Here is a 57671-nt window from a genome sequence, read left to right on the forward strand (position 1 = left end):
GCGAGCCCGCCCAACGCGGCGCGCGCATCCGTGCTGCGGCTGCCAAGCTCGCGCGGCACGCCGAAGCCCCCCGCTGCCGCCACGTAGGCGCGGCAGCCGCTTACCGCGCGGCCAAAGCGAAGCACCGCGCCGCGCGGAACAAAGACCGGCCGCCACATCGGCAGCTCTTCCCCGTCTATGGTTGGCTCCAGATAGGCGCCGCAAACGGAAATGAGAAGATCCGTATCCACCCTCAGCTCCGGCCCAACAAGCGTTACCTCAAGTCCCGCTTCCCCTTCCTCATTGCCCACTAGAAGATTGGCCATCCGCAGGGCATACCGGTCCATCGCCCCTCCGGCAGCAATGCCCGAAGAACGGTAGCCCTCCCTGCCCAAATCCTGAATCGTGGTCGAGAGGCCGGGTTTCAATACCTTTAATCCACTGAAGCTCTCCGCTTCGCTTTTTATCGCGGTACTCCCGGTTATGCTTCGATCCGTCATTAGCGGAAGTCACCTCCGGAAACGGGAATAAATCGGACGCGGTCGCCTGCCCGAAGCAGCACAGGCTCGCTTCGTTCCTTGTCAAACATATGGATCGGCGTGTAGCCGACGATCTGCCATCCCCCGGGCGAAGCAAGCGGATAAATCCCGGTTTGTTTTCCGGCAATTGCCACAGACCCCGCAGGGACAATAGCACGCGGCACGGCCTTTCGCGGCTGCTCCAGGTTCTCCGGAAGCCCGCTTATATACGGAAAGCCCGGCATAAACCCAATCATCGCCACGGTATACTCCACCCTCGAATGCTCCTCGACGAACTCCGCCGCCGTCAGCCCCGAACGTTCGGCCGACTCTTCTAGATCCGGACCGTATTGGCCTCCGTAATACACGGGAAGATCGAATCTGCGGCCTTTTCCTCCTCGTTCCGAGGCTGCTTTTCCATTCTCGATCAAATCGCGCAGCTTCCGTTCCGCGAGCTGATACGGCAGCAGAACGGCAGCCTCCGGCCCTTGCTCAATCTCCCGCCACAGCTTGGCAGGGTCATACAGGACGGTAACCGTCTCGTAAGCCGGTACAATATCAATTACCCACGCTTCGGCTTGCTGCTTCAATGTCCATGCAAGGTCGGCCATCTGCTTCCAGCCGTCCGCTCCCTGCGTATCCTGTTGGAGGACAAGCGCGCGGTCGCCAAGCGGCGTTACGTGAACAGACATGATCAGCACCTCCGGCTCTGTTCTTTTTCCCCATTGTAAAAGAAATCCGCGATACCTACCATCCTATAGTCAGAAAAAAGAGCTGCCCGTTTATCCGGACAACTCTTGTTTTTACAACGAAGACAACCCTTATCCCGTCTAAACGGACCGTCAGAGGCTTTATCCTTTACCTATTGAACATACCGGTTAATGACTTCAACCAACAGATCATTTAACAGCTTTGTCTCGTATTCGCCTACCGCCGGTTCCAGATGATCGCTGCCGATGCCGCTGTCGTCGGTCAGGAACAAATAGGTGCCTCCGGTTGCAACCGCGGCAAACCTGAGCAAATATTCCGTATCCACATCAATGCCGCTTGAGGCAACCGGAATAATGCGAATCCCTGCCTTAGCCGCTTCCGCCAATACGCTATGCATTTCCTGCATGATCTGCGTTTCATGATGAGGCGGCGCGTCCAGCACAAGGAACAGAAGCCTTGCCCGCGCGTTCTCGCTCCATTTATGATCGCTGACCGCATTGCGCAATGCCTGCTCCACCGCTTCCGGATAATCCCCGCCGCCCTGCGCTTTTTGCATGGCAATAAGCTTTACCGCCTGATCGATATTGGCTGTAAAAGGATTCGCCTTCACCACATAATCATCATGAGTATCCCGGTAAAAATTCGTGCTCATCCGGATATCCAGCTGATTGGCATGCTTCTCGCCCACTCGGGTGATCACATCCTTCAGCTCGGCTTCCAAATAATCCATCTCATCCTGCATGGAGCCGGTTGTATCCATCACGAACATGACGTCTACCTGATTAGATTCCGGCAGCTCCCCATCCAGATCTACCTTCAAGGCTCCCTGACCGGGCACCTCGATGTTCGATACCTTTTTCTTCTGCTGGTCGGCCATTACCTCAACCGAATAACGCGTTCTCTGATAAGGCTGCTCGTTATCCTTAAACATTCCAGCGAACACGTATGCCTTGCCCTCGGCATTTGTCTTGGCTTCCCAGACCGTCTGATTCTGCTGACCGATAAGCCTTACCCTTGCATCGGACACAGCCCGGCCGTCAGACGTCACCGATACTTCCAGCCGGTTAAAATATTCAAAGCCCCAATGCGCGGAGCTGTCGCTGCCTTCATAACTATTGAGCAAATTATTGAACCGGTCCCATGCGGCAAGATCATCCCACTCGCCGGCTGTCAGCTGACCTGCCTGGATAGGCGCGTCGGTCCGTCCTTGCCGGCGTATCTCTTCCCGGTGGGATTCAGATTCTTCAGCCCTATTCTCAACCCGGTTCCCCCGGTCATCCGCTGAAGATTCGGCTTTACTGCTATCCGTCCCGCGATCCGGAGCCGCCCGGTCAGCGGCGTTATCGTTCCGGCTTGACGAACAGCCGGCCAGAATAAGCAACATAACAAGCATTGTAACGATCATGGACATGAGCTTGTTTTCCGTTTGGATTTTAATCATTTTCCATAACCCCCTTTATTTTCTAAATAGACGAAGGCAACAGGGGGATTGTTGCATTAACCGGCAATCAACATTACAATCAGAAGCAGGCATCCCGGCTGAAGATCGGGCCGTTTTATGCCAGTTCATGGAGGGCTGCAATAATGGAAACTATTCAACTTAAGAACATTGAGATTGTATACCGGCAGCAGATGAAGGAGCTTCTGTTCCGATCCGCTGAGCTTGTGCTAGTGTCGGATTACGGATCAAAGCTATGGTATGTGGATGTTAACGGAGTAAAAGATACCGAACTGCTTCAATGGTTTGGACAAAGCGAGGATATCCGGGTCGAATTATACGCAACGGCAACTGACGGACGAGCCTTTAACGGGACCGCCTATTTGCACCCGAACGAGCCGCATCAGGCCGCAGCGATCCGGGGCGACGGCGAGCTGCGCCAATCCTAGTCTCTTGTACATAGGGAAGGAGAACGAGAACAACATGACAATTACTTCAAGATTGGTTGCCAATGAACAAGATCTGAAGGCGGTTTACGACATCCGCAAAAAAGTTTTTGTGGACGAGCAAGGCGTGCCGGCCGAGAACGAATACGATGAATTCGAAGAATCGTCCAAGCATGTATTGGTCCTTTACAACAATGAGCCCGTAGCCGCTGGCCGCGTAAGGGTAGTTGACGGCGTAGCAAAGCTGCAGCGCATTTGCGTCCTTGCCTCCCACCGTAAATACGGACTCGGCCGCGCCGTTGTGGAAGCACTTGAGTCGGTTGCCCGCGAAGACGGACTCAAGGAAGCAAAGCTTAATGGCCAGACGCATGCGGAAGCCTTCTACTCCAAGCTGGGCTACCACACCGTCTCCGACGTATTCCTGGAAGAGGGCATCCCTCACGTAACCATGAAAAAAACACTTTAAGATCCCTGTTGCACCAGAAAGGAGCTGTCATAGCCGGCAGCTCCTTTCCTATTGTCTTTTCGCACTTTTCTACTCAAGCTTTAGTGCTTTGTGCTTTTAGCTAACACGCCCGACTGAGCTCCTCACTCCCCCAAAGCTGCCCCGCGCGCCTCACTCTACAACTCTAACGAAACTAGGTAACCTTATTTACTCAAAATACCCGCTCCTGACGTTCTAACGAAACCTGGTATCGCTATTCACCCGTTTTGCCCTTCCATTCCCCTCGAAATAAGCAAATAACGCTATGTAGTTTCGTTAGATTTTCAAAGCCGACAATTTAGCTCAAATAACGATACTACGTTTCATTAGCGCCTAGTCGGTTATGATTTTCTTTATCCTTCAGGCACGGAAAATCAAACTTTTTCCACAAGTCGCACTATATGTTTTTTGTCCCGGCACGGCGCCTGGAATCCACCAGGCGCCTCCTCGCCCCCACCACAAAGGGGCTGCCTATTTTTAAGGCAGCCCCTTTGTGGGAACAGTGCGAAGGTTGGGAAGCACGCGGAGTGAGCGAAGAGAGGGAATGTATCTTCTGGAAGAGCGTAGCGCCTGCCTTTGTTCCTCTGAATACTCATCAGATGAGTAAGTTCAATATTCAGAGGAACAACAGCAGCTGGAAGAAGATCCATTCCCGACCTGAGCAACACGCAGCGCAGCATGATCCAACCTGAGCATGCACTCATCCCTAAAAAACAAAGGCTGCCTTAAACCAAGGCAGCCCCACCATTATTTGCTATGAGCAACTTCCGGAGTCGTCAAACGATCGTAGAAGTCAACGCATTTATCTTTGTCTTCGGAATCACGAAGCGCCATCGCCGAGCGTGGATGCTCATCCAGCATGCCTGTGATCATGTAAGGGATAATGTAGCCCCACTCTTCCTTCTCGCGGAGAGGAATCATGTATTTCTCGATCATGTCGAGAACCGGACGCACATTGTATTTCGCGTTTTGCAGGTTAGCGACAAGCAGCTCCGTGTTGCAGTTGCCTGCAGCGCGGCCCATGCCGTATACGGAAGCATCAAGCAGCTCTACGCCTTTTTCGGCGGCAAGCAGCGTGTTTGCGAATGCAAGCTGCATGTTGTTATGCGTATGAATACCAAGGCGTTTGTTAGGCAGATGATGCTGGAATTTCTCAATCAGGTAGCTGTAATCGTTAGGCTTCAGGCTGCCGTACGAGTCTACGATGTAGACAACGTCCACTACGCTTTCCTTGATCAGTTCAAAGGCATCGATCAGCTGATTCTCCATCACGTTGGAGAGTGCCATGATGTTAAGAGTAGTTTCGTATCCGCGTTCATGGAACAGTTGAACCAATTGCAGAGCCTTATCTACATCCTGGATGTAGCAGGCTACGCGGATGAGGTCAAGAAGGCTCTCGCTGCGCGGCAGAATGTCATTCTCGTCTACGCGGCCGATATCGACAAGAGCAGACAGCTTGGTATTGCCTTTGTTAGGGATGACTTGCTTCAGGAAGTTGTCATCCAGGAAACGCCAAGGACCAGCCGAATCGGCGCCTTTCAGCAGCTTTGGCGAGTTTTTGTAGCCGATTTCCATATAGTCTACGCCGGCTTCGTTCAATGTATTATAGAGATGTTGAACGAATTCAACGCTGAAATCCCAGTTGTTCACAAGTCCGCCGTCGCGGATCGTACAATCGACAATTTTACAATGGCTAGTTTTCGAGTTCATGTCCTACTCCTTCTGGTTCGTTTATGTTACATCCAATCATACTTGAAATAGATGCGGAACGCAAAATAATTTTGTCGTTTTTTGGATGCGCTCTAGGCTTCCTTCAACAGGTTTAAAGCCGTCTGGCGGTAGTTTTTCTGGAATTTCTTCACCTCTGGCAGCAGCTGCGTACCAGCAGGCCCGCGCATCATGCCGACATCATCCGACTTCGCCAATATTTCCAAAAACCGGTTCGCCATAATGCCGGTAACGGTATCAGGATTTTCAGCCGCCACTTTCTTATAACTTGCTTTCACTTCCGGTATTATCTTCAAATGGTTTGAATCGAAAATTGGCGTATTCGAAAGTCCGTTTATATACATTCTCAAATAAGTATCCAGATAGATGCTCTCAACCTCCGTGTATTCCGGGGAATCCGCATACTGCTTCAGAAAGGTCTCGGCCATCACCGCTCTGCTCGCTAATTCGTTCCACGAAATAACAAGCCCGGCATCCATGGCAGCCGGTTCGTCGGATTCCGCGGCTTTCAAAGCGATATAGCTGTTTAACGGCTTGGACAGATACATGCTGTATTTCTGCTGGTTGCTATAGTCTACAATCGGATAGATGGTGCCTTCTACCCATACCAGCTTGTAACCGCCGGACAGCTTGGTCACCACAAGCTGCCTGACCGCTTCGTCGGTAATGGACGCCGCGTTCGCCGAGGTGATCGGCCAGTCCATTTCCGTCAGCACATTTTGAACATTATCGCCAAAAAAAGCTTCCTGGGAGGTCGGCAGATCCTTCGCGTAAAAGGCGTAAAGCTCCCTAACCATCTGGTCCGCATTATTCTGCCCCGCTTTGTTCAAATTCTCGTTCAGAAAGGATACGATATCGGAAGCTTCCTTCGCCGTGCTGACCACCGTCTTGAATTTATGTATGAGAGCATCCTGCTCAGAGCTTTTCTCAACGGCTTCCGTGGTTGCGGGTTGCTTGACAGCCCGGTCAGCCCGGGCGGCATTATCATTTGGTTCCCCTTTGCTGCACCCCATTAATCCGATCACGATGCAGACGGTAAATAGTCTATATAAGAATTGTTTTAGACGAGAGTTCATTTACACCCAACCTTCCGTTCCATATAGTGTATGCCAGATTGAGCATATCCATTAGACGACAGGATAGATCGATTGGTTTCGGTCATTGCGCAAAAAAAACAGGCCGACTACTCGGCCTGTTCCTTATTTTACCGCCAACTCCCGTTCGAAATGACCGGAACGGGCGACCTTGGTAGTTAAATACTTCTCGTTATGAACGGATGCCTCTCCCCATAACGGCACGCGGGAGGTGATGTTCATCCCCGCGTCGCGAAGGGCTTCCACCTTGCGCGGATTGTTCGTAATGATGGATACCGGCGCTTGGCGAAGAAGCTTCAATACGTCAATAGCTTCGCTGTAGTCACGAGCGTCCTCGGCAAAACCAAGCTCAAGATTGGCATCTACCGTATCAAGGCCTTCCTCTTGGAGCAGGTAAGCCATCGCTTTGCTGAATAGTCCGATACCGCGTCCCTCATGGTTGGCCAGATAGAACAATGCGCCTGCTCCGTGGGCCATAATCATCCGCATCGACTGCTTCAGCTGGAAGCCGCAGTCGCAGCGCTGGCTACCGAAGATATCGCCGGTATGACAGATGCTGTGCATGCGGATAAGCACTTCCTCCTCATGCTCGAAGTCGCCGTATACCAGAACGCTCGACTGCTGAAAGTCCGCATAATGGACTTGATTAAGCTCCGTAATCAGCTCTTCCACGGATTCGCTCTTTTGAATATCGCGGCGGAGCCAGCTGTACCATTGGAATGTTACGGTTTCACCGTCCAGCTCGACGGGAAGCTTGATTGGACCTACGACATGGATCGCATGATCGCCTTTGTCGATGGTTTTAATTTTATTTTTCAATATCGATAAGATATGTTCATTAGACATGTTTACCGCACCTTCTTTTTAGCTGAATAATAAACCACGAATAATTGACCAAATTCTTGCAGTAGATACCAGTATATTGAGAATGAAGCCATAGCGCAACAGGCTGCTGGTCCATCCTCGCATTCGCCCATGTAGGCTGGAATAGGGATATCTTCATCAGAATTCTTCGTTACTAATAGTAACTAATTATAATTTCATAATGAAGTGACGTCAAGTTACAAGCCTAACAAAAGTTTGCTTGTATTCATTTAACAATGTGACTATAATGGAATGGAAATGAACCAGAGGTGATCGTTATGGAGCAATCTGACCTTTGTCCGCGCGTGCAGAAAGGGATGGATCTCATTGGAAAACGTTGGATCGGCCTAATTATTTATCAGCTGTTAGCCGGCCCGCAGCGTTTCTGCGCTGTTCAAGCCGCGCTTCCGATCAGCGGCAGGCTGTTATCCGAACGTTTCAAGGATTTGGAGACTGAAGGAATCGTTACCCGCGTTGTTTATCCGGAAATTCCTGTCCGCATCGAATATTCCCTAACGGAAAAGGGCCGTGCACTAGAGCCTGTTGTAAGGGAAATCGAGAAGTGGTCACAGGAGTGGATAAGCCTGGAGGAACAGGCGGCGACCCTTTCTGAATAAATGTAGTTTTGGTTACGGCTTGTCTTTTCCGATACGGAAAAGGCGGGCTTTTTTTCTTCTATAAGAATTGCCGCTCTCTAATTATAGAACGCATGTTCGCAACTTTCAATATAATTTACAAATTCTTTTTCTTAACCTCAATTATCTTCCGGAAGCATAGGCAGCAGCCTGGCATCCTTCGTAAACCATAAGCGGTAACTGATCAAGCTGAGCACCATTGCGGTCATTGCCGCGGAGGAGGCCAGCACGAACATAATGAGGATCTGATAACGGACCGCTTCAATCGGATCCGCTCCCGCTACAATCATCCCTGTCATCATGCCGGGAAGCTGCACCAGTCCAACCGTCTTCATGCCGTCTAACGTCGGAATCATGCTGGCTCTGACAGAGCGGCGCAAGGAACCGTGGACCGCCTGCTTTTCCGTTGCCCCCAGGGCAAGAAGCATCTCCATCTCGCCCCTGGCGGTCTCCATCTCCCTCTTCATCTGGTTCAAGAGCAAGCCGCATACGATCATCGAGCTTCCAATAATAATACCGCTGACAGGTATGATATATTGCGGCGTTGGATCTATAATGCTTAGGCCAAGCAGAATCGCCATCGTTACCCCTTCCGTGCAGGCCAGTGCTATAGCAATCCGGCTGCGGATCCCCCGGACGTGCTTCGCCTTGGCTCCCGCATTCCATGCGGCAACCATAATCATGCATAAAATAATAATAATGATGAAAGCCGGATGGCTTGTTTCGAAAACGAAATGAAGAACGTAGCCGATAAACAGCAGTTGAACCGCCGACCGGATCGTGCCGATCAGAATTTCCTTCTCCAGCCCAAGCTTCTGTTTCATGGAGATTAAGGCCGCAACCGCAACAAAGCATACGGTGCATAGGAGGGCCATATTATTCATTGCTTCTCCCCCCCTGTTTCCTGCAAGCTGTGTATAAACAAGCCCGCCTGTTCCGTAGCCGGATTTTCGAAAAACACCTCTGTAGCGCTCCTCTCAAGCAACCTTCCTTCGGCCATAAACCAGACTTGATTGCTGATCAAGCGTGCCTGATCCAGATCATGCGTAATCCACAGGTATGCTCTCTCCAATCCATTGGCCTGTCCAGCCGCCCAATCCATTAGAAGCTTCTCGACGGCTCTCTTGCTTGCCGGATCTAACGAAGACGTAATTTCATCAAGCAGCAGCAGCTCGGGATGAAGCAGCAGGGAACGGACAAGCGCAAGCCGCTGCTGCTCGCCGCCGGAGAGATCCGAAGCCTGCTTGTCCCAATCCATCTTCCCTAAGCCAACAGCCTCCATATAGCTGCGGGCCAGTTCTTCTTCGAAAGGCTTATGATGCAGCTCGCTGACCGTACGGAGATTGTGAGCAACCGTGCCGCTTCGCATGACCGGCTTCTGCGCCACATAGGTAACCTTTTTGCGCCAGCTTTGCGGCTTGCATTCCGCGGATGTCTGCCCATCCAATTGAAGGTCGCCCTTATCGAAAGGCTCGAGCAGCGAAAGAATACGGAGCAGCGTGCTTTTCCCTTGGCCGGAGCCTCCCAGCAGAACAATCCGGTCTTCCGGCCGGATCTCTGCCGTAACGCCGGTGAACAGCCACTCATTACGGTTATCGAACTTGGATTTTGCCATTTCATTTACCAGCAATACGGTCACTTATTTATCCTCCAATACGGCCTCATTAGAAGAAGGAAAGGATGATGCCGACGATAAAGCCGCACACCGCGCCGTTCACCCTAATCCACTGCAGGTCCTTGCCGATCTTCTGCTCCAGCATTTGAACGAGCGCCTGATCATCCATTTGGTTGACGTTATCCCGCACCAGCACGCCAATCCGGTAATGGTTCTTCTCGATCCAGCTGACCAAATAAGCCAGAATAGACTGTTCCCAGCGATGGATTAACTCTTCTCTGCTCTTCGCCTGCTCGACCAGGAAGCGGAAGGCTTTGACGAGAATGCGTCCCCCGTTCAAGCATTCCTCCTCCAGCTTATCGAGCAGCAGCTGACGGAGCTCTTCCAGACGAAGATGGATAAACCGTTCCACTCCAACGCTCTCCGCGCCGGACTCCAGTCCAGCCTTCAAGCGGGTCATCAGCTCTTCATTGGAAGACAAGGCCAAAGCATGCTTCTTCAATTCATCCAGCAGCTTCTGCCTGTTCGGATTGCCCGGCGTGCCAAGCTCCTTGATACTCGAGAGCAGCATGCCCTGAATGATCGGCCCCAGCTTCTCCGGACTCATAAAGCCAACAAAGGCTTGCACGGCGAAGCCCATAAATCCTCCTACCTGCAATTCTTCCATCTTGCTATGCGCCAGTCTTCCGAAGAATTGCTCGGTTTCCCGCTTCTTCACCCATTCCTGTCCTTGTGCAAGAACGAAATCCAATGCTTTCTCGTCCCATCCTTCATAGACGAATTTGTCCATCAGCTTGTCTACGATCGGAACGATATCCTGCTTGCGGATATAATCCACGGCAAGCTCCTGAATTTTGGCGCTCAGCTTCTCGAGCGGAACCTCTTCAAGCGACGACTGGGCGAACCGCAGAATGCCAACCCTCAATTTGCGCTTGCCGATCAGTCCCGTAATGCCCGATGCCAATCCTCTGAACAGCTTGAGCTCCTTCAGCTTTTTGCTGATGCTTTCCTTGTTCAGCAGCTCGTTTTCCATCGCCGATATGAGAGAATTGACGATTTTGTCCCTGTTCTTCAGCAGCAGGGACGTATGCGGAATCGGAATGCCGAACGGATGACGGAACAAAGCAGTAACCGCAAACCAATCCGCAATTCCCCCTACAAGACCGGCTTCAAAGCCGCTCTCGAGGAGCCGCGTCCACCAATTGTCCGGCAGCCACAACCTGGTTACGATAAAGCCGATAAACATAATGGCCAATGACAAACTCGCAATGTATCTTGATTTCATAGTAGCTGTAGTCCTCCTGTACCGTTTGCTTTATACTAATTATACCAGATAACGTCGGGAACTTAGAATTTTCGCATAAGTCCTAGGCTTTCCATGAAAGGTGATATACGGCTTGAAGAAATCCATGCTAACCAAAATCAGTCCTCCGCAAATTCTGACCGCAGGTTTTATTGTTATTATTATGATCGGTTCTATCCTTCTTTCGTTGCCCTACGCTTCGGAAGACGGCATGCAAACGCCTTTTATCGATGCCTTCTTTACCGCCACAACGGCGGCCTGCGTAACCGGTCTTGTCGTTGTCGATACCGGGACCCATTTCTCTGCCTTCGGCGAGCTTGTCATCCTGATGCTGATGCAGGTCGGCGGACTTGGCTTTATGACGATGGCCACCTTATTCGCTCTCGCCTTCCGCAAACGGATCTCGCTCCGGGAACGGCTGTGGCTGCAGGAATCGATGAGCCATACCTCGCTTGAAGGGATTGTCCGTTTTATCCGCCGCGTCCTGATCTACGCGTTTACGATTGAATTCGCCGGTGCCCTGCTCCTTACCTTGCGCTGGTCGGCTATGATGCCGTTTGACAAAGCCTTATATTACGGCGTCTTCCATAGCGTATCCATGTTCACGAATGCAGGCCTCGATATAATGGGACCGATTCATGGTCCTTTTAACAGCTTTACCAATCACGTCGACGATCCGATTATTAACGCGGTCCTGATGCTGCTTATTTTTCTTGGCGGGATCGGCTTTATCGTTCTGGCCGAAGTGATTGACTATCCGAAGATACGCAAGCTGTCGTTACACTCCAAGGTTGTGCTGTATACGTCCGGCCTCTTGTTCTTGGGAGGAGCGGTTCTCCTCTTTATATTCGAATATACCAACACGCTTGAGCCTCTTAGCTTTGCGGGCAAGCTGTACAGCTCCTTGTTCCAGTCGATCTCGCCGCGGTCCGGCGGCGCGAATACGCTGAATATCGCCGATATGCGCAATGCGAGCCAATTCCTGCTTATTATTCTGATGTTTATCGGGGCCTCCCCGGGATCCGCGGGCGGCGGCATTAAGGTCACGACTTTCGCCATTCTGATCGGAGCCGTTATTGCCATGATCCGCGGGAAAGAGGATGTCGTCTTCTTCAAGCGACGTTTGGCAAAAGACCGGGTACACAAAGCCCTGACGATTACGGCCGTATCCGTTGCCACCATCGTCTTGTTTACGATGATTCTGTCCGCTACGGAGGAGACGGATTTCCTGACGGTGATGTTCGAGGTTACCTCCGCCTTCGGAACGACGGGCTTATCGATGGGGTTAACCCCGCATTTGACCGACATCGGGAAAATCTTAATCATTATCGTTATGTTTGTCGGAAGGATGGGGCCGCTCACCCTCGCTTATACCCTGGTTCCGAATCAGTCCAAAGAGCTTTACCGGCACCCGGAAGGAAAGATTACAATCGGATAAAGGAAACGTAAGGCCATCCCGCCTATGCGGGATGGCCTTTTCTCATGCTTAAAAGCAGGAAAAATATTCTTTTTGCAAATCGCTCGTCCTGATATTGAATTAATATACATTATACTGTATATTAATTCACATCATGTTAGAGATGGAGGTTCGATCATTCATGCAATCGTTAACGAAAACAACCGACGGTTTGCTCGCATCCGCCAAGCAATCGCTCCTATATACGGCTAAACGTCCTGAAGTAGTCATGACCCGCGGGGAAGGCATGTATATGTGGGATACCGAAGACAAGGCTTATCTGGACTTTATTGGGGGTTGGGCGGTGACGAGTCTTGGGCATTCCCCTGCCGTATTGCAGGAGGCTCTCGCACATCAAAGCGGTCAACTCGTGCATGCTAGTCCGGGATTCTATAACAAGCCCATGATTGAGTTCGCGAACCTCCTTACGGAGATTTCGGGCTTTGACAAAGTCTTCTTCGCAAGCAGCGGCGCCGAGGCGAACGAAAGCGCGATCAAGCTTGCCCGGAAGCACGGCGCCCTTCATCTGAACGGAGCTTACGAGATTATTACGTTGACGAACAGCTTCCACGGCAGAACGCTGGCCACGATGTCGGCAACCGGCAAACCGGCGTTCGAGAATTTATTCGAGCCTAAGGTCCCAGGCTTCAAGCATGTGCCGATTAATGACTTCGACGCCTGCTTTGCCGCGATCAGCGATAAAACCTGCGCGATTATGCTTGAGCTTGTACAAGGCGAAAGCGGCGTCCACTCGGTGGATGCTCCTTATTTGCAAGCCTTGCGCAAAGCCTGCGACGTATACGACATTATGCTGATTTTCGACGAAGTACAGACCGGCCTCGGAAGAACCGGAAAGCTGTTTGCTTACGAGCATTACGGGGTGAAGCCGGACGTGATGACGCTCGCAAAAGGAATCGCCGGCGGATTCCCGCTTTCGGCGATGCTGACTACGGAGCAATACGATCTGTTCGAGCCGGGGGATCAAGGCGGCACCTATAGCGCGGCGCCGCTTGGCATGGCGGCCGGCCATGCGGTCGTGAGCGAAATCCTGCAGCGGGGACTAACGGATAATGCGGCAAAACAGGGGGCTTTTATTCAAGAGAAGCTGAACGGGCTGGCTAACAATTATGCGGTCAGTCAAGTCCGCGGCAAAGGACTGCTGCTTGCTTTTGACGTACCCGAGGGAACTGCCCCAGCCCTTGCCGAACAGTGCATGAACAACGGTCTGCTTGTGAATGCGCCAAATGCGCGCACGATTCGCTTAATGCCGCCGCTTATCGTAACCGCCGAGGATGTAGAGAAGATGATTGGGATTCTTACGGGCGTACTGGAAACCTGCGGTCTGAAAAATGAGGCCGTTTATTCCTGAGATTTGAAAAACTTCCTAAGCTCGTCCGGGACCGCGCGGCTTTTGCGGGTGGATTGATCCATCGTTACGCTCGTAACCAAGGCATCGGCCCGCACTTCGCCGCGCTCGTCCTTAATCTCCTGCTTCAGAACGTAGCTGGAATTGCCTATTCGTTCAGGCTGGCAGGTGACCGTTAATTGGTCTCCTTGCCTGCACTCGCTTCTATAGTTTACGTTGATGTTTACGGTAACCGTTTGTATATTCATGCTGGCGAAGGCTTCATAAGGAAGCCCGCATAACTCGTACCATTCCTCTCGTCCCCATTCGAAATATTCCAGGTACTTTGCGTTGTTCACATGGCCGTTGACGTCAATTTCCGTAGAGCGAACAATGATAGGCAGCGACGATTTCATCTCATCCATTCTCCTTCTATATATTAATGTGGCTACTTATTAAAATAACACATGCCCTTAAGTTAGCAAAAAGCCCGCCATGCGGCGGGCTGCTGTCCTGCTATTCCTTATAACTGACTGACGTTATGTTCCAATAACGTGCCGCCATGCCTGCTCGATATCCCCGATCAGCGTTTGCGGATCCTCCAGACCGATGTACAGTCGGGCTACAGAAGGGTTATTCCCCGTTGCATTGCGGCTTGCAGGCGTTTGCCCAACCGTCACCAGACTTTCGAAGCCGCCCCAGCTGACTCCAATCCGGAAGTAACGCAAGGCGTCCGCCCACTTCTTCAGCATTTCTGCCGGCAACTGCGTTTCGAAGGAAAATAGGCTGCCGTACCCGTCCAATTGCTTGCATGCGAGAGCGTGCTGCGGATGCGAAGGCAGACCGGGGTGATTCACGCGGTTCACGAGCGGATGCTTCTCCATAAATTCCGCGATAATCAACCCGCTGCTATGATGTCTTTCCATCCTGAGAGGCAGCGTTCGCAGCCCCCGGATCATGAGGGAAGCCGTATGCGGAGTCATAACGCCCCCAAACAGCATATACCCTTTGTTTGCAATTTCATCGATCAGGTCCGCGCGGCCTGCCACGACGCCTCCCAGGCAATCGCTATGGCCGGAGAAATATTTGGTCATCGAGTGGAGCACGAGATCTATTCCCCAATTAAGCGGACGCTGGTAGCATGGCGTCGCCCAGCTGCTGTCAATCATCGTAAGAACGCCCTCGCGTTTCGCAAGCGCCGCGACTCCCTCCAAGTCCTGAAGCTGGAACAAGCCCGATGTCGGGCTCTCCAGATAGATCAGTCGCGTGTGCGGCCGTAACTGGTCTTCGAAGTCAGATAACAGACAGCCGTCGACGTAGGTTACTTCGACCCGGTACCGTTCCGACAATTCGTCCAGGAACTGCCTCGTTGGTCCATAAGCTTGATTGACGCAGATGACATGGTCTCCTGATCTCAACAGCGCGTGCAAGGAGCCGGCTATGGCAGCCATCCCCGACGCGAAGCAGCGCGCCCGTTCAGCCTCTTCCAATTCCGCTATTTTGCCCTCCAAATATTGTACCGTCGGATTATTCCCCCGGGAATAGACGGTAGCAGCCAATACGTCCTGCATGGCATGATCGAATGACTCATGGTTTTCGAACGCAAACAGGCTATTTTGATAAATCGGCATCGTGACGGCGCCGTAATGCTTCGTGTCCACTTCGTCATGCGCTACTTTGGTATGCAGTCCTTCATTCATTCGGTTTCTCTCCCTATGCATTCATTCCTTTGTTTGCGTCATTCCGCCGCTATTAACCCTTCTCGGCGCCTTGCGTCAGCCCTTCCACGATATACCGCTGAGCGAACGCAAACAGAACGACGGTCGGAATGACGGACAATACGGTACCGGCGGACATGGAACCCCAATCCACGTCGAACTTCATGACGAAGGAGTTCATCGCCACGGGCAGCGTCTTCAAATTCTCATCGTCAATAAACATAACCGCCATAAACAGCTCGTTCCAATTTTGCACGAATGCGAAAATAAAGGTGGATGCGATTCCGGGCAGCATGACCGGTATAATGACCCGAATCAGAGCCGTCAGCCTGGAGCAGCCGTCAATCATCGCCGCTTCCTCCAGACTGCTGGGAATTCGCTGGAAGAACCCCCGAAGCATAATCGTGGAAAAAGGAATAAGCATAACCGTGTAGGCAAGAACCAAGGAAAACCGGTTATTAATCAAGTTCATGTCGGCCATCAGCAGATAGAGCGGCGCGAGCGAAATAAACCCGGGCAGCATTTGCGTCAAGAAAAAGGCCATCATAATTTGCTTATGCCCCCGGAACTGGAACCGGGCCATGACATAACCGCTTAACGTTGCAATGCAGATGACGATAAGTGCGGCAATTACCGAAATAAGCAGACTGTTTCCGATATAGACATGAAACTTTGAAACTTTAAAAATATTGGCATAGTTTTCGAAGGTAAATTTCTCCGGCCAATACCGAATCGGCAAAGAAAAAATCTCCTTGCGCGGCTTAAGCGAAGTGATTACGATCCAATAGAGCGGAAAAACCATAATGAGGAAAAAGATGCCGAGATAAAGCGACTTCAGGCCCGTCAACGCGCGTTGCTTCATCTAGAAGTCACCTGCCTTTTCCGATCTTGTAGCGAACAGATAAAACACGGTGTACAGCATAAGTATGATGATCATGATCACGCCAATCGCCGAGGCCATTCCGTAATCCCCGCCATAGATAATCTTATCCAGCATAAGCGAAGAGAGAATATGAGTCGTTCCGGCAGGTCCGCCGTTCGTAAGGCCGTAGATGATGGACGGATCGTTGAAGATCCAGATGGCCCGGAGCAAAGTCGTTGCGATAACCGTCGGCAGGATATAAGGAAACGTCACGTTAAAAAACTTGCGCAGCCCTCCGGCACCGTCCATTTCCGCCGCTTCGTACAGATCCGCGGGCACGGATTGCAGCGCGGCCAGCAGCATAATCGCGAAAAACGCGATGCCGTACCAGACGTTAGCGATGATAACCGACGTCATGGCCCATTTCGGATCGGAGAGGAAGCCGATGCGCGTATCGATAAGGCCCGTTCGCATTAACAGATCGTTAATGACGCCAATTTGCGAGTTGAACATCCACTTCCAGATCAGGCCGATTAGAAAACCGGACAAAGCCCAGGAATAGAAAACAAAGCCTTGATAGATCCCTCTTCCCCTGAATTTTTTTCGCAGCGTCAGAGCAAGCGACAAACCGATCAGGAATTGCAGCACAAGCGAGAAAAACACCCAATACCCGCTGTTCTCGAGCGCCGAAAGAAACTTCGCGTCCCGAAACGCGGTTTCGAAGTTTTGCAAGCCGATGAACTGAACGTTGGTCAGGTCAAACAGCACGTAATTTTGAAACGCCATGACTACCCCTTGCAAAAAAGGATAGAACGTAAACACCAGCAGCAATGCCAATGCAGGAAGCAAACTGAGTAATATGTACCTTCGCTGCTTGCTCATGCCATCTCACCTTCCCCCGCTAGTAAAATGCGGCAGGCGGTTCTCATGCCGCCCACCGCTATTTAAGGTCATTTTTTCAATTCAGCTTTCGCTTTCACCCAGTAATCGTCCCATTTCTTCAACGTATCTTCCACGCTCGTCTGTCCCAGCAGCATGCTCTGTCCGGATTCCATGGCTACCGTGCCCCATTGTCCGTTCGCAGGATATTGGAAAGGCGGCTTGAAGTTAACGAACGTGTCCGGCTGATTCGTCATATCAAGCAGCGTCTTGTACGGTCCGCTTTGGAAAAATGCATCCTCGGTAGCGGAAGAGTGAATCGGCACGGTGCCGTGGCTCTTCGACAGCTTGGTATTCTCTTCAGGCGAGGACAAGAAGCTGATCAGCTTCCAGGCAGCTTCTTTGTTTTTCGAGTAGGAGGTAATTCCCCAACCCGCGCCGCCGGCGGAAATGAGCGCTTTGCCATTCGGACCCTTCGGCATCGGAGCGGTTGCCCACGTGCCTTCCTCCATGCTATCGTTCAACGTCTGTATAACGTCCGGATCCTGCAACAGGAATGCCGTTACGCCGGACGTAAACGCTTGTACCTGTTCCTGGAAGCCCCAGTTGATAGAGTCAGGCGGCGAGCCTTCTTTATAGAGCTTCACGTATTGTTCGACCGCTTCCTTCGCTTCCGGAGACGAATAGATGGTGCCGCCGTCCTTCAGGAACATCGCGTCATCGATATTGATTTTTTCCGAATCGTAAGCCTGGATCATCGTATCCGGAACGGCGTTGGCGCCGGATCCTCCGCGGAACGAGAAGCCGAAGCGGTTTTTGGACGGGTCGGTCAGCTTCACGGAAGCATCGATTAACTCCTGGTATGTAGCCGGAACGGAGATGCCCGCTTCCTTCAGCCAATCCGCGCGATAGAACAGCTGCCGCTGATAGAGTCCGTTTGCGATGAAATACAGCTTGTCGCCAACGGTAGCGACGGACTGGGCGACGGAGGTGACGGTTTTGAAGTCATCCCAATTTTTCGTATAGTCATTAAGCGGTTCCACGTAGCCGTTGTTTACGAATTCCGCCACGTTGAGATCGCGAACCTCAAGCACGTCAAGCTCTTGCTTCGCGTTAAGCATCGTTCTGATCTTGTTGTCCGCCTGATCGAACGGCGGCGAGATCAGTTCGACCTTAATGTTCGGATTCTGATCCATAAATGCCTTTATGCCTTCTTGAATGATGGCCGTGCGATTAGGGCTGGTCAAGCTTTCGATCATGCGCAGCGTAACAACCTTGTCTCCTCCACCGTCTCCATTCTTGGAGCCGGAAGAACTGCATGCCGTTACGGTCAAACTTAGTGCCACACCAATCATAGATACGGATAACAGTGATTTCTTCCAAGACATTTGTTGCATTGGAATCCCCCTTAAAATGAGTGAGTATCATACTGTATACCTGTCTGATAGGTTTAATATAAGTGAGCCATTTACAAGTTGTCAATATCTAAATTTTCTGTCAATATTCCCGTATAGTCTCCTCGATAATGTCCATCATTTGGCTAAATTCGTTCAACGCGTGCTTTGCATCGTGGTTTGCAATCCCGTCGAATAAAGTGCGGTGAAACGGGTAGGTATTGTCGAACAGCTCTTTCACCCCGAACGGGCCCGAAAAGAACTTCTTAATCAGCTCCGATATGGAGTCGTACACGCTATGAAGCAGCGGATTGCCTGCCGCGTCGTAAATATGCTGATGGAATTTGTAATCGATCGCCGACGTATCCAGACCTTTTTGCTTTCGTTCGTCGTATTCCGCGAGGCATGCCTTCATCTCCTCGATCTTGGCGTCCGTTATCCGTTTCGCGGCCAGCTCGACGGCTTTGCCTTCCAGCGCCCTTCTAACGTCAAGAATATCGAGCAGAAACGATTTTTCGTCGTCTATTTTTACTTTTCCGCTGTAACGGTAAGAGCCCGCATCGTTGACGTATATGCCTTTTCCGTTAATGACCTTTACGATTTCAATGGCTTCCAAATATCGCAGCGCTTCGCGCAAGGAGGACCGTCCTACACCAAACATCCGGACCAGCTCGTCAACGGACGGAAGCTTGTCCCCTTCCGCCAATTCCTTGTCTGCAATATATTTGATGATCTCCTCGGATACGAGTTCATGGGTGTGCTGCTTTTTAATTTTGCGAATCATCGTTCAACCGTCCTTTATACCTGTCAGATAGGTGAATATTATTTAAATATTTTAAGAATGTCAACTAGGCGTACGTTTCAGTTGGCTGAGAAGGCGAATGAGCAAGGAGGATTTTAAATTCGATTATGGCAAAATACAAATTTAACCGTTTTTGCCCTTGCGGGATACCGCCTTTCTATGCGTTAATATAGATGTCGGGCCGACGAAATGAACGGAAAGGAGGCTGAACGAAATGATTCAGATCCAGGAGGTGGCATTCGCGTAAGCGAATGTCCCATATAGGGGGAACCTACCCGGTTCCCCCATCAATTTTGAATATAATCGCAACGCAAAATACGAAAGGAGGAGGGTTAGCCATGTTTAACGCAAAACAAGCCAACGAAAGCCAATGGAACCAAATATCGAAGGAGGGCCTCGATGGGGCGTTACAAAAACGGAAAAGATGTGCTTCCCCCGACTCTGCTTAGGCAAATCCAGCAATATATTGATGGCGAATTGCTTTACATTCCGAAACAAAGCGAAGAGCGAGCCGGCTGGGGACAGCTGAGCGGCACCAAAGCGCGGATCAACGATCGCAATGGTGAGATCTACGCGGAATATTGCAAAGGGCGGTCAATCGCTGACCTTGAGCGGGTTTACTTTTTATCCGGGGACAGCTTACGAAAAATCATATGCAAACAACAGCAGAATGCCCGCATAGGCAGCGGAAGCTGATGCGGTACTTATATAGCATGACCATAAAGATAGCCTGCCACCGGTAATTCGAGGGCAGGCTATTCGCCTATTCTAATGAATCCATCTATAGTTCATTTTGTTGTCGACAATAAGCGTATCGTCGACTAATTGAAGCCCCTCACCGAGCGGTTCATTAAATACCGTAACGGAGATGGCATGATTCACCGGGTTATAGCGGCTAATCGTCGTTTGCTCCGAGCTGTAATCGCGTGCCGCCCATATAAGCTGCGGCCCTTCCGGTTTCGACAGCAGAACGTAATTCCTGTCCTCATTGCCCGTCTCTTCCGCTGGCGACCAGAATAGCCCCTCATCACGGTCAACAAACAGAAGCGGTCCGGTTCGACTGACCACCGCCATCGGCGACTTCAAATCCTCCAGCTTTTTCGCTGGCGTCAGATTCGTGATTTGACCGGTCAACACGTTAGCCAAGGCGTATGTTCGATCAATCTTGCGGGGGACCGCCCCCTTTTCAGCACGATCCAGCCGGTACCAGGACAGCACTCCCTCATTTCCTTTCGCAAGCCAGCCGTTCCAGTCCACATGAGTCAGACCTTCCTTCGGCTTAGCCTGAACATCCCAGGTCAAGTCCCCTTTCTCATCATAAAAAGCTATTGCTTCAGGCGCGATAATGTAGGCCTCATCCCCGCCCAGCACGTTGTCATGACTGTCGCTCAACGTAAAGGCCAATGCCGCAAACCTGCTGTCCGGGCTCCAATCGAATGCCGGATAGGAATGATAACCAAGCGTTGGCGGAATAACCTTAAGCTCTTTGCCATTCCGGTCGTATAGACGGAAGCTGTCGGTTTGTTCATGCCAGAACAGATTGCCGTCCGGCGAAGGCGTCACGAGATACAACGGCCATTCGTGCTTGAATGGTCCTTCTATCCGCCGAACCTCGCCCGTAAGTATGTCCACCGACCAAAGACGGCCATCCGAATAGCTGTTCAGATACAAATATCCGGAATTGTTCATCCATCCCCTTGCATAAAAAGACGGCGATACATCCGGCACCGCATTCGCCGCTATTGTCTTCATCCGCCCATTGCGTAAATCAAGCGCGACCACGTCGTATTGGATGCCCTCCTGCCCGTCCTCCCGCTTCTTGGGCTGCACAAGAACAAGCTGATCCTGTTTTGTAAACCCGTAAGCCCCGGCAATGGAATCGACGGAATAATTATCCTTCACAATAATATCCGCCGCCGGATACAGACTGTACGTCTGCTCTTTGGGATTAACGGCAACGACGTCCAACCGATATCTAATCCCCTCCGGGTCGTAGACGGTTCGTTTTACGACATGGGCCACAAGATTACGGTCATTCGGGGCTGGAAATGTTTGTGCGACAAAACCGTTAACTTCTTCCGAATCATGTAAGGGAAAGGAGAACCCTTTATCTTGTTTTATTAAGTCTATGCGCAAATCTTCGCTAGCGGATGACGCAGCGGATGGCGTAGCAGATGCCGGCGGAATGCCGGAAGCTTGTGCTTCCTCCGTTGCAGGCTGTTTCGCAGAGGGCGCAGAATTAGAGTTTGAATCCGGGCTGCAGCCCGTTAAGAGTAACGGCACAAATAAGATTGCAGTCGTTATGGCGGTGAGCTTCATTCGTTAAACCTCCCCTTTTGCTCCTATATGATCTAGACTTTATTTTCCAGATAAAGGTTGCTGCGGATTGAGGTTTGGCTTTTCATTTTCTTCCGTTTCAAGTTCCCTGGTCTATGTGTAAAAGAAGTTAATAGGACTAAAGTCGTCTATTTCGGACAAGTATTCAGCTGTGCAAACGCGAAACCGATAATTGTAGAAAGAAATGCCTATTCCAGGCAAATACAACAAGCTATAGGACAAATAAGGAGGGCATGACAAATGACAACCGCTCGAAAGAAAGGCTGGAGGGGATTGCGATTTATCCTTGCGATGGCGTTTATTCTGGCCTTAACGGTACAGCCGCTCGCGCAAACCGTGCATGCGGCAGACACGGTACACCACTGGAAGCATTACACAAACGGTGTTTCTTATATGAATCAAGGCAAAATCAAGCTCGCGATCAAGGAATTCGAGCTTGCCGTAGCCCAGTCGGAGCAAGCCGGTTACTTGCGTAAGCTGGCAGAGGCTTATACGCTGGACAATCAGTTCCAGAAGGCGGCCGATACGTATTACCGGGAAGCCAAAATCCACAAAGCGATCGGGGAAAAATCAGGCGACCTAAACACGTATTTTGCCGTACTGGCCAAAGCTGACGCCTTGAATACGGAAATCGATCTTTATCTCGAGAAAGATGGTGCCTCCCCCGCATCCGGAAGCAGCCAATTAGCGAAGTTCGAACCCGCGTCGGGCATGTACATCGGTGCCTACGTAGAGAAAGACAGCGGCGTCGAGAAACAAAAGGACGGCAAATTTGACGCCTTCAACAAGCTCGCCGGCAAGCAGCATGCCGTGTTTTTCAATTACCATAAATACGGCAATCCGTTCCCTTATCATTGGGCAGAGACCGTAAAAGAAGCCGGTGGCGCGATTCAAATTGCGCTGCAGCCGGATGACGGGTTAAACGCGGTGAAGGATGATGCGTATTTACGCAAATTCGCGCGGGATGCAAAAGCTGCGGGCGTTCCGGTCTTCCTCCGGTTCGCCTCCGAGATGAACGGCAGCTGGGTGAAGTGGAATGGCAATCCGTCGCTCTACATCGAGAAGTTCCGCCTGGTCTCGAAGGTCATGAAGGAAGAAGCTCCGAATGTCGCTATGGTCTGGTCGCCTGCGGCGAATCCGAAGCAAAAAATCGCGGCTTATTATCCGGGAGACGATTATGTTGACTGGGTTGGCCTCAGCATTTACAGCGTCAAATATTTCAACGGCAACGTGAAGGAGCCCGCCGATCAAGTGAATCCGCTGGATTCCGTCGATTACACGTACAAGCTGTACGCTTCCCGCAAGCCCATCATGATTAGTGAATTCGGCGCGACGCACTTCAGCAAAGCGGGTAATACGTCTGCCGTCAATTTTGCCATTACGAAGATGAACATGCTCTATCATGGCGCAAAACTGAAGTATCCTCGCGTAAAATCAATCAACTGGTTCAGTCTCAATACGTTGACGGATTCCTACAGCGCGGAGCGCAGCCTGAACAACTTCAGCCTGACGGAAAGTCCGGCATTGCTCGCTTCTTACGGCAAAATGATCCAAGATCCTTATTACTTGTCGAAGGTCGTATCGGGTTCAAGCAGTTATACGAAAACCGTAAGCAAGTTTGCGAATCAAGGCACAATCGGCAAGCCGGCTACCGGCGTCGTATGGGTGAAAACGTATGACCCTTATATTAGCAAGGTCGTCATTAAGCTGGACGGCGCCGTTGTGTTGACGCGCCAGCAGTATCCTTACACCTTCTCGATCCAGCCGGACAAGCTGAAAGCCGGCAGCCATAAAATCGAGGTTGTTGTCTTTGATTCCAAGAACCGCGAGGCTTCCCGCAAATCGTATACGTTTAAGACGACTTAGGTCTTGTTGGCCGTGCCGGATTACCGGCACGGCCTTTTCGCGTCCGCGTCCCCTACGCGTTGACCCGCCGACCACACAGTAACATGGTTTTTCCGGTTTACCAGTTTGCTCTCACCTCGCGTTAACCTGCACCCTCCCAGTAACACAGTTTTTCCCGCTTACCAGGCTGCTCTCACCTCGCGTTAACCCGCCGCCCTCCAGTAACACGGTTTTTCCCGCTTACCAAGCTGCCCTCACCTCGCGTTGACTCGCCTCCCTCCCAGTAACACGGTTTTTCCCGCTTACCAGACTGCCCTCACCTCGCATTGACCCGCCGCCCCCAGTAACACGGTTTTTCCGCTTACCTGGCTACTCTCACCTCGCGTTGACCCGCCGCCCTCCCAGTAACACGGTTTTTTTGGCTTACCAGGCTGCTCTCACTTCGCGTTGACCCACCACCCTCCCAGTAACACGGTTTTTCCCGCTTACCAGGCTGCCCTCACCTCGCGTTGACCCGCCTGCCCATTCAGTAACTTGTTTTTTTCGCGTTATCTTCTTAACGATGTGCCACATCGTTAAGTCAAGTTAATTTACTCGCATGGGCTAGCTTAACAATGCCGGACATCGCTAAGCACCTTAAAATCAGTCAAAACTGGGCATTTCCGCTGTATGAGCGCCACCTTTACGATGTGCGGCATCGTTAAGACCAGTTAATTTACCCGCTTGGGCTAGCTTAACGATACCGCACATCGCTAAGCTCCTTAAAATCAGCCAAAACTGGGCATTCCCCCGGTATAAGCGCCACCTTAACGATGTGCCACATCGTTAAGACCAGTTAATTTACTCGCTTGGGCTAGCTTAACGATGCCGCGCAGCGTTAAACGTGCGCGAACGAAAAAAGCTGCCCTCGCGGGCAGCTTCCTCCATTACAAACTATTTAATAACGCCTTTTTTCAAGATCAAGTTGGCGTAGATCGCGCTTTCGCCGGTTGCAACGATAGCGTAGGCTTTCTTCGCACGCTCGTAGAAGGCGAACCGCTCCACTTCCTCGAATGGCTCTTCCAAGCCGCTGCGCTGCGCAATAATAGCCTTATACTCGCCCCAGATCGGCGTCTCCGCCGGATCGCCCGGCATCACCTGCATGAGAGCAGCCGGCTTCTCGACATATTGGTCAAGCGGGAACAGCTGCATAATCGCATCCAGCAGCTCGGGCACGCCATGTCCGTCGCAGCGGACAAGACGCTGGGCATGGCTTACCGCCGGAAAATTGCCGTCGGCCAGCACAATTTCGTCGCTATGCCCCATTTCCATCAGGATCTTCAGCAATTCGGGTGAAAGGATCTTCGGAATACCATTCAACATCGCTAGGGGTCCTCCCTAATTAAGATCAGCCTGCAACAGCTGCTTGAATCGTGCATAAGCTTCATTCCATACATCCGTATCCGCTGGCTCGTAGATATCAACCGGGAAGGATGCCGCCGACAATTGCCGCGCTTCCTCCAGATTCGCGCATTCTCCAAGCGCCATAAACTGTGCCAGCATGTTGCCAATCGCGCTTGCTTCCACCGGTCCGGCCCATACCGGGCGGCCGATCGCATTTGCCGTCAGACCGCAGAGTAGCTTGTTCTGAATACCGCCGCCAACCATATGCATGCCGCCGTAATGCTTGCCCGTCAGCTTCTCAATCTGCTCGAGCGCATTCCGGTACTTAAGAGCAAGACTGTCCATAATGCACCTTGCAACCTCCGCCGCCGATTCCGGAACAGGCTGCCCCGTCTCGCGGCAATAGCTACTTACCTTTTCCGTCATGTTGGACGGGCCGAAAAACCTCAGGTCATCCGGATTAATGAGATAGCGGAAAGGTTCCTCCTGCTCGGCCATAACCGCAAGCTCGCCAAAAGAAAACGCCATCCCCTGCTCTTCCCACTCCCGCCTGCACTCCTGCAAAATCCACAGCCCCATGATGTTCTTGAGCAGCTGGTATTTGCCGCCAACTCCGCCCTCATTCGAGAACTCAAGCTCCATCGCCTCTTCGGTTAACAACGGCTGGTCAAGCTCCGTCCCTACCAGCGACCAGGTGCCGCATACCAGGTACACAAACGGTTCTGCCGCTGCCGGAATGGCTGCGACGGCCGATTCCGTGTCATGCGTGGCAACGGCAACCGCTTCAACGGCCGGAATTGCCAGCTCCTCGCAAACTTCCTCCGACAAGGGCCCAATCCGGGTTCCCGGATAAACAGGCTCAAGGAACACCTCTTCCGGAATCCCCAGCTCCTTCATAAGAGCCGTGTTCCACTTCCTAGTATCCGGATGAAGAAGCTGCGTGGTAGTCGCCATCGAAAACTCGCAAACCCGCTTCCCCGTCAGCAAATAGACGAGCAGGTCCGGCGTCAGCAGCAGCGTCCTCGCCGCTTCCAGCTTTGGAGAAGCTGCCTTTTTCATGGCATACAGCTGATAGACCGTATTAAAGGGCATAAACTGCAGACCGCCCTGCCGGAACAGCTCTCCTCTGCCAAATCTGGCTTCGATCTCCTCAATCAGCCCTTCCGTATGCGGATCCCGGTAATGATAGGGATTGCCAAGGAGCTCCCCATTCGCGTCAAGAAGGCCAAAGTCGACGCCCCATGTATCCACGCCAAACGTAACCGGCTTATACCCAAGCTGGAACGCCTTGCGCAGCGCATGCTTCATCTCCTGCAGCAGCCTAAGAATATCCCAATGCAAATGACGGCCAACCTGAACCGCAACATTCGGAAAACGGTGTATTTCCTCTACTTCCAGCCTGCGCTCCGCCAAATCGGATCCCGTCAGCCTGCCAATCAGCGCCCTGCCGCTGCTTGCTCCAAGATCAAACGCCAATACGGTGGTTGCTTGTTCCATATGCCTGAATTCCTCCTTGCAGCGGCAGCCGCTGTCCTTAAGTTATTGCTGCTTCTGCAGCAGCTTGATCCGGTAAGCCTCGCTCTCAAGCGACGCGATCTCCTCGAATTCTTCCTTCGTCAGCACCTTTGGTTCTTTAACCTGGCTGGCGATCAGGAAGATCTTCGCGCTCTCTTCCACAACCTCCGTCCGGTAATACGCCTCGCGCAGGTTGCGTCCGGTTGTGACAAGGCCGTGATTGCCAAGCAATATGCTGCTTGCTTCCTTCACTTTAGGGACGAGGGCATCCGCCAGCTTCTCTGTCGTAGGCAGCACGTATGGGATATAGACGGTCTTGCCGACAAGCGCCGCCTGGTCCGGGAACATGATCGGAAGCTCCTCTTCCACCAGCGTAAAAGCGATACAGTAAGGCGGATGGGTGTGAACAATGGCCCCAATCGCCGGATTCGCACGGTAAGCGTACAAGTGCATTAGCACCTCGGAGGACGGACGAAGTCCGTTATCCTCTACCGCGCCGGTCTCGATATCAACGGCTACCCATTGCTCCGGCTCCACTTCGTCAAGGGCAAAGCCGCTTGGCGACAGGTACATTTTCCCTTCATGCTTTGCGCTTATATTGCCGCCCGGTCCAACGACCAGCTTATTCGCAACGGTCTTTCTTGCGTATTTGCACAGCTCCTGCCGAATATCCAATCCTCTCATCTCCTAAAAAGAATTTCCGTATTTTGGGCCCACTAGTGGACCTATTAGGTAATTCTTACTTCGAAAGCATGTTGCTTACTTGTACAATGGCCCAAAATTCGAGCAAGCCCGGTAGTCAGCCGCTTCTTTGTCGTTAGTGCCGAATAGACCCCATGCCCGCGGACGGAAAATGTTCTCTTCCGGAACGTTATGCATATTGACCGGAATACGCAGCATCGAAGCAAGCGTAATCAGCTCTGCGCCGATATGGCCGAAGCTGATCGAGCCGTGGTTGGCTCCCCAGTTGTCCATGACGTCGTATACGGAAGTGAAGGCGCCTTTGCCTGTCAGATTCGGGGCGAACCAAGTCGTTGGCCAGGTTGGATCCGTCCGCTTGTCGAGCTTGTCATGCACATCGCTTGGCAGCTCGACGGAGTAGCCTTCCGCAATTTGCAGAACCGGCCCTACGCCTTTAACGAAATTGATCCGAGACATCGTCATCGGCATGCCGCCGCGCGACAGGAAGTCGGAGGAGAAGCCGCCGCCGCGGAAATATTCCACGCCCGCCGGTCTCCACGAAGTAGCCGCAAGGCAAGCCGCCGCTTCGTCTTCCGTAATATCCCAGAACGGCTTCATCGCCGGCTGGCCGTCAAGCTGCTGCTCGCCGGTACCGTCGAGCGTTGCCGAACCCGAGTTAAGCAGATGCAAAATACCGTTAGCCGCATGGCCTTCAAGCTTATGTCCCGTTACCCGCTCCACGGAAGCCGGGCTCCAGTAAGTGCGCACGTCCGCGAAAATTTGCGGCGTATTCGTCAGCAGGTAGCCAAACAGCATAACGACGCCGTTCAGGCTGTCATTCTCCGTTGCGACAATAAACGGAGGGCGGATGCCGTTCCAGTCAAAGGAGGAGTTCAGAATCGCTTCCATAAAGTCGCCGTTCGGGAAATGGTCCGTCCACTGGCGTTGTCCCTGGAAGCCGGACACAACCGCATTATGGCCCATCGCTTCTTCGCCGAAGCCAAGCTCCGCAAGGCGCGGGTTGCCGATCATCAGGTCGCGGGCGATCATCGTCATTTTGACAACCGTCTCCCAGTCCTGATCCTTCTTCTCCCGCGAGGTTTGAATCGCTTCCGGGTTATTGTCCGGACCTTCCGCGCAGTTCTCTTTCACCCAAGCAAGCGCTCTCTCGAATTCGGCAGGATCGTAGATCTGCTCCTCGAAGCGGCGAACAAACTCGGACATATCGATGTATTCGGTCCGCATGCCGAGGTATTCCTGGAAAAAGGAATCGCTTACAATAGAGCCCGCGATACCCATCGATACCGAACCCATCGACAAATACGATTTGCCGCGCATATAAGCTACCGCAAGTCCCGATTTCGCAAAGGAAAGCAGCTTGCCTCGCACGTCATCCGGAATGGAGGTATCGGATGCTTCCTGAACTTCCTCGCCGTAAATGCCAAATGCCGGAATGCCTTTTTGCGCGTAGCCGGCCAGAACGGCAGCCAAATAAACCGCACCCGGACGCTCCGTTCCGTTAAAGCCCCATACCGCATTCGGGATGGAAGCGTTCATATCCATCGTTTCCGTACCGTAACACCAGCAAGGCGTAACCGTTATCGATACCCCAACATTCTCGCGGGCGAATTTGTCCGCGCAGGCCGCTGCTTCCGCCACCCCGCCGATAGTCGTATCCGCAATGACGCATTGCACAGGTTCACCGTTCGGGTAACGCAAATTTTCGGCGATTAGATTCGCGACCGATCTAGCCATATTCATCGTTTGAACCTCAAGCGACTCGCGAACTCCCTTGCGGCGTCCGTCTATCGTTGGACGAATTCCGATCTTCGGAAAACCATTCTGAAAGCGATAAGCGATGTCCGTCATAAATACCCCTCCTAAAAAGAATTGTCACACAAACAGCCGTTAAGGCTGTTCGTGATGATTCTTACCTCGAAAGCATAAACCAATGAATGAATAATAACGAAACTAGCAAATAAAATGTTACCGATAACTCTAATTTAGCAAGGTGTCCTGTTGCTGTCAATCGTTTTCTCTTGTAAGATAAAAGCATGAAATGTCGATGAGGAGCAGTAGGTATGGTTACAATCTATGATATTGCGGAGAAAGCTAACGTATCCGCGATGACCGTTTCTAGAGTTATCAATAACACAGGCAGAATAAGCGAGAAAACAAGAGCCAGGGTCAAAAAGGTCATGGAAGAGCTGAACTATGTTCCGAACCAAATGGCCCGCAGCCTTGTTCTGCAGCAGACCCGGAGCTTGTTCCTGCTTATTACCGATATAACGAACCCGTTCTATACAACATTGTCCCGGGGGGCCGAAGATGCCGCCACCAAGAACGGCTACCGCCTGCTGTTCGGCAACAGCGACGAGAGTCTGGAGAAGGAAGCCGACTACATTAATACGATTCTGACGACCCGGGTAGACGGCGTGCTGATTGCCCCGGCCGGCGATCCATCCCTGCCTCATCTCGAATCGCTGCAGCGGCATAACATCCCGTTCGTCCTTCTGGACCGCGAGGTGCCCGGCGTCGAATGCGACATCGTGCTTGGAGACAGCAAGGAAGGCGCACGCCAGCTGGTTAACCATCTTGCCAAGCAGGGCCATCACCGCATTGCGATGGTAAACGGATCGGATACGATCTCAAGCGCGAGACTGCGTCTTGAAGGTTATAAGGAAGCGCTAATCCTGAATGGATTGACCTATGAGGAGAGCATCGTCTTTGAGACCAGTTACGGTCCGCGCACCGATCTGTCGGAGATGGAAGCCTGGCTGGATTCGCTAGACCCGCTCCCGACGGCCGTCGTAGCTGGCAACAATGTATTGGCGATCGAAGCCATCCGCCTGCTGAGAAAACGAAATATGCGGATTCCGGAAGACATCTCCATCGTCTGCTTTGACGATTTTGGCCCGTATTCCGAGGTTGATCCGTTTATGACGGTTGCCGCGCAGCAGGCCTATCAATTCGGTTACCTGGGCATGCAGATGCTGATCGACCGCATTCAGAATAAAGAGGAAGCCGGACCGTGGAAAAAAATCGTCCTGCCCGCGGAGCTGATTATCCGCCGGTCCGTCTCTTCCCTATAAAAGACAAGAAGGCTGAGCGACGATATCGCTCAGCCTTCTCTTCATTGCTCCTCCGTATTTAACGGCAGGATGATTTCAATCGTTGTTCCTTCTCCCGGAACGCTTGATATATTCATCAGCCCTTGATGCTGCTCGATAATGCGCGAGCTGATCATAAGGCCAAGCCCCGTCCCCTTCTCCTTGGTCGTAATAAACGGCTGTCCGATTTGACGGATGATCTCATCCGGAATGCCCATGCCTTCATCGCGGATCGTCAGGCGCATCCGCTCATGATCCGGTTCCATCGCCGCCGTGATCGTGATCTGCCCTCCAAGGGGCATTGCTTCTATCGCATTTTTTATAATATTGATAAAGACCTGCTTCAGCTGATTCTCATCGCAATAAATCGACGGAATACAGTTCTCGAATTCCGTGCGGATCGATACGTTCATCAGAATCGCCTGCGTTTCCAAAATCGAAATGACGGCATGTAAAATATGATCCAGCCTTCGCGTGCTAAATTTGGAGAAATGCGGCTTCGCAAGAGTCATAAATTCATTCACGATAAAATTGATCCGGTCCAGCTCATTGGTCATAATGTCATAATAGAACGAGTTCCCCTCCGCCTTGGATTTCAGCAGCTGGGTAAAACCCTTCAATGCGGTTAACGGGTTGCGGATTTCATGCGCTACGCCCGCGGCCAGCTGCCCGATCACCGAGAGCTTCTCGGAACGGACAAGCATCTCTTCCGACCGTTTGCGGTCCGTCAAATCCCGGATAACGGTCAGAATCACCATTTTTCCCCGGTAATTATGGATCCGGATGCTCGACATCTCAACGTCGATCGTCTGACCGTCGTTGCACAGCAGCTTATTTTCGATAAAATTCGTGGGGTCGTCGGTATGAATCACTTTGTTGAGCACATCCATCAGATCGTCGCTATAAGCGGGATCGACGTAATCAAGGATAGGCCGCCCGACCATCTCGGAATCGTCGGCAGCGCCAATCAACTTGACCGCTAATTTATTGGCATACACAATTTCGCCATTGTCGATCAAGACAATAGGCTCGGGGAGGAACTTGATAATACGCTGATACATGTTGGCACTGTCGCGAAGGGAGCGCTCTTTTTCCTTCTTGATCGTAATATCCTGTACCGTGCCTAGCAGCGCAGGCTTGCCTTGAAAGGAGATCAGGCAGGAGTTGCCTTCGAGGTGAACAGGGGAGCCGTCCTTCTTAACCCCTGTAATGTTGAAATGAAAGTAGATTTGCTTCTGATCCATCAAGGTTACTTGCGCATCCCGCGAAACGACTTCCAGCTCGCCGGGCAGCATTAATTTTTCCAGCTCTACCTGCAGCAATTCTTCATTCGTATAACCATACAGGGCTGCCAAGTACGGGTTCGCATACAAAATACGGTTTCCCTGTCCTACAAACACACCAGCCAGCGCGCTGTCTGCCAGATGACTGTACAAGCTTTCCGCTTCAAACAAGGAGGCTTCCATCTTAATCCGGTCGGATATATCCCTCTCAATTCCAACAACCCCGATGATATTCCCATTCTCATCCCTAAGAGCCGTAAGAGTAAGGCTGACATACACCATCGTGCCGTCCTTGCGCAGCTTAAACGTCTCCTGACACTGCAGACTTTCGCCAAGCTTGGCCTTATCGATCATTAATCTTCGTTCTTCAAGAAGATGTACCGGCGTAAAGCAGCAGGGCTTGCCAATCAGCTCTTCCCTCTTCCATCCGTGAAGGGCTTCAAACCCAGGATTGACATCAAGAATATTCTCATCCAAATCTATTACGACAATCCCGTCGGGGATATTGTTCCATATCGATTCCATAAAGTTATGCTTCATTATATGACCATGCTTGTCCATTCGAATATTTCCACCTTTTCGAATTCAAAGTGATCGCTACTCAAATCAATTCCACAAAATGCCGGAATCCCCTGCTAACATGAACATTGAATTTAGATTAATTTTGGCTTTAATGTCCGTTCATGTATAATGTGGCTATTATTCAGACACCCGAGGAGAGCTTAAGAAGCCATATGGCCAACCGAAGAAGATGGAATATCGGCGTCCTTCTGTTACTTATTATTTTTGCCTATGTACTAGTCCAGTTTTATTGGTCTACCGTACGGATTAGAGGTCTTGTAAACCCGCTGGAGGCAAGCGATCAAGATCAAACCAAACGGCAGATCGCCCTAATCTCGCAAGAGCTGGACAACCCGTTCTGGCGATCCGTCGAACAGGGGGCGCTGAAAGCTGCCGGTCAATACCGGATGGAGCTGCAATACATGGGACCGTTCCGCATTAACGCGGAGGAACAGATGAAGCTGCTGGAGAAGGCGATTGCCTCCAAGATGGACGGGATTATTTTGCAGGGGATCGGAACCGAGCAAGATAAGGCGTTAATCGAAAAAGCGAACAAGCTTGGGATTCCGGTCGTTACCGTCGACACGGATGAACCCGGCAGCAAGCGCCTCGCTTATGTCGGCACCAATAACGCTTATGCCGGACAGGAGATGGGACGCCTTATTGCGGAAGGCGGACCGAAGGAACCAAGCGGCGTCATTGGCGTTCTTGTAGGCAGCAAGGAGGCTGCCAATCAGCGGCTCCGACTGGAAGGATTCCAGTCGGTCATTAACACGTATAAGGGGCTTTCCATTGCGGAAGTACGCGCTTCGAATATATCCAGGCTTCAAGCCGCGCAGCAGGCTGAGTTAATGCTGAAGGAGCATCCGGAGATCGATTATATGGTCGGCTTCAGCTCCCTTGACGGTATTGGCATGGCGGAAGCCGTTGCCCGCGTTAAGCCCGGCGGGGTTACTATCTTTTCTTTCGATGACCTAGAGGATACTCTAACCGCTATCAAGAAGAAGCAGATCGAAGCTTCGATTGTGCAGCAGCCCTCCCAAATGGGTTATGAAGCGATGTCTCTGCTGAATCAATATTTTCAGGGACAAGCCGTTTCTTCGAAGCAGTATACTCCGATTTCCGTCATTACGGATAAGGAGGTTCCCGCCCCATGACACTTCGAAGGAAGCTGCTGCTCTTTATCCCGCTGCTGGTGCTCCTGACGAACGGCGTCACGTTCTTCCTGTTCGAAAGCTCCAAAACGGTGCAGCACAGCTACAATACGATGATGGACCGCATGCTGCTGTATACCCGGTCGGCGCAAACGGCCGATGAGAATGTGCGGGCCCTGTACGCGTATCTGCTGAACCCCGAGGGCAACAACCGGGCTTCGCTTCAGCAGCAACAGGCGGAACTCGCGCAAATTAGCGGGCAGCTGGCAAGCCAGCGGACGGAGTCCGACATCGCCGGTGTGCTGCAGGGATATGCCCATATGCTTCAGACGCTGGCGGAGCAAGTACAAGCTGCTAAAAAGTCCGCCGCTCCGAACGAGGCGCTAGATTACTATGAGGATACGGAGCGCACGAGCTCTTTCATAAGAGAGGAAGAACGCCGTCTCATTGACCTGGAGCTTAGCGCTTACGAGCCGGTATACCGGAGCATCCAATTGGAAATCGTACGAATGGACTGGCTTGGTCCTGCCGTATTCATCATTAATACGCTGCTGAGTATCGTTGTTGCGTTATGGATATCCAGAAGCATTACGGAGCCGGTGGACCGTCTCGTGCAAACGGCGCAGCATCTGTCCAAAGGGCAGCTCGATACCGCTTATCTTCCTGAACGCTCGAATGACGAGCTTGGCATCCTGTCGGAAGCGTTCCGCCATATGATTCAGGATTTGAATGACTTGATGGGTCGGGATAAGGAACGCATGGAATCGGAGCGTCTAGTGAAAGAACTGGAGCTTCAAGCCCTTCAAAGCCAGATCAACCCGCATTTTTTGTTCAATACGCTAAATGTGCTGTCCAAGCTGGCGCTGCTTGAAGGGGCCGATCAGACAAGCGACCTTATTGTGTCGATGTCCAAGCTGATCCGTTACAACTTAAGCCAGCTGGACCGTCCGGTTACGCTTGGCGACGAGCTTAAGCATGTTCAAGAGTACTTCACGATTCAACAAGCCCGGTTCCGCAACCGCGTAGAAATCGGACAACAGATCGACGAATCCGTGCTGGATATGCTGATTCCCGCTCTGACGGTACAGCCGCTTGTGGAGAATGCTTTTGTGCACGGCGTGGAACGGATGGAGTCAGGCGGAATGATTCAGCTTGTTATCGAGCGGTCCGGCGAAAACGTTAAAATAGTCATTAGGGACAACGGAGCCGGAATGACGATAGAGGATCGCGACGCGCTTCTTGCCCTTCAAGAGCCCGCCCAACCCGCTCCCGCGAAAAAAAATTCAATGGGCTTTGGCACGCGAAATGTGATTAAGCGGCTGCGGCTTTTCTATAACCGGCAAGATGTCGTAAGGATCGAAAGCGAGCCAGGACGGGGAACCTCGGTTATTCTCCTCCTGCCTCAGGGCGAAGAGCAGAAAGGAGGACCGGATCACGATGTACCGTCTATTGATCGCCGATGACGAAGCGCTGGAACGCGAAGGGCTGGAGCATCTCATTCACCGGATGCTGCCGGACAGGTTCCAGATCGCATTTGCCGATAATGGCCGAAAAGCCATTGAACAGGCGGAGGAATTCCGCCCCCATATCATTATGATGGATATTAATATGCCCGGTATTCAAGGTCTGCAAGCCATCCGGGAAATAAAATCTCGCCTGCCGGACACCAAGTTTATTCTGGTGACGGCATATGACTTTTTTGCCTATGCCAAAGAAGCGGTTTCCCTAGGCGTAAAAGAATATATCGTCAAGCCTGCCGGACGCGAGCAGATCTCGTCGATCTTGAACCAGCTCATTGAGGAGCTGGAACGCGAGAAATCCAAACGGACCGAAGAGCTGCATTTGCGGGATAGAGTATCCCAACTGCAGCCGCTGGTGGAAAACGAACTGTCCCTCTTGCTTATGGTCGATCAGGTGTTGGATGCGGATGAAGAGAAGCTGTCCGACTGGCTAAGCTTCCCGCTTGATGAGGGCTGCGCGGTTGTTGCGGCCTTCCCTAAGCAGATTTATACGCTGGATAAGAAAAAGCTGTACGAAACGTTCCGCAGCTTCGCCAAGACTTACGGGATTTCCTGTATTGTCAGCTCCTTGATCGACTTGCATATGGCTATTTTTATTCGGAATGATACGAAAGATCATGACTGGAAAGCCGAGATCAAGATGTTTGGAGAGAAGCTGTGCAGTCTGGCCGAAAGGCAATTCCAGCTGCCGGTTACGATAGGAATCGGATCGGTCCAATCAGGCGCTGGAGGCTGGCGCAAATCTTATTTCGAGGCTGTATTCGCTTCTGACGTTGACCGGCATCTCGGCGAGGTCCGCGATTTCGAAGGTGTGGTACAAGGTACGGGGTCAACCGTTGCCGCGGCGGCGGCGGCGGCTCCAGCTTCTTCGGGCGAACACTCCGATCCGGAGGATCAACGCTCCTATGTTATCTCCGCCCTGCAGCGGATTCGGGAGCAGCGGGAGCAGCAGACGATTAACGTAATGGATAAGGCGAAGCAGTACATTGGGCTTCATTTTACGGAGGAATTGTCACTCGAGGAGACAGCCGAGCATGTTCATCTGAATCCCCACTATTTCAGCAAAGTGTTCAAGCAGCAGGTTGGAGCCACGTTCATCGATTATTTGACGGGGCTGCGGATCGAGAAAGCCAAGCAGCTGATCTCGTCCGCCGATGAGCTGGCTTTGAAGGAAGTATGCTTCGAGGTTGGTTATAAGGACCCGAATTATTTCAGCCGGGTGTTCAAGCGGGTGACCGGGCTCACCCCGACCGAATACCGCAGTCAAGCGAAATGATCAGGATATGCAGGGAGTTCATGCCAGGGCGGCATGGACTTTTTTGTTTTGGCAAACTAATAAAATGCTATACGCTTCAAGCACTCTCCTTTATAGCGGACAAGGAGGCTTTTCCATGCTGGAACTACACAAATAAGTGCTGACGAATGTCCGCTAACCCTCTTCATTCCGGTGTTATAATGAGACTCGTTTCAATAAACGCAACCATTCAATCAGTCACATATGGAAGGGGAATAAATAAAATGAGCAGCTTAACTGCAAATGCCGATGGCAAAAGCATGAAGTTTGTTACGCTCGTTTCGATGATTGCCGCTCTCGGCGGTTTATTATTCGGCTTCGATACCGCTGTCGTATCGGGAGCAATCGGATTTATGCAAGACCGTTTTGACTTAAACGAGGTGGCCGTCGGCTGGGCCGTATCCTCGCTTATCATCGGATGTATTGTTGGCGCGGGATTCTCCGGCGTGCTAAGCGACCGTTTCGGTCGTAAAAAAGTACTTATCGCGGCAGCAGCCCTGTTCATTATCGGCTCGATTGGCTCCGCGATTCCGGATACGTTCTCGATGTACATCGTTGCCCGCATGATCGGCGGTCTTGGGATCGGGATTACGTCCACGCTTTGCCCGCTGTATAACGCGGAGATTGCTCCGGCTAAATACCGCGGCCGTCTCGTTGCCTTGAACCAATTCGCAACGGTTACGGGGATCTTCCTTGTTTACTTCGTCAACTCGGGTATTGCCGGCTATGGCGATGATGCTTGGGATATTGCAAACGCATGGCGCTGGATGTTTGGCGTAGGCGTTGTGCCAGGCGTTATTTTCTTCATTCTGCTCTTCCTTGTGCCTGAAAGCCCAAGATGGCTAATTAAGCAAGGTCGGGCGGAGCAAGCTCTCCATATCCTTCTTCGCATTCACGGCGAAGAGGAGGCAAGGCAAGAGGTTCTCGATATTAAAGCCTCTTTCGCTGAGGAAAAAGGCAGCTCGCTCAAAGAGATTTTCCGCCCGGGCATCCGCCTTGCATTGATCGTTGGCGTCGTGCTTGCCGTTCTTCAGCAAGTCACCGGCATTAATGCGGTTATGTACTACGCGCCGGAAATCTTCAAGTCGATGGGCTCCGGCACGGATTCGTCCCTGCTGCAAACGATCCTGATCGGCCTCGTTAACTTCCTGTTTACGATTCTGGCCATCTGGCTGATTGATAAAGTCGGCCGCAAAGTATTGCTGCTTGTTGGTTCGTCCGTCATGACGATCTGTCTGGCGGTTATCGGCATCGCATTCCATACCGGCCATACGACCGGCTCGCTTGTGCTGATCTTTATCCTGATCTATGTTGCGGCATTTGCCGTGTCGCTTGGACCTGTTGTATGGGTCGTTCTGAGCGAGATCTTCCCGAACCGCGTCCGCGGCCGGGCTACCGCAATCGCATCGATGGCGCTGTGGATCGCCGACTACGTCGTATCCCAGTCGTTCCCGCCAATGCTTGAATCGGCAGGACCATCCGTAACGTTCTGGATCTTTGGCGCCATGTCGCTGATTACGTTCCTGTTTACGATGCGCGTTGTACCGGAGACGAAAGGCAAGTCGCTGGAGGAAATCGAGGCGTCCTGGAACGGGAAATAAGAAATTAAGGTATCGCTCAGGCGGACGGGATATCTCCTAAAGCCGCTGTTGCCATTGTGAAATTTCGAATTAATCGTTATATGTATATTTCACAAGTGGCAAAGGCGGACGTTACACTCTTTAGGAGATACCCCTTTCCTCTACCGATTACCTTTTTGAAATAAGCAGAAAAGCTGGGCGATTCATTTCGCCCAGCTTTTTTATTTAGTTGCTCCTGTCCTTTCTTGAAACATAGCCTTCCAACGGCGCTAATGGATTGGAGATGGATATATTAAATTCTTGTGCCACCCTCTCGGCTGCTTTGACCATTGAAAGCTGAGCAACGGCTATTTTCTTATCCTGTTTCGATTGGAGCAGTTTCTCGATAAACTTGAATACTTCGTCGGCGTACTCTGTCTTCTGTCCCTGCATAATAAGCTGGAACGCGTTCTCAATCACTCTGACTTCAATGTCCGGAAGCTGGTAACCATGCGATGAAGCAAAATTCTTCAGCCGCTTCATCGTACCTTCAACAGTTGCGGGATTCGTGAACAGAAGAATTTGCGGCTGCGTTATTTTACAAATCTCATTAAAAAAGGGCTCGTCTATTTTTATAATGGGCAGATTAGTCTCAACTTCTTCAAGTAGAGCAATGTAACCGGTGCAAGTAATGAGAATCGCATCTACACCTGACTGAGTGATCCATTTGATCTGATCAGCGGCTTTCTCCTTAACTTTAACCTTGTCAAAACCTTCTTCCATACACCTCATAAGTCCGGGATCCACAAAGTGTACCAATTCCGCCTTCGAACCAATCGAAGCTTCAATATATTCAATATTGGAATAATGAGCATGTAAACAGCCAATCTTCATTTCATTCAACCTGCCTCTTTGCATGAGCGATATTACTTAGAGAATATCATGATGAGCTTGGTGCTGAAAGTTAAAAAAGAGCACCTGCGAAGGATGCTCTAATTATGGTTATCATCTATCTGATTTCCGCAGCCTTCATCTCCCAAATCTGAAGACTGGAAACCACGGCTTCACCGCTGTCTGTTCGGAGCTGGATGCCGCTACTGTTTTCCAATGTCGGATAAACTCTGGCCGTTAGGCAAGTCTCGTCATCCACAAACACTTCCACAATGGATTGGTCCGCGAAAATACGAAGCTTGATAAGCTCCGTGCCGTCTGCAGCCGGCAATTCACCTTGAACCGGCGTTTTATGGACCTTTGGAAGCAGGCTTGAATTCGACCGGTCAATGGTAATCGTATGGGAAGCCAAGTTGAGGCATACATCGGTATGCTCCTTGCCGCAGTCGGATGCGAATAAGGAAACGGTCAGACCTGCTGCTTCAATCGACTTCCTGTCGATTTCAAGCAAGCATTCGAAGGAGGTCGATTGTACTCCCGATAGAACTGGCGTATGTCCGATTGCTATATCTTTAAAGCTGTAATTCACGCCTCTCAGCGTCCCCACCTCAGGTACCGGGGACATGGAAAGCGCGCCGCTTGGCTTAAGATCTACGATACGCGGCAGCGCCAGAGCCCCGGCCCAGTCCAGGTTCTCGGGAAATTCCTCGCCTCTGCTGCCTTCCGGGATCCAGCCATGCACAATGCGGCGGCCGTTCTCGTCCACGAATCCGGTTGAAGCATAATAGCCTTCCCAGCCGCCATGGTCCACGGTGCCGTGCTTTTGCACATCGATTAGCTTATCCCCGCTGATCGTACCGGAAAGATAACGAACCGGACCGCTTGGCGAATAGAACAATACCGCTTTATCGCCGAAACGGAACAAATGCGGACATTCCCAGATCCATTCTTCGCCCTTATAAAAAATACCTTGGAAGCTCCATTTCTCCAAATCCTCGGAGTTGTATATAAACGCGCAGCCTTTTTCCTCATGGATTCCGCCAAGAATCATTCGCCAGCCGTCTTCCGTCTTCCAGACGTAAGGATCCCGCCAGTCCCGAATCTCAAGGTCTCCATGAAGCTCCAGGGTTAGAACCGGGTTAATGTCCGGTTTCCGCCAGGTATGCAAATCCGTCCCGCGAGCCATCCATTGCTGTGCTCCGGTAGCCGCATTCCGTTCCCCCTCGCCAATGCTTGTATAGAACAATGTCACTTCGCCGTCATGGACTACGGAGCAGCCGGAGTAGCAATGAGCTTCGCCAAGCTCATAAGAGGGAGCCATTCCAACGGGCAGATGCGTCCAATTCACCAGATCCGGGCTTGTGGCATGCCCCCAATGAATATCGCCCCACTCGGGCTTTGACGGGTTATGCTGGTAAAACAAATGATACTCGCCGTTTAACTGAAACGGTCCATTCGGGTCATTCATCCAGTTGCGAGGTGCCGTAAAATGATACCTTGGTCTATAACGATCCATGTTATCTCCCCTATCCTTTTGGCTGCCAGCTTCATAAGTTCACCTCCACAATATAAACGATATGTTGAATATGTCAATGGTTTATTAATCTGTTTTTATCATTCAATAGAAGGCGGGGTGGGCGGACTCACAAATTCCCAATTAGCAGGCTTTTTCCGTGTTACAGAGTAAGTTCGGGGTGGGACAAACTCACAGACTCAAAAAAAGCAGGCTTTTTCCGTGTTACAGAGTAAGTTTGAGGTGACACGAACTCAAAATAAAAACGGCCGTGCAGATTCAAATTCATCTGCACGGCCGCTTATAGGGTTAGATCGAGGAGATACTCCCGCTCGTATTAAGGCTTGATTGCGTCGTAGTACTTCGTTTGCATTTCTTTCGCAGCCGCGTCGAGCTGAGCTTGCGTGTCGGTACCTTTTTTTGAGAATACTTCTTGCAAGACGTTCGTCATCGAACCGTAGTATTCTTGCGTATTGTACTGAGCTTCAGGCTTGCCGTCGAGCAGAGCATTGGATTCCGCGTTGTATTTGTATACATTGTCATACTTGTCGAAGATCGCTTGAACTTTTTTGCCATACTCCGAATCCGGGCTGAAGTAGTTGATGTGCGGCGGAATGAAGTATTTGCCTTCCGTTTTGCGAGCTTGAATGTCTTTTTCGATCGAAGTCAGATAGTCGTCGGTGAAGTAGTCAAACGTGATGTAACGGAACGCCATTTCTTGCTCGTCTTTCGTAGCGTTAGGGTTAATGACGAGATAGTCGCCGCCCAATACGCCTGTATGCTTGCCGCCTTTTTCGGCTGCCGGCATTGGATAAGTGAGTACGTCTTCGATCTTCATGCCGCCTTGGTTCAGCGCTTGCTCCAGTACGCCTTCCGCACCGGCGATAACCATTGCCGTACGTCCTTGGCCAAACGCGCCTACAGCGTCGCCCCAGCCAAGTGCCCAGTCTTTCGGAATAACGTCCGCGTCCCATCTCAGCTTGTTGTAGAAATCGAGAGCTTTCTTGCCGGCTTCGGAGTTGAATGCCGCCGTTACTTTGCCGTCCGCAATGTTTTGAATCTCGCCGCCTGCTTCGAACAGGAAGTTGGTCCAGTTCCAGCCTGCCTCGTTGCCTTTACCCATTGGAGCGATACCCGCGATCCCTTTCTTCGCATCGGCTACGCCTTTAGCGGTATTCACCATGTCATCCCAAGTCCAGTCGTACGAAGGTACGGCTACGCCTTTGTCATCCAGCATTTTTTTGTTGACAACGGTCGTTGTTACATAACCTTTTTGAGCGATACCGTATACTTTGCCGTCAATGATGAATTGGTTTTGAAGTACCGGGTTGATCTGATCCTTGAACTCGTAGCTGTTGTACAGGTCCGTGATGTCGGCTGCCCAGCCTTTTTCAACGAGGAACTTCGCTTCGGTTGCGTAAGTGTTGAAGAAGGTTGGCGCTTCGTTGGCAGCCATTTTGATGCCGATTTCGTTAGGAGCGTAATGCCAGTCGCTCTTCACGATCTCCACGTTAGGATATACCTTGTTGAAGCGTGCGATCTTGTCGTCTTCCAGCTTGCGGTTTTCGACTTGGTCAGGAAGCGGATAATAAATGCTGATTTTGATTTTCTTTTGCGTAATATCTTCAGATGGTTGTGGAGTGGCTGTTGCCTTGTCTGTGCTTGCGCTTGCATTCGCGCTTTCAGCCGGCTTGTTGCCGTTGTTCGACGTATTGTTGTTGCCGCCGCAGGCGGCAAGAGTCGAACAAAGTAATACCGCAGCTACTGTCGTAAAGACGCTCTTTCTCATTGTAACTCCCCTTCTCGAGTTCGTTTATTTGTTACACCCTCATCATAGTGGAGAGGGATAGGAGCCTGCGAGGTGTATTCCTATTCCGATCATGTGCACTATTACGATTTGAATACTACCCTTTCACTCCGCCCAGATGCAATCCGCGCATGATGTATTTCTGGAAGATCAGGAACACGACGATTGGCGGAAGCATAACCATGGTCAGAATCGCAAACCGGATATTAAGCGCCAGGCCTTTGGCGTTAATCACGTATTTGTAGATCGCCGTTGCCAGCGGATAATGGCTGTCGTTATGCATAATGAGCGACGGCCAGAACCAGTCGTTCCAGGAAGACGAGAAGATAAAGATCGCAAGCGTCGAGAAGATCGGTACCGACAGCGGCAGCGCGATCTGCACGAAGCTTCTCCAGTCCGAGGCGCCGTCGATACGGGCTGCTTCGAAAATTTCGTAATGAATCTCGTCGAAGAAGTTTTTGAGCAGCAGCAGGAAGAAGGCATTGGCGCCCGCCGGCAGCCAGAAGGCCGCAAACGAGTTCATGAGGCCTAGATCCTTCAGGTTCACGAAGTTCGGAATGATATACGTTGTTGGCGGAATAAACAAGGTCATCATAAAGAAGAAATAGACCGCTTTGCGCTTAGGCACGTTCAGCCTCGACAAGCTGAAGGACGCAAGTCCAAGAACGCCTACGGTAATGACCAGGTTGCCTCCGAAAATATACAGCGTATTTCTTAGAAACTCCGGAAGATCGATGAAATTCCAGCCTTTGTTAAAGTTGTCGAAATGCCATTCGCTTGGCAGGAACCTCGGCGGGAAGGAGTTAACCTCCACATTGGTTTTGAGGCCGTTAAAGAATGTCGTCAGAATCGGATAAATCATCGAACAGGACATGACGACCAGCACAAGTACCATGATCGAATAGCCGATCAAGATAGGCTTCTTCTTCAGGTCAAACGAAGAGAGTATACCTCTGTCCAGCTGTTTCATCGCACGTCTCCCTCCTTGCCTTGAAGCCTGTATTGAACGATGGCGAGCAAGCCCAGCACGATAAACATCAGAACGCCAAGCGCGGCCGCAACCCCGTAATTTTGCTGGTTAAAAGCGTATTTTACAATGAGCAGCGCGTAGGTCAGCGTAGCATTGTTAGGTCCGCCGTCCAGCATCGCAAGCTGGGATTGGTAGCCCTGAGAGGTACCGATCAGCTGCAGAATGAGAAGAAGGCCAAGCAGGCCTTTGATCGAAGGCAGCGTGATATGACGAATCCGGTTCCATACGCCAGCCCCGTCGATTTCCGCCGCTTCGTACCAGTCGCGCGGAATGCTGAGCACGGCGGCCAAATAGATAAGCATCGCCGAGCCGAATTGCTGCCATGATTCCATAATAACAAGGGAGATCATCGACCATTTGGTATCCGTCATAAAGGATACCGGTTCATCGGCGCCAAACCAGCCTGTAATCACGCCGTTGATCGGGCCGACAGGGTCATAGAACCAGCGCCATAATCCGTACAATACGACTACCGGAATAATATTCGGCAGATAAGCGGCTACGCGGACAACGCCTTGGAACCGGCGAAGCTCGGAAATCGCAATGGCGAATACGATCGGAATCCAGAAACCTATCACAAGACAAAGGAACATATAATAAACGGTGTTTTTCACCGCCGTCCAGGCGTCTTTATCGTGAAGCGCGACTTTATAGTTGTCGAATCCGACGAAGCTGTTCCCTTTTACAAAGTCAATGTGGTAGAAGCTGTAGATGAATCCTTTGAAGATCGGGACCCATAGAAACAAGATAAAAATAATAAAGGCGGGAAGCAGGAACAGTAGTCCCCAGAAATGCTTCCTCAAAAATACGGCAAATCGGCCTTTACGCTCGAGAGGCGCGTTTGCGACAGCGTGTTGCTCCATACAAGTCTCCCTCTTTTCTTTAACAATCCTCTATCCTTATTGTAAAAAAAGGAGCCTCCCGAGGTAATGTGCGTATCCAAGGCAATGATGAGTAATTCTACTTCTTTAGCTCGCTCGGACTCATGCCGTAATACTTTTTGAAAATTTTGCTAAAATGCTCCGGCGATTCGTAACCCACCTTCTCCGAAATTTCGTAACGTCTCATGTCCGTATGAAGAAGAAGCCGCTTGCTCTCCTCCATCCGCAGCTTAACGACGTATTCCCACAGGTTATAACCCGTCTCCTTCTTGAACAGATAGCTGAGGTAGTTCGGGCTGACATGGTTGTTCTGCGCGACTTCATGCAGGGTTAAGCCCTTCTGCGCGAAATTCTGGTTAATGTACTCCATTGCTTTCTCGACAATCAGGCTGGTCTGGGCGGTGAACTCTTCTTCGGTTGGACGCTGGGAATATTGGTTCCAATTGAAATCCCCGTAATAGAACACATAGTGGTCCTTATGGCGGTCATTGCAGCTGAGCGCTTTGATCACCTGATCGTGAAGCACGTCAATAAATTCGATCCCCTTCAGAATCTGGCTGATGCCGATTACGCTTGTAATTCCCAGAAACTTCTGGATATTGAAATGCAGGCTGCGGCCGATCATATCCAGCTCGTTCATAATGCCGGAAGATGCCGTCTCCCCATACAACGTCTCATTCCATTGCAAAATAATATTGATTTCCCGCTCCGAAGCGTAAAAGGCGGTATTATTCCAATGCTCGTCAAAGAGCTCGTTTACGATATTAAGCGCGGCATAACGGAGCAGTCTTTCATCCGTCTTCGATAACCCGCGGTTACGGTCCGCAAGATTAAGCCGGATGCGGATCATGGAGAAATAAGGACCCTCTAGCCGGATCCCGTGCTTCTCCTTCAAAATTCGAACGATATCCTGCACTTTAAGCGATGGCTGACTGCTCACGAGCTGATTAAGCCAATCCACGGATTGCGGATTCAGCTCATCCATATGGAAATGCTCCTGCATGCCCGCGATCAGCTCCTCTTGTTCGGCGGGTTCGGGCTTATGGAGCTTTAGCAATACGTTGCGCACGGAATCCAAAAACTGCTCGTTGTTCAGCGGCTTGATCAAATAGTCCTTAGCTCCGAGACGGATCGCCATCTGAGCATAATGAAACGTCTCGTGGGCCGAAATAATAATCGTCTGCACCCATGGCTTAATTAATTTCGCCTGCTGCATCAGCTCTATGCCGTTCATCGTCCCCATCTGAATATCTGTAACGAGCAGATCAATATCGTCGGTCCGCAGGACGTCAAGCGCCTCGTAACCGTTATGAGCCATATGAATGGCGGAAATATCAATGCCGGAAGAAGCCAGTACGCTGCTTAGACCTTTGCAAATAAGCGGTTCGTCGTCCACCACCAGTATGTTATACATCGCCTAGTTCCTTCCTTTCGCCGGCTGCCGGAAGCTGGATCGTAACGATCGTTCCGCCGCCGTTTCTTTTTTTGTACTGAATACCGTAGACATTGCCGAAATGCAGCTGAAGCCGCTGATGGATGTTTTTGACGCCGTATCCGGAGGACGATTGTGCGGCCGGCTCGTTCAGCAGAGACTCAATCGCTTTATGATCCACCTCTTTATAACCGTTGTCCTCCACGCGGATCAGCAGCTTGTCGCCTTCGTATTCCGCGTTAATATGAATCTCGCCGTCTTCCCCCATGTTCTTGACGCCGTGGATGATGGCATTCTCGATCAACGGCTGCAGCGTAACCTTCGGAATGAGATGGTTCATCATCTCCTCCGGTACCGCCCAGATGACCCGGAAGTCATAGTCGTAACGCTTCTGCTGCAGCTTCACGTAAGCAGCCGCATGCTCCAGCTCCTCCGCCAGCGTAATCAGCTCCCGGCCGCGGCTTAAGCTGATTTTCATCAGCTTCGACAGCTCCTTGATCATTTCCGCCGATTCGGAATTGCCTTCGAGCGAGCTTTTCCAATAAATGCTCTCAAGCGTGTTGTAGAGAAGATGAGGATTAATCTGTTGATACAAAATTTGAAGCTGGCTTTCCCGCTGCTTGATCTCCATCTGGTATTTGTCGTGAATAAGTCCATTAAGCCGGCGGGCCATATCGTACAGAGCTCCAATCAATACTCCCACCTCGTCGTTTCTGCCTTTGCCAGGCGTCTCCGGCACTCTCTTGCCAGGCTCGTAACGGCGGACAAACGTTGCCAGTCTTTGCAACGGCGTCATTAGCGAACGCCAGAAATAGAAAATGACGATACACCCGAACAGGATGTAAGCCACCGATATCAGCTGGATAACCCGCTTCACTTCATTTTGCTGCTGAAGGAGCGATTTGATCGGGATTTTGTAGATCAGCCGCTGCTGCAGCAGCTCATTGTCGCTGGCCATATAAATGTACTCCGAGGTCATAATCGGTTTATTCAGGCTTTCCGCTTCGCCGGAAGCGGTTACAGGAAGCTCAACCGTGGAGCCCATCGTCTTCGGACTTGTGGAGGCCAGAATATAATTCTGCTTATCCGTGAAAAAGATTTCTCCGCCGGGCAAGGATACCGACTGCATGGATTCGGCAAGCTTCTTATCCATGTTGGTTGCGATGAGCACGCCGATGACGCTGTGCCCCTGACTAACGGTATTTACCGCCCGGATATAAGCCAAAGTCCGTTTCTTGACGAGCATATCGTTATTTTCGATAATCTCCATAAAGCCTTGACCCTTCAGGCCAACCGCCTTGTCGAACCATTTCGGCTTATTGGCGTCGGAGAAGAAATATACGCCGCTCTGGATCATCTGAACCTTAGGCGCAAAGAAATAATAGTTATTGGGATCATAGATATACAGACTGTAATAAACAGCCTCCCCGCCGTTTAAGGCGGTTGAATAGCCTGCCAGCAAAGCATCCATTTTCTCGTATTTCCGGACGCGTTCAATGACGGTTTCATCGTCATCGGGGACTAGCTGCTGAGCCGTGGGGTTCTGGATAATCGTCGTTGTGATTTTGTTGACGGTATCGATATCCCGGTCGATCAGCGTATGGTTCTGTTTGTTCAGTTCAGCGTAGGCATTCGTTACGTGGCGTTTGAGTATCTGTTCGGCCTCCGAATTTCCGTAGCTGTGAAGAATGAATATCGGGCTGACCATAAGCAGGAACAAGAGCAGCAGCTGCTGCTTCACGCTTAGCTTGGTCATTGGATTGGAAAAGCCCGTTCTCATGATGACGCACCCCCAGCTTCCTTCCTTTAAATATAGCAAATATGCAATTCGGCAGTATGGCTATTCTTATTTATTGTATAGGTAATTTCACGCACTTCAAGCTTTGATTCTAGTAGAAACGAACGATTTTCCGAGATAAGAAAAGGAAAATATTGACTGTTTCAATAGTGAAGGGCATAATAGCTGTGTATTCATCATCACGATTCTTTAAGCGAATGCTTGCGATGGAAGAATTGCTTCACCATTCTTTTAAGCCCATGCTTACGAAGTAAGAATTGCTTCACAATTCTTTGGAGGAGTGATCTGAACCTATGTCGAACAAAGTGCTTATCGTGACTGGCGATGCCGCGGAAGTTTTGGAAGTGTATTATCCTTATTACCGACTGCTGGAGGAAGGCTACGAAGCTGTTATCGCTTCCCCGACGCAAAAAACCTTACATACCGTCTGCCATGACTTTATTGAGGGCTGGGACACCTATACGGAAAAGCCGGCTCATCAGCTGCAGTCCCATTTGGGCTTCGCCGATGTAGACCCTTCCGAATACGCTGCGATTATTATTCCCGGGGGAAGAGCGCCGGAATATATTCGCGGCAACGCGGAGCTGCCTCGCATTCTGCAGCATTTTATCGATGCCGACAAGCCGATAGGCGCGATCTGCCACGGGGCGCAGGTATTCCTGTCGCTGCCCGATTACAGCTATTTCAACGGCCGTACCATGACGGCTTACAACGCTTCGCGCCTGGAAGTTGAGCGCCTTGGCGCCTGCTATGCGGACGAGACGCTTCATGTGGACGGCAAGCTTGTAACCGGCCATGCCTGGCCGGATCTTCCCGGCTTTATGCGCGAGTTCCTGAAGCTAGTCCGCGAGGATGCCGCAACAACCGCAGCAGACGCAGAAGCTCTGACATCATAATTGAAAATACGCACAAGCGGCAGCTTAATGGCTAAAGGCCATAAGCTGCCGCTTTTTTTGATTGGAATGCTTTTTAGCGGGGGAACAAATTCTGCTGATTACTCTCCCGGAACCGGTTGGGCGACAAACCCGTGACCCGGCGGAAAATAATCGAAAAATAATTCGGATTGTCGTAGCCGAGAAGCTTCGCCACTTCCCATACCTTCATCTCCGTTGTGACGAGCAGCCTGGTCGCCTCTCCGATCCGGCGGTGAATGGCATAGTTAATCGGGGAAATCCGATAATGGTCTTTAAATACATGGGAAATATAATAAGGATTCACGTGGAATTGCCGCCCCAAATCCTTGAGGCTTATATTTTGCGTATAATTCCTGTCGATATAATCCTTGATCTGCTCGGCTAGTCCGGTATTGGATTCCTGCTTAATTTGCTGCTGATTCCTCACCGCTCTTCTGAGCAGCAAAATAACGGAATTAATCAAATAACGGCTGATCCCCTCGTATCCTTCTTCCTTGATGGAGGATTCATCAACAATCATCCTCATCAAAGCCTCAATTTCCGAAAACGCGCGGCTGGACCGGATCACGGGCTCGACGCCAGGCGGGATGACCCAATCCTCGGAAGGGCTTGCCTTAGGCAGCGAAAATCCGCAGTAATAAGTGATTAACGGATTATCGACTAAGGACTGCTCTTCATGCAGAACCCCTTTATTGTAGACCAGAATGTCTCCCCCGCTTACGCTATACGATTGTCCTCCAATCGTAAACATCCCTTCGCCGCCGCATACGACGATAATTTCATGCAAATCATCATGCTTATGGCTCGGAAAATTCCAGTTGGGCGTATCGCTTACTTTTCCGGCGTACAGCAGATGACTTTGTATTTCCTCTCCGGCAGCGGAAGCCGTCATCCCTACTCCCTCTTTTCCAAATATCTTTTATCTATACAGCAAGATATATCACATCGCAAACATATCCGGCAAGATGCTTCATTGCCGCTGCTTGAGCCTTCCATTAAGCTTTGACTGTAGGAAAGAGAGCCAAAATGAGGTGAGGGTATGCGCGAGATGGAATGCTGGAAGCAGTATGGCTTTGCTTTATTCCCAAGGGCAGTAACGCATTTTTATGCGCTGCGTTATCTTTTGTGGGTGAAGGAGCTTCCCGTTGACCAGCCTTACGACATCCATCATCAATATTTATGGGATATACGTATGCATGAGCCTGTTTACGAGGCCTTTAGCGAGATACTCGGGACGACCGCGCTTTGGGCGCATCTGTGCCCTGGCGAACCCGCTGCCGTCAAAGGCGCAATATGCTTGCAGCAATCGGTTCAGGTACCGGTAAAGCAATGGAGCATTGCAAATATCGGCGATTTATTTATATACAACGCGGAAGAATGCCGTATTGACCTGGACGCCATGCCGGATTACAGCTGGCTTCCGATGACTTACTTCCCGGCAGCTCCCGATAACCGGTCCCTGCTGAAGGAAAGGCTGCGCAGCTGGAAAGCTAGTCCCAATCAAGCTTATCTATCAGCAAGGGGCAATAAGCTTCTTGGCTCCGAGCGTTGGTAGAAGACATACAAGCAATAAACCTGGAGGATCTTCAACATGAAAAAAGAAAACCTGCTTATCTTTACTTTTACCCTGCTGGCCTTTATCTTGGGCACGACCGAATATGTAATCGTTGGTTTGCTGACACCAATTGCGAGCAGCCTTGGCGTCTCCGTTGCGCAGACCGGCATTATGGTCTCCGGCTTTGCGATTGCTTATGCGGCCGGAACGCCTTTTGTTATGATGGCCGCCGGTTTCTTCACGAAACGCCGCGCCTTGCTGATAGGTGCTTCATTGGTTGTTTTGTTTACGATGGGAAGTGCATTGTCCTTCTCTTATCCGGTATTGTTCCTTACCCGAATGGCAACGGCTGTCTTCTGCGGGCTGAGCGTTTCCCTGGCCGTCTCCATCTGCACGGATTACGTGTCGCCTGAGCGGAGAGGGCTGGCGCTTTCCTACATTATCGGCGGATTCACCATTGCCAACGTGCTGGGTGTTCCGATCGGCACCTTCGTAGGCCTGCATTTCGAATGGCCTGCCGCCTTCTGGCTGGTTGCGGCTTGCGGCATTATAAGCATTCTGCTTCTGTACCGAATCGTACCGAGAAATTTGCCGGCGGTGCAAAGCTCGCTCAAAAACCAGTTCCGCCTGATGACTAACCCGAGAGTGCTGCTTGCCTTCTTTATCCCGATTATCGGGGTCGCGGCCATTTTCGTCATCTACACTTATATTAATCCGCTTATGCTGGAAGTTATGCATATCTCGGAAGGACGAACCAGCACCATCCTGCTCGTATACGGAGCCGTGACCATTCTCAGCAACATCCTAGGCGGCAAAATCGCAAGCGGCACTTACATGGCGAAGCTGAAAACGCTGTTCCTGGTTCATGCCGTTGTTTACGTCATCTTTGGTTTCACCTTATCGTTCACTTGGCTTGGCATCGTCAGCTTGATGGCTATCGCTCTCATTTCATTCTCAATCAATGCGGCATGCCAGCTGTACTTCATCCATCTGACCGAGCAATATGTGCCCGAAGCCAAGGATTTCGCCTCTTCCCTGCTGCCAATCAGCGCCAATATCGGGATTGCGGTTGGCTCCTCGGTCGGCGCCTTCGTAACCGACCATTATGGTCTGCGTTATCTTCCATGGGCAGCGGCCGTGCTTGCCTTGCTTGCATTTGCCGCAACGGCCTACAGCTATAATCTCGATCGTTCAGCCCAAAAAGCAGCTCTGCAGCAGGCCGCCGGATAAACGAAGGAATGAAAGGCTGCTCCACCGTCTGGTGGGGCAGCCTTTATCATTTAACAAATACAAGTCTTTTTCTTGATGCCGAGCTTTCCTCTCGCTTCTACCTTGGCGATATAGTCGGAGGCGAGCGGAACCTTGCAGGCGGTATCGCCTACATCGACTTTTACGGCGCCAATCCCCTCCGCAACGGCTTTGGCCTCCTCCGTCAAGGGTGCGACGTAAGAAGCTACGCAAATAACAAACGTATTCATCGTATACCGTACTCGGTTCCGCTCCTCATGGACGCTCTTCCGCACCTGCTCCAAAAGCCTGCGGATTTCCGTCAAATCGAGCTCCTCATCCGGAGCGATCGTCACGTAATTCGCATAAGCGCTCCAACCCGCTACCGCAACCATCTCTTCCGGGGACTGTAACCATTCCAACGCAAGCTCCCGCGCAAAAGGACTCTCCGCTGTAACATTCGCTACCGTATATTCCGCAAGCGAATACCAATAAGCCTGCTTCACCCAATGCCGAAGCCTCTCTTTGGCGATCGTTTTCGGATTAACGGCCAGTCCCGCCAAATACATGGCATCATGATTGCCGGAGTCGTAAAGCTTGTACACCAGCTCCTGGTCTTTCTTCACCTCTTTGACCAGCTTCTTCATGTCGCCGATCTTTACGCCAAAAAACGGCTCCTTCGCACCATGCCGCACATAAGTGCTCTTGGTCTGCTCGCTTCCCATTCCCTCTAACGCCCGCAATACTTCATCAAAGGTCATTACTTGGCCTCCAATTATGCTCTTATGGATTCGAGTATACCTTTGCCGCCTATTTTATGCAAAACAAAAAGGACTGACAATCAGCGCATCTGGCGCCACATTGTCAGCCCTCATTTATATTAATCGGTAAATGACAGCCAGCCTTCTCTTGCCGTCAGCATGCGCCATAAACCGTCGGGAATTACAAGCTTCTTCTGCGAGCTTAAGCTTAAGCGGGACTGAATCTCATCTTCACGTCCTTCTTCAACCTTCTGTACCCAATCCGGATCCGTCAGAAGCACGCGGCCGATGGCAACAAGCGGAATACCCGTTTGCTGAGCTTCGATGGCGTCATCCGCCGAATGAATCGACCCTACGCCGATAACCGGTACGCGGCCGGCTACACGCTCCGCGATCCATTCCAGTCTTGTTTTGCTATCATCCGCGCCGCGCGCCGGCTTGGAACGGAAATCGAACAAGGAGACATGGAGGTAATCCAAATCCTTCTGCGCAAGCTCATCCAACAGGCGGAAGGTGTCCTCCATCGTAAGTCCCGGCGTCTCCGGTTCTTCCGGAGAGAATCGGTATCCGACCAAGAATGGCCCTTTAGCATGCTCAGCCGCAGCGCGTTTCACTTCATCAACAACGGCGAGCGGGAATGTAAGTCTCCGGTCGATATCTCCGCCCCATTGATCGTTTCTGCGGTTGGAATGCGGGGAATAGAACTGCTGCAGCAGATAAGTGTTCGCGCCGTGAATTTCGACTCCGTCGAAGCCGGCAAGCGCCGCGCGGCGGGTCGTCTCGCCAAAATCACGGATAATCGCTTCAATCTCTTCATGCTTCAGCTCGCGCGGAACAACATCCGGGCTTTCCGTCGCCGCAACGGCGCTTGCGCTAACCACATCGCCGTTCGGCACCAATGCCGGCGGCACACGACGGCCGCCATGGAAAATTTGAAGAATGGCTTTCGCGCCTTTGGCTTTAATCGTCTCTGCAAGACGAGTAAGCCCCGGAATCATAGCATCGCTGTCTCCGGCGAATTCCCCGGGAAATCCTTTGCCGTTTGGCGTGACATAAATACATGCGGTAATAACCATGCCTGCGCCTTCGGACCGGCGGGCGTAGTATTCCAGCTCCGCATCCGTTACCGTTCCATCGTCATTCGAGGATGAGTGCGTCATAGGCGCCATTACAATACGGTTCTTTACTTCCACGCCATTTGGGAAAGTAAAGGATTCAAATAAAGGTTTGTATTTCTGTTCCAAAAACTCCACTCCTATCGTATTCTCTTTTTTTCGCTCATTAACTGTAATAACTTTTGTTACTGTAATATTATTATATACAGTTACTGAAGTCAAGCAAATAATTGTAAATCTTTTACCCCCTATATTCTGCCCATAAAAAAAAGAAGCTGCCGCATAAACAAAAAATAGCGGTACAGAGCTTCCCGCTCTGCACCGCATAGTCTTCCTTTACTCATTAGCCGCACGCGGGCGATACTCGAAATAATCGTAATAAGCGGGAGCCGAAGGGCCTTCCTCCGTTCCCGCCGCATACATCCCGAGGCATACGCCCGTAAAAGCTCCGTCCGCATCCGGCGTCAAGGCTTCCGCCGGCAGGGCTCCCAAGCTGACCCACTCCGCGGACGCACCTCCCAAAGTATATAACAGCTCGTATTCCTTCCCGTCCGAACGGATCGACAGCCGGACGGGAACCTGCTCCTTAATTGGAGTAAAAGCTTCCGTCCCGCTTCCTTGCGCCAATGCCGTTACAAGAATGCCGGTCTGTCCGTCTTTCTTCGTTATTCCTACCGAATAATAGGACTTATCGCTCAGCCGGGCGGCAATCCCCGCTTGCTCGCCTTCTCTTCCCGGAGCAAAGCTCAGCCGGGTCTCGATGCTCATCCGGTGATGCTGCTGGCGGCGGCATACGAATACATGGGCTCCGCCGTCGCGAAGACCGTTGGCATTGCCGCGTAGTCTAAGGCAGCCTTCCCTCTCCGTTAACGACAGCTCCTCCTGTCCAGGGATCACTCGGTTATGCATCCATTCGAGGCCAAGCCCTTCGGAGGTAAACTTGGTGGTCACGGGATTGTCCAAGCAGGCCGCAAAGGCCTTACTCTCCCGGATGGCCGGACCTTCCATCACCATTGCCGCATGACCTTCGTTATTGTCGATCATCGGCCAGCCGTCTTCACTCCAGCGAACGGGCGCAAGGAACGTCTCCCGGCCAAGCACGCTGCCCTTCCCGCCTTGCGGCCGGACGCCAAGAAACAACGCCCACCACCGGCCATGCACGTCATCCAGCAGCTCGACATGGCCGGTGTATTGAATCGGATGATCCTTTAACCCGTTATGCGTCAGAATCGGATGCGGCAGCATTTCGAACGGTCCGTAAGGAGTGATGCCTCGGCCGATAATCTCCCGGTGCATCGGCCCCGTTCCGCCGGATGCGGTCATCATGTAATACAAGCCGTTTATTTTGTACAGATGCGGCCCTTCCACCCAAGGCCCTTCATCCCCCTCAAATACGACAAGCGGCTCCGATAATGCCTCGCCCGTCAGGATATCGATCTCGTATTGGATAATATGGGACGTCTCGCCAAAGCCGGCCTGCGCCGATACGTATACTTTGCCGTCATCGTCAAAAAACAGCGAAGGATCGATGTTGCCGTAAGGTATCCGAATCGGGTCGGACCATGGCCCTGCCGGATCCGTTGCGGTTACATAAAAATTGCCGATCCCGTACACATCCGTTGTAATCATGTAAAATACGCCATCATTATAACGGAGCGTAGGCGCGTAGATGCCCTCCGAGCTGTTGCGGCTCCGAAGATTCACCTGGCTTTCCCTGGTCAACACATGGCCAATCTGCTCCCAATGAACCAGATCCTTGCTGCGAAATACCGGAACACCCGGAAAATATTCAAAGGTGCTGGTCACCATGTAATAATCTTCGCCTGCCCGAACAGCGCTTGGATCCGGATAAAAGCCCGGCAGTACCGGGTTCCGGTACGTGATCTTGCCCGTTAATGCGTGTGCCATGAATCGTTTTGCCCCGCTTCCTTTAATTGAGATAAGGAACGGAGTCCCGCGAAGGACTCCGTTCAAGTTCACGCTTATTTCTGCCAATCGGTTATTTTTCCGAATGATGCTTTCGGCTCGTGCTTGGCATCAAACACAAACGGCCAATTTTTCCGTCCGCGAACCGGGAAGTTATCCAGCCAGGTGTAATCGTCGGCCGCGCCCCAGAACGTAACGGCGGTAATCGCCTCTTTGTACTCGCGGAACAGCTCGAATACCTGCCCGTATCGTTCCGCCTGCCGCTCCAGCAAGTCTGCCGTAGGCTCCGTCAGATCCGTCCGCTTATCGTCATGATCGAATACCGAAATGTCCAGCTCCGTGACCTGCAGCTTAAGCCCCGTTGCCGCGTAACGCTCGATGGCCTCGCGGATCTCGGCAAGGCTTGGACCGTTCAGATTCCAATGTCCCTGCAGGCCGATTCCGTGAATCGGCACTTGCTTAGCCTGCAGCGATTGAACGAGACGGATAATTTTATCCCGCTTCTCCGGGTTGCACTCGTTGTAGTCATTGTAGAAGAGAAGCGCTTTCGGGTCGGCGGCATGCGCATATTCGAAAGCTTTCGCGATAAAATCCTCTCCGGCCAAATTCAGCCATTTGGACTCCCGGAGCCAGACACCGCTTTTATCCTCAATCACTTCATTCACAACATCCCAGCAATAAACGATACCTTTATAGCGGCCAACAACGGTATCGATATGGCTTTTCATCCGGGCAAGCAGCGTTTCTCTATCGACTGGCGCCCCATTCGCGTTTTGGAATACCCAATCAGGGGTCTGATTGTGCCACACCAACGTATGCCCGCGCAGCTTCATGCCGTTTGCCGCCGCAAAGTCGGCGATCTTGTCCGCCGCTTCGAACGTATAAGCCTCTTCGGAAGGATGCACGCTCTCGAATTTCATATCATTCTCGGCGGTAACGCTGTTGTAGTGGGCAGTAAGAAGTTCCTTCTGGGATTCAATCGTCGTCAGATTAACCGCTGCCCCAATATCAAAATAATCCTTGTACACGGAACGAAGTGCCAGCATTTTTGAAATAGATGACATATTCTGCACCAACTCTTTCCTTCTAGATTAGTAAATCACCCGGTTACGGGCATCCGGAATGCCGGATTTGCGGAAGAAGTACGTATTAACGATATCTCGCCATTGCTTGGCATTCTCAAGCTGCCGGTTCATGCGGCCCGTTACATGGCGGAACCGGTCGCCGTCAACAAGTCCCTCGAGCTCCTGCCAGCGGCCAATCCAATATTCAACCCGCTCCACGCCGGCGAAATGCGTATCGTAAATATGCTGAATAACCGTCTTGCCCGATTTCAGCCGATGCGTGTAAGGCACATGATGGAAGAAGAGCAGCAGCTCATCCGGACAAGCTTCCAGGCTGTCGTAGATCTCGGCATTAGGCAACGTATATTGGCTGCTGTAGCCGGTACCCGTCGCCACGGTACGATCAACCCCAATTCCCTTATGGTCGGCAAAATGGTACGTTCCCCACTTGGAATATTCGTAGCCGTCAATATCCGGTCCGTAATGGTAATGAGGCGTAACCATCCAGCCTACGCCAAGCGGCGCCGTATAATTCTCGTAGATGGACCACGATTCCAAGAGGAAGTTTACAAGAACCTCTTGAACGTCCTTATTGCCGCCAAACGTTTGGACGGCCCACTCCGCCGCAATCTCCTCCGAAGACAGCTCCGGATTCCAGATCAGGCGGCCGTAGCCGTACAAATTCGCCTGCGCGAGATGATGCCCGGTCCAGTTCTCGTCATTGCCGATATTGCTAACGGCCGTAATGCCGCTATGCGTATAGGCATGAACGCTGCCTGCCGCAATCTCCTTCACCGTGCTGCCCGCGCCTTTGACGTAAGTATCAAAGTTCAAGACTTCCTTCCACTGCGGAATGAGGAAGCAGACATCCTTCTGCTGGCCCGTATATTCCTGGGCAATCTGGAATTCCATCATCTGGTTGGTATGCTCCATCGCGCCAAAAAGCGGCGAGACCGGCTCGCGGACCTGGAAGTCCATCGGACCGTTCTTGATCTGCAAAATCACATTGTCCTTGAAACGCCCGTCCAGCGGCTTAAAATGATCGTAAGCGGCGCGCGCGCGGTCGGTTGAACGGTCACGCCAGTCCTGGTGGCAGTTGTAGACGAAGCAGCGCCAGAGCACAAGTCCGCCGTACGGCTCCAATGCTTCGGCCAGCATGTTGGCCCCATCCGCATGGTCGCGTCCGTAGGTAAACGGACCGGGACGATTCTCGGAATCGGCTTTCACCAGGAAGCCGCCAAAGTCCGGAATATAACGGTACACCTCGGCCGCTTTCTCCTTCCACCAGCCTCGCACGGCCGGATCAAGAGGATCGGCTGTTTCCAGACCGCCAATCTCAATCGTTCCGGCATAGTTCACGCTCAGGAACAGCTTTATGCCGTATTCGCCAAATACCTCGGCAATACGGGCAACATCCGGCAGAAGCTTCTCCGTAATAAGGAATGTCTCCTCGCGGTGGACGTTGACGTTATTAATCGCGATGCCGTTAATTCCGACCGATGCCATCAGGCGGGCGTAATCGCGAATCCGTTCCGAATCGGACAGCACGTTGTTATTATCGTAAAAGATCGAACGGCCGGAGTAACCGCGCTCCACGCTGCCGTCCATGTTATCCCAATGGTTAATCATGCGAAGGCTGTATTTCGGCGACTCCACCAGATTCAACTGATCAATCGCGGCCCCTGACTGCATCAGACGCAGCAGATGGAATACCGCGTACAGCACTGCTTTCTCGGACTTGCCGGCCGCGATGATATATTCCTTCTCCGCTTCCCGTACGGTTTTTAAGAGGTAGCCCTCATTCGTTAAAGCGGTTACACCGCCTGCCGCATCGTCTACCCAAGTGCCGCCGCCGAGTACCCCGAGCACGATAAACCTCTGCCGGGAAGGTTCATGCGTAACCGAAGGCGCTGCGCCCAGCATGGAGCGGATTCCCCGCGACAATTCCACGGCGGCCGTCTTCAGGATCCCTTCCATCGGCACTCCCGCGGGCAGCACGAGCTCACCCATCCAGCCTGCGTATTGCTCCAAGCGCGTTTCATCCTTCACTTGCCCGTATCTTAGCCATGCCGCGTATCCGTTGTCTCCCATGCTTTAATCCCCCTAATAAGAATTGTCGTGCAAACAGCCAGAATTAGAAAAACGCGTCCGCCCGATGTTAAGTCGAGGGACGCGATTCAAGCGATTAACCTTTAACGCCGCCTACGGTCATCCCTTTAACAAAGTATTTCTGCAGGAACGGAT

The 57671-nt window shown here is 51.5% G+C and carries 50 protein-coding genes (1 of these 50 running past the window's edge); 15 read left to right on the plus strand and 35 right to left on the minus strand.

Translation table 11 applies throughout. The features are described from left to right. The 3 genes from PGL01S_RS01300 to PGL01S_RS01310 all read right to left on the minus strand — a co-directional run. Nucleotides 1–479, minus strand: a 479-nt coding sequence (locus tag PGL01S_RS01300; RefSeq protein WP_373864142.1) for a 5-oxoprolinase subunit C family protein, incomplete at its 3' end; no start/stop codon positions are given. Further along, nucleotides 479–1189, minus strand: coding sequence for a 5-oxoprolinase subunit PxpB (gene pxpB / locus PGL01S_RS01305; protein ID WP_127490772.1), 711 nt, complete (start codon nt 1187–1189; stop codon nt 479–481). The genes PGL01S_RS01300 and pxpB, both read right to left, overlap by 1 nt. A gap of 170 nt (nt 1190–1359) precedes the next feature. After that, entirely contained in the window at nt 1360–2649 is a 1290-nt protein-coding gene (locus PGL01S_RS01310; protein WP_127490773.1) for a VWA domain-containing protein, read from the minus strand. Nucleotides 2650–2792: 143 nt separating this feature from the next. Between PGL01S_RS01310 and PGL01S_RS01315 the strand changes: the two genes are divergently transcribed. Both PGL01S_RS01315 and PGL01S_RS01320 read left to right on the plus strand, forming a co-directional pair. Then, a complete protein-coding gene (locus tag PGL01S_RS01315) occupies nt 2793–3095 on the plus strand; it encodes a hypothetical protein (RefSeq protein ID WP_127490774.1) in 303 nt (100 codons plus the stop codon). Between the two features lie 34 nt (nt 3096–3129). Next, on the plus strand, nt 3130–3558 hold the full coding sequence (locus PGL01S_RS01320; protein ID WP_127490775.1) for a GNAT family N-acetyltransferase: 429 nt from the start codon (nt 3130–3132) through the stop codon (nt 3556–3558). 765 nt (nt 3559–4323) lie between these two features. On the opposite strand, the gene PGL01S_RS01325 is transcribed toward PGL01S_RS01320, so the two are convergent. From PGL01S_RS01325 to PGL01S_RS01335, 3 genes are all read right to left on the minus strand, one after another. Next, a complete protein-coding gene (locus tag PGL01S_RS01325; RefSeq protein ID WP_116393901.1) occupies nt 4324–5286 on the minus strand; it encodes an aldolase catalytic domain-containing protein in 963 nt (320 codons plus the stop codon). 92 nt (nt 5287–5378) lie between these two features. Beyond that, nucleotides 5379–6380 carry a hypothetical protein gene (locus tag PGL01S_RS01330; protein WP_127490776.1) on the minus strand — a complete coding sequence of 334 codons (1002 nt, stop codon included), beginning with the start codon at nt 6378–6380 and terminating at the stop codon, nt 5379–5381. Between the two features lie 123 nt (nt 6381–6503). Next, nucleotides 6504–7244: a GTP cyclohydrolase II gene (locus PGL01S_RS01335; protein ID WP_127490777.1), complete on the minus strand. Its 741-nt coding sequence runs from the start codon at nt 7242–7244 to the stop codon at nt 6504–6506. A gap of 296 nt (nt 7245–7540) precedes the next feature. Here PGL01S_RS01335 and PGL01S_RS01340 point away from each other — a divergent pair, with 296 nt between their 5' ends. Further along, nucleotides 7541–7879: a winged helix-turn-helix transcriptional regulator gene (locus tag PGL01S_RS01340; RefSeq protein WP_127490778.1), complete on the plus strand. Its 339-nt coding sequence runs from the start codon at nt 7541–7543 to the stop codon at nt 7877–7879. 137 nt (nt 7880–8016) lie between these two features. Here PGL01S_RS01340 and PGL01S_RS01345 read toward each other — a convergent pair whose 3' ends face one another. The 3 genes from PGL01S_RS01345 to PGL01S_RS01355 are packed head-to-tail and all read right to left on the minus strand — an operon-like array spanning nt 8017 to nt 10797. After that, nucleotides 8017–8781, minus strand: coding sequence for an ABC transporter permease (locus tag PGL01S_RS01345; protein ID WP_127490779.1), 765 nt, complete (start codon nt 8779–8781; stop codon nt 8017–8019). After that, entirely contained in the window at nt 8778–9536 is a 759-nt protein-coding gene (locus PGL01S_RS01350) for an ABC transporter ATP-binding protein (protein WP_244935480.1), read from the minus strand. The genes PGL01S_RS01345 and PGL01S_RS01350 overlap by 4 nt, the downstream gene beginning before the upstream one ends. Before the next feature lie 25 nt (nt 9537–9561). Further along, nucleotides 9562–10797, minus strand: a complete 1236-nt coding sequence (locus PGL01S_RS01355; protein WP_127490780.1) for a DUF445 domain-containing protein — start codon at nt 10795–10797, stop codon at nt 9562–9564. Between the two features lie 124 nt (nt 10798–10921). Between PGL01S_RS01355 and PGL01S_RS01360 the strand changes: the two genes are divergently transcribed. Then, nucleotides 10922–12253, plus strand: a complete 1332-nt coding sequence (locus tag PGL01S_RS01360) for a TrkH family potassium uptake protein (protein ID WP_127491075.1) — start codon at nt 10922–10924, stop codon at nt 12251–12253. Between the two features lie 160 nt (nt 12254–12413). After that, complete coding sequence (locus PGL01S_RS01365) at nt 12414–13640, plus strand: aspartate aminotransferase family protein (protein ID WP_127490781.1); 1227 nt, start codon at nt 12414–12416, stop codon at nt 13638–13640. Here the strand turns inward: PGL01S_RS01365 and PGL01S_RS01370 are convergent. The 6 genes from PGL01S_RS01370 to PGL01S_RS01395 form a co-directional block, all read right to left on the minus strand. Then, entirely contained in the window at nt 13631–14032 is a 402-nt protein-coding gene (locus tag PGL01S_RS01370) for an acyl-CoA thioesterase (RefSeq protein ID WP_127490782.1), read from the minus strand. The two genes, PGL01S_RS01365 and PGL01S_RS01370, sit on opposite strands and share 10 nt — an antisense overlap. A gap of 123 nt (nt 14033–14155) precedes the next feature. Next, nucleotides 14156–15316, minus strand: coding sequence for a trans-sulfuration enzyme family protein (locus PGL01S_RS01375; protein ID WP_127490783.1), 1161 nt, complete (start codon nt 15314–15316; stop codon nt 14156–14158). 52 nt (nt 15317–15368) lie between these two features. Continuing rightward, the gene (locus PGL01S_RS01380; RefSeq protein WP_127490784.1) at nt 15369–16196 is read right to left on the minus strand and encodes a carbohydrate ABC transporter permease; all 828 of its coding nucleotides are present in this window, start codon (nt 16194–16196) and stop codon (nt 15369–15371) included. Next, nucleotides 16197–17078: a carbohydrate ABC transporter permease gene (locus PGL01S_RS01385; protein ID WP_127490785.1), complete on the minus strand. Its 882-nt coding sequence runs from the start codon at nt 17076–17078 to the stop codon at nt 16197–16199. Nucleotides 17079–17146: 68 nt separating this feature from the next. After that, nucleotides 17147–18472, minus strand: coding sequence for an ABC transporter substrate-binding protein (locus tag PGL01S_RS01390; protein WP_116393913.1), 1326 nt, complete (start codon nt 18470–18472; stop codon nt 17147–17149). 100 nt (nt 18473–18572) lie between these two features. Further along, complete coding sequence (locus tag PGL01S_RS01395) at nt 18573–19253, minus strand: FadR/GntR family transcriptional regulator (protein WP_127490786.1); 681 nt, start codon at nt 19251–19253, stop codon at nt 18573–18575. 417 nt (nt 19254–19670) lie between these two features. Here PGL01S_RS01395 and PGL01S_RS01400 point away from each other — a divergent pair, with 417 nt between their 5' ends. Continuing rightward, nucleotides 19671–19967 carry a CD3324 family protein gene (locus PGL01S_RS01400; RefSeq protein WP_015842974.1) on the plus strand — a complete coding sequence of 99 codons (297 nt, stop codon included), beginning with the start codon at nt 19671–19673 and terminating at the stop codon, nt 19965–19967. 72 nt (nt 19968–20039) lie between these two features. Here PGL01S_RS01400 and PGL01S_RS01405 read toward each other — a convergent pair whose 3' ends face one another. Further along, a complete protein-coding gene (locus tag PGL01S_RS01405) occupies nt 20040–21590 on the minus strand; it encodes a TolB family protein (protein WP_127490787.1) in 1551 nt (516 codons plus the stop codon). Nucleotides 21591–21848: 258 nt separating this feature from the next. Here PGL01S_RS01405 and PGL01S_RS01410 point away from each other — a divergent pair, with 258 nt between their 5' ends. Further along, the gene (locus PGL01S_RS01410; RefSeq protein ID WP_127490788.1) at nt 21849–23474 is read left to right on the plus strand and encodes a glycosyl hydrolase; all 1626 of its coding nucleotides are present in this window, start codon (nt 21849–21851) and stop codon (nt 23472–23474) included. Between the two features lie 912 nt (nt 23475–24386). Here the strand turns inward: PGL01S_RS01410 and PGL01S_RS01415 are convergent. The 4 genes from PGL01S_RS01415 to PGL01S_RS01430 all read right to left on the minus strand — a co-directional run bounded on the left by PGL01S_RS01415 (nt 24387) and on the right by PGL01S_RS01430 (nt 28901). Then, the gene (locus tag PGL01S_RS01415; RefSeq protein ID WP_127490789.1) at nt 24387–24815 is read right to left on the minus strand and encodes an RbsD/FucU family protein; all 429 of its coding nucleotides are present in this window, start codon (nt 24813–24815) and stop codon (nt 24387–24389) included. Between the two features lie 15 nt (nt 24816–24830). Continuing rightward, a complete protein-coding gene (locus PGL01S_RS01420; protein ID WP_127490790.1) occupies nt 24831–26333 on the minus strand; it encodes a rhamnulokinase in 1503 nt (500 codons plus the stop codon). Between the two features lie 42 nt (nt 26334–26375). Further along, nucleotides 26376–27035: a class II aldolase/adducin family protein gene (locus tag PGL01S_RS01425; protein ID WP_127490791.1), complete on the minus strand. Its 660-nt coding sequence runs from the start codon at nt 27033–27035 to the stop codon at nt 26376–26378. Nucleotides 27036–27110: 75 nt separating this feature from the next. Beyond that, the gene (locus PGL01S_RS01430; protein WP_116393921.1) at nt 27111–28901 is read right to left on the minus strand and encodes an L-fucose isomerase; all 1791 of its coding nucleotides are present in this window, start codon (nt 28899–28901) and stop codon (nt 27111–27113) included. 212 nt (nt 28902–29113) lie between these two features. Here PGL01S_RS01430 and PGL01S_RS01435 point away from each other — a divergent pair, with 212 nt between their 5' ends. Continuing rightward, nucleotides 29114–30124, plus strand: a complete 1011-nt coding sequence (locus PGL01S_RS01435) for a LacI family DNA-binding transcriptional regulator (protein ID WP_127490792.1) — start codon at nt 29114–29116, stop codon at nt 30122–30124. 41 nt (nt 30125–30165) lie between these two features. Here the strand turns inward: PGL01S_RS01435 and PGL01S_RS01440 are convergent, their stop codons facing one another. Next, nucleotides 30166–31986 (minus strand): PAS domain S-box protein, encoded by a 1821-nt coding sequence (locus PGL01S_RS01440; RefSeq protein ID WP_127490793.1) that lies wholly within the window; start codon nt 31984–31986, stop codon nt 30166–30168. A gap of 173 nt (nt 31987–32159) precedes the next feature. Here PGL01S_RS01440 and PGL01S_RS01445 point away from each other — a divergent pair, with 173 nt between their 5' ends. From PGL01S_RS01445 to PGL01S_RS01460, 4 genes are all read left to right on the plus strand, one after another. Continuing rightward, nucleotides 32160–33143 carry a substrate-binding domain-containing protein gene (locus PGL01S_RS01445; protein WP_127490794.1) on the plus strand — a complete coding sequence of 328 codons (984 nt, stop codon included), beginning with the start codon at nt 32160–32162 and terminating at the stop codon, nt 33141–33143. Continuing rightward, entirely contained in the window at nt 33140–34603 is a 1464-nt protein-coding gene (locus PGL01S_RS01450) for a sensor histidine kinase (RefSeq protein ID WP_127490795.1), read from the plus strand. The genes PGL01S_RS01445 and PGL01S_RS01450 overlap by 4 nt, the downstream gene beginning before the upstream one ends. After that, on the plus strand, nt 34578–35936 hold the full coding sequence (locus PGL01S_RS01455; RefSeq protein ID WP_127490796.1) for a response regulator: 1359 nt from the start codon (nt 34578–34580) through the stop codon (nt 35934–35936). Before PGL01S_RS01450 ends, PGL01S_RS01455 begins: the two co-directional genes overlap by 26 nt. Before the next feature lie 242 nt (nt 35937–36178). Continuing rightward, nucleotides 36179–37555: a sugar porter family MFS transporter gene (locus PGL01S_RS01460; protein WP_116393927.1), complete on the plus strand. Its 1377-nt coding sequence runs from the start codon at nt 36179–36181 to the stop codon at nt 37553–37555. A gap of 204 nt (nt 37556–37759) precedes the next feature. Here the strand turns inward: PGL01S_RS01460 and PGL01S_RS01465 are convergent, their stop codons facing one another. The 7 genes from PGL01S_RS01465 to PGL01S_RS01495 form a co-directional block, all read right to left on the minus strand. Then, on the minus strand, nt 37760–38407 hold the full coding sequence (locus tag PGL01S_RS01465) for an aspartate/glutamate racemase family protein (RefSeq protein WP_127491077.1): 648 nt from the start codon (nt 38405–38407) through the stop codon (nt 37760–37762). A 115-nt stretch (nt 38408–38522) separates the two neighbouring features. Beyond that, a complete protein-coding gene (locus PGL01S_RS01470; protein WP_127490797.1) occupies nt 38523–39920 on the minus strand; it encodes a glycoside hydrolase family 32 protein in 1398 nt (465 codons plus the stop codon). A gap of 334 nt (nt 39921–40254) precedes the next feature. Further along, the gene (locus tag PGL01S_RS01475) at nt 40255–41706 is read right to left on the minus strand and encodes an ABC transporter substrate-binding protein (protein ID WP_127490798.1); all 1452 of its coding nucleotides are present in this window, start codon (nt 41704–41706) and stop codon (nt 40255–40257) included. Nucleotides 41707–41821: 115 nt separating this feature from the next. After that, a complete protein-coding gene (locus PGL01S_RS01480; protein ID WP_127490799.1) occupies nt 41822–42694 on the minus strand; it encodes a carbohydrate ABC transporter permease in 873 nt (290 codons plus the stop codon). Then, a complete protein-coding gene (locus tag PGL01S_RS01485; protein ID WP_015842957.1) occupies nt 42691–43617 on the minus strand; it encodes a carbohydrate ABC transporter permease in 927 nt (308 codons plus the stop codon). The genes PGL01S_RS01480 and PGL01S_RS01485 overlap by 4 nt, the downstream gene beginning before the upstream one ends. Nucleotides 43618–43714: 97 nt before the next feature. Then, on the minus strand, nt 43715–45049 hold the full coding sequence (locus PGL01S_RS01490) for a response regulator (protein WP_127490800.1): 1335 nt from the start codon (nt 45047–45049) through the stop codon (nt 43715–43717). After that, nucleotides 45042–46847 (minus strand): cache domain-containing sensor histidine kinase, encoded by a 1806-nt coding sequence (locus PGL01S_RS01495; protein ID WP_127490801.1) that lies wholly within the window; start codon nt 46845–46847, stop codon nt 45042–45044. The genes PGL01S_RS01490 and PGL01S_RS01495 overlap by 8 nt, the downstream gene beginning before the upstream one ends. Before the next feature lie 311 nt (nt 46848–47158). Between PGL01S_RS01495 and PGL01S_RS01500 the strand changes: the two genes are divergently transcribed. Next, nucleotides 47159–47761: a DJ-1/PfpI family protein gene (locus tag PGL01S_RS01500; protein ID WP_127490802.1), complete on the plus strand. Its 603-nt coding sequence runs from the start codon at nt 47159–47161 to the stop codon at nt 47759–47761. Nucleotides 47762–47834: 73 nt separating this feature from the next. Here the strand turns inward: PGL01S_RS01500 and PGL01S_RS01505 are convergent, their stop codons facing one another. Next, complete coding sequence (locus PGL01S_RS01505; protein WP_127490803.1) at nt 47835–48671, minus strand: AraC family transcriptional regulator; 837 nt, start codon at nt 48669–48671, stop codon at nt 47835–47837. A gap of 147 nt (nt 48672–48818) precedes the next feature. On the opposite strand from PGL01S_RS01505, the gene PGL01S_RS01510 reads away from it, so the two are divergent. Beyond that, a complete protein-coding gene (locus PGL01S_RS01510) occupies nt 48819–49334 on the plus strand; it encodes a hypothetical protein (protein WP_127490804.1) in 516 nt (171 codons plus the stop codon). A 36-nt stretch (nt 49335–49370) separates the two neighbouring features. Further along, on the plus strand, nt 49371–50564 hold the full coding sequence (locus PGL01S_RS01515) for an MFS transporter (protein ID WP_127490805.1): 1194 nt from the start codon (nt 49371–49373) through the stop codon (nt 50562–50564). Between the two features lie 50 nt (nt 50565–50614). On the opposite strand, the gene PGL01S_RS01520 is transcribed toward PGL01S_RS01515, so the two are convergent. From PGL01S_RS01520 to PGL01S_RS01545, 6 genes are all read right to left on the minus strand, one after another. After that, a complete protein-coding gene (locus PGL01S_RS01520) occupies nt 50615–51322 on the minus strand; it encodes a DNA alkylation repair protein (RefSeq protein ID WP_127490806.1) in 708 nt (235 codons plus the stop codon). Between the two features lie 119 nt (nt 51323–51441). Continuing rightward, entirely contained in the window at nt 51442–52566 is a 1125-nt protein-coding gene (locus tag PGL01S_RS01525) for an NADH-dependent flavin oxidoreductase (RefSeq protein WP_127490807.1), read from the minus strand. 207 nt (nt 52567–52773) lie between these two features. Continuing rightward, nucleotides 52774–54345 (minus strand): glycoside hydrolase family 43 protein, encoded by a 1572-nt coding sequence (locus PGL01S_RS01530; protein WP_127490808.1) that lies wholly within the window; start codon nt 54343–54345, stop codon nt 52774–52776. Between the two features lie 74 nt (nt 54346–54419). Next, nucleotides 54420–55427: an endo-1,4-beta-xylanase gene (locus PGL01S_RS01535; RefSeq protein ID WP_127490809.1), complete on the minus strand. Its 1008-nt coding sequence runs from the start codon at nt 55425–55427 to the stop codon at nt 54420–54422. A gap of 27 nt (nt 55428–55454) precedes the next feature. Further along, the gene (locus PGL01S_RS01540; RefSeq protein WP_127490810.1) at nt 55455–57518 is read right to left on the minus strand and encodes an alpha-glucuronidase family glycosyl hydrolase; all 2064 of its coding nucleotides are present in this window, start codon (nt 57516–57518) and stop codon (nt 55455–55457) included. A 94-nt stretch (nt 57519–57612) separates the two neighbouring features. After that, on the minus strand, nt 57613–57671 hold the final stretch of the coding sequence (locus tag PGL01S_RS01545) for a carbohydrate ABC transporter permease (protein ID WP_127490811.1). It continues 862 nt past the right edge of the window; the window shows 59 of its 921 coding nt (coding positions 863–921); its start codon lies beyond the right edge, outside the window — the gene reads right to left on this strand; its stop codon occupies nt 57613–57615.

Source organism: Paenibacillus glycanilyticus NBRC 16618 (assembly GCF_004000805.1).
GTDB lineage: Bacteria > Bacillota > Bacilli > Paenibacillales > Paenibacillaceae > Pristimantibacillus > Pristimantibacillus glycanilyticus.

Coding starts and splice junctions, on each gene's coding strand:
- pxpB (WP_127490772.1), bottom strand. CDS start 1,189: ATGTCTGTTCACGTAACGCCGCTTGGCGACCGCGCGCTTGTCCTCCAA.
- PGL01S_RS01310 (WP_127490773.1), bottom strand. CDS start 2,649: ATGATTAAAATCCAAACGGAAAACAAGCTCATGTCCATGATCGTTACA.
- PGL01S_RS01315 (WP_127490774.1), top strand. CDS start 2,793: ATGGAAACTATTCAACTTAAGAACATTGAGATTGTATACCGGCAGCAG.
- PGL01S_RS01320 (WP_127490775.1), top strand. CDS start 3,130: ATGACAATTACTTCAAGATTGGTTGCCAATGAACAAGATCTGAAGGCG.
- PGL01S_RS01325 (WP_116393901.1), bottom strand. CDS start 5,286: ATGAACTCGAAAACTAGCCATTGTAAAATTGTCGATTGTACGATCCGC.
- PGL01S_RS01330 (WP_127490776.1), bottom strand. CDS start 6,380: ATGAACTCTCGTCTAAAACAATTCTTATATAGACTATTTACCGTCTGC.
- PGL01S_RS01335 (WP_127490777.1), bottom strand. CDS start 7,244: ATGTCTAATGAACATATCTTATCGATATTGAAAAATAAAATTAAAACC.
- PGL01S_RS01340 (WP_127490778.1), top strand. CDS start 7,541: ATGGAGCAATCTGACCTTTGTCCGCGCGTGCAGAAAGGGATGGATCTC.
- PGL01S_RS01345 (WP_127490779.1), bottom strand. CDS start 8,781: ATGAATAATATGGCCCTCCTATGCACCGTATGCTTTGTTGCGGTTGCG.
- PGL01S_RS01355 (WP_127490780.1), bottom strand. CDS start 10,797: ATGAAATCAAGATACATTGCGAGTTTGTCATTGGCCATTATGTTTATC.
- PGL01S_RS01360 (WP_127491075.1), top strand. CDS start 10,922: ATGCTAACCAAAATCAGTCCTCCGCAAATTCTGACCGCAGGTTTTATT.
- PGL01S_RS01365 (WP_127490781.1), top strand. CDS start 12,414: ATGCAATCGTTAACGAAAACAACCGACGGTTTGCTCGCATCCGCCAAG.
- PGL01S_RS01370 (WP_127490782.1), bottom strand. CDS start 14,032: ATGAAATCGTCGCTGCCTATCATTGTTCGCTCTACGGAAATTGACGTC.
- PGL01S_RS01375 (WP_127490783.1), bottom strand. CDS start 15,316: ATGAATGAAGGACTGCATACCAAAGTAGCGCATGACGAAGTGGACACG.
- PGL01S_RS01380 (WP_127490784.1), bottom strand. CDS start 16,196: ATGAAGCAACGCGCGTTGACGGGCCTGAAGTCGCTTTATCTCGGCATC.
- PGL01S_RS01385 (WP_127490785.1), bottom strand. CDS start 17,078: ATGAGCAAGCAGCGAAGGTACATATTACTCAGTTTGCTTCCTGCATTG.
- PGL01S_RS01390 (WP_116393913.1), bottom strand. CDS start 18,472: ATGCAACAAATGTCTTGGAAGAAATCACTGTTATCCGTATCTATGATT.
- PGL01S_RS01395 (WP_127490786.1), bottom strand. CDS start 19,253: ATGATTCGCAAAATTAAAAAGCAGCACACCCATGAACTCGTATCCGAG.
- PGL01S_RS01400 (WP_015842974.1), top strand. CDS start 19,671: ATGGGGCGTTACAAAAACGGAAAAGATGTGCTTCCCCCGACTCTGCTT.
- PGL01S_RS01405 (WP_127490787.1), bottom strand. CDS start 21,590: ATGAAGCTCACCGCCATAACGACTGCAATCTTATTTGTGCCGTTACTC.
- PGL01S_RS01410 (WP_127490788.1), top strand. CDS start 21,849: ATGACAACCGCTCGAAAGAAAGGCTGGAGGGGATTGCGATTTATCCTT.
- PGL01S_RS01415 (WP_127490789.1), bottom strand. CDS start 24,815: ATGTTGAATGGTATTCCGAAGATCCTTTCACCCGAATTGCTGAAGATC.
- PGL01S_RS01420 (WP_127490790.1), bottom strand. CDS start 26,333: ATGGAACAAGCAACCACCGTATTGGCGTTTGATCTTGGAGCAAGCAGC.
- PGL01S_RS01425 (WP_127490791.1), bottom strand. CDS start 27,035: ATGAGAGGATTGGATATTCGGCAGGAGCTGTGCAAATACGCAAGAAAG.
- PGL01S_RS01430 (WP_116393921.1), bottom strand. CDS start 28,901: ATGACGGACATCGCTTATCGCTTTCAGAATGGTTTTCCGAAGATCGGA.
- PGL01S_RS01435 (WP_127490792.1), top strand. CDS start 29,114: ATGGTTACAATCTATGATATTGCGGAGAAAGCTAACGTATCCGCGATG.
- PGL01S_RS01440 (WP_127490793.1), bottom strand. CDS start 31,986: ATGGACAAGCATGGTCATATAATGAAGCATAACTTTATGGAATCGATA.
- PGL01S_RS01445 (WP_127490794.1), top strand. CDS start 32,160: ATGGCCAACCGAAGAAGATGGAATATCGGCGTCCTTCTGTTACTTATT.
- PGL01S_RS01450 (WP_127490795.1), top strand. CDS start 33,140: ATGACACTTCGAAGGAAGCTGCTGCTCTTTATCCCGCTGCTGGTGCTC.
- PGL01S_RS01455 (WP_127490796.1), top strand. CDS start 34,578: ATGTACCGTCTATTGATCGCCGATGACGAAGCGCTGGAACGCGAAGGG.
- PGL01S_RS01460 (WP_116393927.1), top strand. CDS start 36,179: ATGAGCAGCTTAACTGCAAATGCCGATGGCAAAAGCATGAAGTTTGTT.
- PGL01S_RS01465 (WP_127491077.1), bottom strand. CDS start 38,407: ATGAAGATTGGCTGTTTACATGCTCATTATTCCAATATTGAATATATT.
- PGL01S_RS01470 (WP_127490797.1), bottom strand. CDS start 39,920: ATGGATCGTTATAGACCAAGGTATCATTTTACGGCACCTCGCAACTGG.
- PGL01S_RS01475 (WP_127490798.1), bottom strand. CDS start 41,706: ATGAGAAAGAGCGTCTTTACGACAGTAGCTGCGGTATTACTTTGTTCG.
- PGL01S_RS01480 (WP_127490799.1), bottom strand. CDS start 42,694: ATGAAACAGCTGGACAGAGGTATACTCTCTTCGTTTGACCTGAAGAAG.
- PGL01S_RS01485 (WP_015842957.1), bottom strand. CDS start 43,617: ATGGAGCAACACGCTGTCGCAAACGCGCCTCTCGAGCGTAAAGGCCGA.
- PGL01S_RS01490 (WP_127490800.1), bottom strand. CDS start 45,049: ATGTATAACATACTGGTGGTGGACGACGAACCGCTTATTTGCAAAGGT.
- PGL01S_RS01495 (WP_127490801.1), bottom strand. CDS start 46,847: ATGAGAACGGGCTTTTCCAATCCAATGACCAAGCTAAGCGTGAAGCAG.
- PGL01S_RS01500 (WP_127490802.1), top strand. CDS start 47,159: ATGTCGAACAAAGTGCTTATCGTGACTGGCGATGCCGCGGAAGTTTTG.
- PGL01S_RS01505 (WP_127490803.1), bottom strand. CDS start 48,671: ATGACGGCTTCCGCTGCCGGAGAGGAAATACAAAGTCATCTGCTGTAC.
- PGL01S_RS01510 (WP_127490804.1), top strand. CDS start 48,819: ATGCGCGAGATGGAATGCTGGAAGCAGTATGGCTTTGCTTTATTCCCA.
- PGL01S_RS01515 (WP_127490805.1), top strand. CDS start 49,371: ATGAAAAAAGAAAACCTGCTTATCTTTACTTTTACCCTGCTGGCCTTT.
- PGL01S_RS01520 (WP_127490806.1), bottom strand. CDS start 51,322: ATGACCTTTGATGAAGTATTGCGGGCGTTAGAGGGAATGGGAAGCGAG.
- PGL01S_RS01530 (WP_127490808.1), bottom strand. CDS start 54,345: ATGGCACACGCATTAACGGGCAAGATCACGTACCGGAACCCGGTACTG.
- PGL01S_RS01535 (WP_127490809.1), bottom strand. CDS start 55,427: ATGTCATCTATTTCAAAAATGCTGGCACTTCGTTCCGTGTACAAGGAT.
- PGL01S_RS01540 (WP_127490810.1), bottom strand. CDS start 57,518: ATGGGAGACAACGGATACGCGGCATGGCTAAGATACGGGCAAGTGAAG.